This is a genomic window from Streptomyces sp. I05A-00742 (assembly GCF_013055795.1).
GTDB lineage: Bacteria > Actinomycetota > Actinomycetes > Streptomycetales > Streptomycetaceae > Streptomyces.
Window position 1 is genome coordinate 57,672 of record NZ_JABETO010000014.1, and the last position, 56,524, is coordinate 114,195.

The 56,524-nt window shown below is 72.2% G+C and carries 50 protein-coding genes and 2 tRNA genes (2 of these 52 only partly in view); 22 read left to right on the forward strand and 30 right to left on the reverse strand.

Annotated elements, in window-relative coordinates; translation table 11 throughout:
- Nucleotides 1-276 carry the 3' portion of a hypothetical protein gene (locus HN013_RS15785; protein ID WP_171166777.1) on the forward strand. It extends 123 nt beyond the left edge of the window, so only the last 276 of its 399 coding nucleotides appear in the window; the start codon falls outside the window, past its left edge; it ends in the stop codon at nucleotides 274-276.
- A 22-nt stretch (nucleotides 277-298) separates the two neighbouring features.
- Here the strand turns inward: HN013_RS15785 and HN013_RS15790 are convergent, their stop codons facing one another.
- Nucleotides 299-1,300, reverse strand: a complete 1,002-nt coding sequence (locus HN013_RS15790) for a helix-turn-helix transcriptional regulator (RefSeq protein WP_171166778.1) — start codon at nucleotides 1,298-1,300, stop codon at nucleotides 299-301.
- A 277-nt stretch (nucleotides 1,301-1,577) separates the two neighbouring features.
- On the opposite strand from HN013_RS15790, the gene HN013_RS15795 reads away from it, so the two are divergent.
- From HN013_RS15795 to HN013_RS15810, 3 genes are all read left to right on the forward strand, one after another.
- The gene (locus HN013_RS15795; RefSeq protein ID WP_171166779.1) at nucleotides 1,578-2,123 is read left to right on the forward strand and encodes an RICIN domain-containing protein; all 546 of its coding nucleotides are present in this window, start codon (nucleotides 1,578-1,580) and stop codon (nucleotides 2,121-2,123) included.
- A gap of 735 nt (nucleotides 2,124-2,858) precedes the next feature.
- Nucleotides 2,859-5,312 carry an aminotransferase class III-fold pyridoxal phosphate-dependent enzyme gene (locus HN013_RS33935; protein ID WP_312018616.1) on the forward strand — a complete coding sequence of 818 codons (2,454 nt, stop codon included), beginning with the start codon at nucleotides 2,859-2,861 and terminating at the stop codon, nucleotides 5,310-5,312.
- Nucleotides 5,313-5,314: 2 nt separating this feature from the next.
- Complete coding sequence (locus HN013_RS15810; RefSeq protein WP_171166780.1) at nucleotides 5,315-6,721, forward strand: aldehyde dehydrogenase family protein; 1,407 nt, start codon at nucleotides 5,315-5,317, stop codon at nucleotides 6,719-6,721.
- Nucleotides 6,722-6,771: 50 nt separating this feature from the next.
- On the opposite strand, the gene HN013_RS15815 is transcribed toward HN013_RS15810, so the two are convergent.
- The 8 genes from HN013_RS15815 to galU all read right to left on the reverse strand — a co-directional run bounded on the left by HN013_RS15815 (nucleotide 6,772) and on the right by galU (nucleotide 13,684).
- Nucleotides 6,772-7,818: an LLM class flavin-dependent oxidoreductase gene (locus tag HN013_RS15815; RefSeq protein WP_171166781.1), complete on the reverse strand. Its 1,047-nt coding sequence runs from the start codon at nucleotides 7,816-7,818 to the stop codon at nucleotides 6,772-6,774.
- A 533-nt stretch (nucleotides 7,819-8,351) separates the two neighbouring features.
- Nucleotides 8,352-8,425: transfer RNA gene (locus HN013_RS15820), tRNA-Ala, on the reverse strand.
- Between the two features lie 109 nt (nucleotides 8,426-8,534).
- Entirely contained in the window at nucleotides 8,535-9,626 is a 1,092-nt protein-coding gene (glpR, locus tag HN013_RS15825) for a gephyrin-like molybdotransferase receptor GlpR (RefSeq protein ID WP_171166782.1), read from the reverse strand.
- Between the two features lie 146 nt (nucleotides 9,627-9,772).
- Nucleotides 9,773-10,393, reverse strand: a complete 621-nt coding sequence (locus HN013_RS15830; protein WP_171166783.1) for a GNAT family N-acetyltransferase — start codon at nucleotides 10,391-10,393, stop codon at nucleotides 9,773-9,775.
- Nucleotides 10,390-10,884 carry a molybdenum cofactor biosynthesis protein B gene (locus HN013_RS15835; RefSeq protein ID WP_283247563.1) on the reverse strand — a complete coding sequence of 165 codons (495 nt, stop codon included), beginning with the start codon at nucleotides 10,882-10,884 and terminating at the stop codon, nucleotides 10,390-10,392. Before HN013_RS15835 ends, HN013_RS15830 begins: the two co-directional genes overlap by 4 nt.
- Nucleotides 10,881-11,372 carry a cyclic pyranopterin monophosphate synthase MoaC gene (gene moaC, locus HN013_RS15840; protein WP_171166784.1) on the reverse strand — a complete coding sequence of 164 codons (492 nt, stop codon included), beginning with the start codon at nucleotides 11,370-11,372 and terminating at the stop codon, nucleotides 10,881-10,883. The genes HN013_RS15835 and moaC overlap by 4 nt, the downstream gene beginning before the upstream one ends.
- 79 nt (nucleotides 11,373-11,451) lie before the next feature.
- The gene (glp, locus tag HN013_RS15845; RefSeq protein ID WP_171166785.1) at nucleotides 11,452-12,777 is read right to left on the reverse strand and encodes a gephyrin-like molybdotransferase Glp; all 1,326 of its coding nucleotides are present in this window, start codon (nucleotides 12,775-12,777) and stop codon (nucleotides 11,452-11,454) included.
- A gap of 4 nt (nucleotides 12,778-12,781) precedes the next feature.
- Nucleotides 12,782-13,684, reverse strand: a complete 903-nt coding sequence (gene galU, locus HN013_RS15850; protein ID WP_171166786.1) for a UTP--glucose-1-phosphate uridylyltransferase GalU — start codon at nucleotides 13,682-13,684, stop codon at nucleotides 12,782-12,784.
- An 81-nt stretch (nucleotides 13,685-13,765) separates the two neighbouring features.
- Between galU and HN013_RS15855 the strand changes: the two genes are divergently transcribed.
- On the forward strand, nucleotides 13,766-14,362 hold the full coding sequence (locus tag HN013_RS15855) for a 5-formyltetrahydrofolate cyclo-ligase (RefSeq protein ID WP_171166787.1): 597 nt from the start codon (nucleotides 13,766-13,768) through the stop codon (nucleotides 14,360-14,362).
- Between the two features lie 78 nt (nucleotides 14,363-14,440).
- On the opposite strand, the gene HN013_RS15860 is transcribed toward HN013_RS15855, so the two are convergent.
- The gene (locus HN013_RS15860) at nucleotides 14,441-17,320 is read right to left on the reverse strand and encodes a penicillin acylase family protein (RefSeq protein ID WP_171166788.1); all 2,880 of its coding nucleotides are present in this window, start codon (nucleotides 17,318-17,320) and stop codon (nucleotides 14,441-14,443) included.
- Nucleotides 17,321-17,618: 298 nt separating this feature from the next.
- On the opposite strand from HN013_RS15860, the gene HN013_RS15865 reads away from it, so the two are divergent.
- The 5 genes from HN013_RS15865 to mscL all read left to right on the forward strand — a co-directional run bounded on the left by HN013_RS15865 (nucleotide 17,619) and on the right by mscL (nucleotide 23,127).
- Nucleotides 17,619-19,157: a potassium/proton antiporter gene (locus HN013_RS15865; protein WP_249375052.1), complete on the forward strand. Its 1,539-nt coding sequence runs from the start codon at nucleotides 17,619-17,621 to the stop codon at nucleotides 19,155-19,157.
- 292 nt (nucleotides 19,158-19,449) lie between these two features.
- The gene (locus tag HN013_RS15870; protein ID WP_171166789.1) at nucleotides 19,450-20,730 is read left to right on the forward strand and encodes an MFS transporter; all 1,281 of its coding nucleotides are present in this window, start codon (nucleotides 19,450-19,452) and stop codon (nucleotides 20,728-20,730) included.
- A gap of 66 nt (nucleotides 20,731-20,796) precedes the next feature.
- Complete coding sequence (locus HN013_RS15875) at nucleotides 20,797-21,123, forward strand: FmdB family zinc ribbon protein (protein ID WP_171166790.1); 327 nt, start codon at nucleotides 20,797-20,799, stop codon at nucleotides 21,121-21,123.
- A gap of 132 nt (nucleotides 21,124-21,255) precedes the next feature.
- Nucleotides 21,256-22,104, forward strand: coding sequence for an S-methyl-5'-thioadenosine phosphorylase (locus HN013_RS15880; protein ID WP_398979895.1), 849 nt, complete (start codon nucleotides 21,256-21,258; stop codon nucleotides 22,102-22,104).
- Nucleotides 22,105-22,647: 543 nt separating this feature from the next.
- Nucleotides 22,648-23,127 carry a large conductance mechanosensitive channel protein MscL gene (mscL, locus tag HN013_RS15885; protein WP_171166792.1) on the forward strand — a complete coding sequence of 160 codons (480 nt, stop codon included), beginning with the start codon at nucleotides 22,648-22,650 and terminating at the stop codon, nucleotides 23,125-23,127.
- A 104-nt stretch (nucleotides 23,128-23,231) separates the two neighbouring features.
- Here mscL and HN013_RS15890 read toward each other — a convergent pair whose 3' ends face one another.
- Nucleotides 23,232-23,405, reverse strand: a complete 174-nt coding sequence (locus tag HN013_RS15890) for a hypothetical protein (RefSeq protein ID WP_171166793.1) — start codon at nucleotides 23,403-23,405, stop codon at nucleotides 23,232-23,234.
- A 61-nt stretch (nucleotides 23,406-23,466) separates the two neighbouring features.
- On the opposite strand from HN013_RS15890, the gene HN013_RS15895 reads away from it, so the two are divergent.
- Both HN013_RS15895 and HN013_RS15900 read left to right on the forward strand, forming a co-directional pair.
- Nucleotides 23,467-24,696, forward strand: coding sequence for a low temperature requirement protein A (locus tag HN013_RS15895; RefSeq protein ID WP_171166794.1), 1,230 nt, complete (start codon nucleotides 23,467-23,469; stop codon nucleotides 24,694-24,696).
- A 25-nt stretch (nucleotides 24,697-24,721) separates the two neighbouring features.
- Nucleotides 24,722-25,834, forward strand: a complete 1,113-nt coding sequence (locus HN013_RS15900) for a P1 family peptidase (protein WP_171166795.1) — start codon at nucleotides 24,722-24,724, stop codon at nucleotides 25,832-25,834.
- A 1,800-nt stretch (nucleotides 25,835-27,634) separates the two neighbouring features.
- Here the strand turns inward: HN013_RS15900 and HN013_RS15905 are convergent.
- From HN013_RS15905 to HN013_RS15915, 3 genes are all read right to left on the reverse strand, one after another.
- Nucleotides 27,635-29,773, reverse strand: coding sequence for a fructose-specific PTS transporter subunit EIIC (locus tag HN013_RS15905; protein WP_171166796.1), 2,139 nt, complete (start codon nucleotides 29,771-29,773; stop codon nucleotides 27,635-27,637).
- Between the two features lie 92 nt (nucleotides 29,774-29,865).
- A complete protein-coding gene (gene pfkB / locus HN013_RS15910; RefSeq protein WP_171166797.1) occupies nucleotides 29,866-30,813 on the reverse strand; it encodes a 1-phosphofructokinase in 948 nt (315 codons plus the stop codon).
- Complete coding sequence (locus HN013_RS15915) at nucleotides 30,810-31,571, reverse strand: DeoR/GlpR family DNA-binding transcription regulator (protein WP_171166798.1); 762 nt, start codon at nucleotides 31,569-31,571, stop codon at nucleotides 30,810-30,812. Before HN013_RS15915 ends, pfkB begins: the two co-directional genes overlap by 4 nt.
- 213 nt (nucleotides 31,572-31,784) lie before the next feature.
- Here HN013_RS15915 and HN013_RS15920 point away from each other — a divergent pair, with 213 nt between their 5' ends.
- Nucleotides 31,785-32,381 (forward strand): GNAT family N-acetyltransferase, encoded by a 597-nt coding sequence (locus tag HN013_RS15920; RefSeq protein ID WP_171166799.1) that lies wholly within the window; start codon nucleotides 31,785-31,787, stop codon nucleotides 32,379-32,381.
- Nucleotides 32,382-32,516: 135 nt separating this feature from the next.
- Here the strand turns inward: HN013_RS15920 and HN013_RS15925 are convergent, their stop codons facing one another.
- Nucleotides 32,517-34,010: an MFS transporter gene (locus HN013_RS15925; protein ID WP_171166800.1), complete on the reverse strand. Its 1,494-nt coding sequence runs from the start codon at nucleotides 34,008-34,010 to the stop codon at nucleotides 32,517-32,519.
- 91 nt (nucleotides 34,011-34,101) lie between these two features.
- Between HN013_RS15925 and HN013_RS15930 the strand changes: the two genes are divergently transcribed.
- Entirely contained in the window at nucleotides 34,102-35,088 is a 987-nt protein-coding gene (locus tag HN013_RS15930; protein WP_171166801.1) for a YafY family protein, read from the forward strand.
- Nucleotides 35,089-35,244: 156 nt separating this feature from the next.
- Here HN013_RS15930 and HN013_RS15935 read toward each other — a convergent pair whose 3' ends face one another.
- On the reverse strand, nucleotides 35,245-36,240 hold the full coding sequence (locus tag HN013_RS15935) for an RNA polymerase sigma factor RpoD/SigA (protein ID WP_171166802.1): 996 nt from the start codon (nucleotides 36,238-36,240) through the stop codon (nucleotides 35,245-35,247).
- 170 nt (nucleotides 36,241-36,410) lie between these two features.
- Between HN013_RS15935 and HN013_RS15940 the strand changes: the two genes are divergently transcribed.
- The 3 genes from HN013_RS15940 to HN013_RS15950 all read left to right on the forward strand — a co-directional run bounded on the left by HN013_RS15940 (nucleotide 36,411) and on the right by HN013_RS15950 (nucleotide 38,738).
- The gene (locus tag HN013_RS15940) at nucleotides 36,411-36,950 is read left to right on the forward strand and encodes a GNAT family N-acetyltransferase (RefSeq protein ID WP_171166803.1); all 540 of its coding nucleotides are present in this window, start codon (nucleotides 36,411-36,413) and stop codon (nucleotides 36,948-36,950) included.
- A gap of 163 nt (nucleotides 36,951-37,113) precedes the next feature.
- Nucleotides 37,114-37,575 carry a hypothetical protein gene (locus HN013_RS15945; protein WP_171166804.1) on the forward strand — a complete coding sequence of 154 codons (462 nt, stop codon included), beginning with the start codon at nucleotides 37,114-37,116 and terminating at the stop codon, nucleotides 37,573-37,575.
- A 107-nt stretch (nucleotides 37,576-37,682) separates the two neighbouring features.
- On the forward strand, nucleotides 37,683-38,738 hold the full coding sequence (locus tag HN013_RS15950; protein ID WP_171166805.1) for a questin oxidase family protein: 1,056 nt from the start codon (nucleotides 37,683-37,685) through the stop codon (nucleotides 38,736-38,738).
- Nucleotides 38,739-38,814: 76 nt separating this feature from the next.
- Here HN013_RS15950 and HN013_RS15955 read toward each other — a convergent pair whose 3' ends face one another.
- Complete coding sequence (locus HN013_RS15955; RefSeq protein WP_171166870.1) at nucleotides 38,815-39,573, reverse strand: dioxygenase; 759 nt, start codon at nucleotides 39,571-39,573, stop codon at nucleotides 38,815-38,817.
- Between the two features lie 179 nt (nucleotides 39,574-39,752).
- Between HN013_RS15955 and HN013_RS15960 the strand changes: the two genes are divergently transcribed.
- Nucleotides 39,753-40,259 carry a MarR family winged helix-turn-helix transcriptional regulator gene (locus HN013_RS15960; RefSeq protein WP_171166806.1) on the forward strand — a complete coding sequence of 169 codons (507 nt, stop codon included), beginning with the start codon at nucleotides 39,753-39,755 and terminating at the stop codon, nucleotides 40,257-40,259.
- A gap of 194 nt (nucleotides 40,260-40,453) precedes the next feature.
- Here the strand turns inward: HN013_RS15960 and HN013_RS15965 are convergent, their stop codons facing one another.
- Entirely contained in the window at nucleotides 40,454-41,968 is a 1,515-nt protein-coding gene (locus tag HN013_RS15965; protein ID WP_171166807.1) for an MFS transporter, read from the reverse strand.
- Nucleotides 41,969-42,074: 106 nt separating this feature from the next.
- Nucleotides 42,075-42,740, reverse strand: coding sequence for a TetR/AcrR family transcriptional regulator (locus tag HN013_RS15970; protein ID WP_171166808.1), 666 nt, complete (start codon nucleotides 42,738-42,740; stop codon nucleotides 42,075-42,077).
- Nucleotides 42,741-43,086: 346 nt separating this feature from the next.
- On the opposite strand from HN013_RS15970, the gene HN013_RS15975 reads away from it, so the two are divergent.
- The gene (locus tag HN013_RS15975) at nucleotides 43,087-44,340 is read left to right on the forward strand and encodes a M6 family metalloprotease domain-containing protein (protein ID WP_171166809.1); all 1,254 of its coding nucleotides are present in this window, start codon (nucleotides 43,087-43,089) and stop codon (nucleotides 44,338-44,340) included.
- Nucleotides 44,341-45,313: 973 nt separating this feature from the next.
- On the forward strand, nucleotides 45,314-46,306 hold the full coding sequence (locus HN013_RS15980; protein ID WP_212764396.1) for a hypothetical protein: 993 nt from the start codon (nucleotides 45,314-45,316) through the stop codon (nucleotides 46,304-46,306).
- A 37-nt stretch (nucleotides 46,307-46,343) separates the two neighbouring features.
- On the opposite strand, the gene HN013_RS15985 is transcribed toward HN013_RS15980, so the two are convergent.
- Complete coding sequence (locus HN013_RS15985) at nucleotides 46,344-48,701, reverse strand: tetratricopeptide repeat protein (RefSeq protein WP_171166810.1); 2,358 nt, start codon at nucleotides 48,699-48,701, stop codon at nucleotides 46,344-46,346.
- A 295-nt stretch (nucleotides 48,702-48,996) separates the two neighbouring features.
- On the opposite strand from HN013_RS15985, the gene HN013_RS15990 reads away from it, so the two are divergent.
- The gene (locus tag HN013_RS15990) at nucleotides 48,997-49,500 is read left to right on the forward strand and encodes a hypothetical protein (RefSeq protein ID WP_171166811.1); all 504 of its coding nucleotides are present in this window, start codon (nucleotides 48,997-48,999) and stop codon (nucleotides 49,498-49,500) included.
- A gap of 227 nt (nucleotides 49,501-49,727) precedes the next feature.
- Nucleotides 49,728-49,803: transfer RNA gene (locus HN013_RS15995), tRNA-Arg, on the forward strand.
- Nucleotides 49,804-49,871: 68 nt separating this feature from the next.
- On the opposite strand, the gene HN013_RS16000 is transcribed toward HN013_RS15995, so the two are convergent.
- The 10 genes from HN013_RS16000 to HN013_RS16045 form a co-directional block, all read right to left on the reverse strand.
- A complete protein-coding gene (locus HN013_RS16000) occupies nucleotides 49,872-51,023 on the reverse strand; it encodes a site-specific integrase (RefSeq protein ID WP_171166812.1) in 1,152 nt (383 codons plus the stop codon).
- Complete coding sequence (locus HN013_RS16005) at nucleotides 51,023-51,205, reverse strand: helix-turn-helix domain-containing protein (protein WP_171166813.1); 183 nt, start codon at nucleotides 51,203-51,205, stop codon at nucleotides 51,023-51,025. Before HN013_RS16005 ends, HN013_RS16000 begins: the two co-directional genes overlap by 1 nt.
- A 56-nt stretch (nucleotides 51,206-51,261) precedes the next feature.
- Entirely contained in the window at nucleotides 51,262-52,263 is a 1,002-nt protein-coding gene (locus HN013_RS16010) for an AAA family ATPase (protein WP_171166814.1), read from the reverse strand.
- Entirely contained in the window at nucleotides 52,260-53,150 is an 891-nt protein-coding gene (locus HN013_RS16015) for a bifunctional DNA primase/polymerase (RefSeq protein ID WP_171166815.1), read from the reverse strand. The genes HN013_RS16010 and HN013_RS16015 overlap by 4 nt, the downstream gene beginning before the upstream one ends.
- Nucleotides 53,151-53,241: 91 nt before the next feature.
- On the reverse strand, nucleotides 53,242-53,601 hold the full coding sequence (locus tag HN013_RS16020) for a hypothetical protein (RefSeq protein WP_171166816.1): 360 nt from the start codon (nucleotides 53,599-53,601) through the stop codon (nucleotides 53,242-53,244).
- Nucleotides 53,598-54,218, reverse strand: coding sequence for a hypothetical protein (locus HN013_RS16025; RefSeq protein WP_171166817.1), 621 nt, complete (start codon nucleotides 54,216-54,218; stop codon nucleotides 53,598-53,600). The genes HN013_RS16020 and HN013_RS16025 overlap by 4 nt, the downstream gene beginning before the upstream one ends.
- Nucleotides 54,219-54,309: 91 nt before the next feature.
- Nucleotides 54,310-54,567, reverse strand: a complete 258-nt coding sequence (locus HN013_RS16030) for a hypothetical protein (RefSeq protein ID WP_171166818.1) — start codon at nucleotides 54,565-54,567, stop codon at nucleotides 54,310-54,312.
- Nucleotides 54,564-54,758 carry a hypothetical protein gene (locus HN013_RS16035; protein ID WP_171166819.1) on the reverse strand — a complete coding sequence of 65 codons (195 nt, stop codon included), beginning with the start codon at nucleotides 54,756-54,758 and terminating at the stop codon, nucleotides 54,564-54,566. Before HN013_RS16035 ends, HN013_RS16030 begins: the two co-directional genes overlap by 4 nt.
- Before the next feature lie 16 nt (nucleotides 54,759-54,774).
- Nucleotides 54,775-55,026 carry a hypothetical protein gene (locus tag HN013_RS16040; protein WP_171166820.1) on the reverse strand — a complete coding sequence of 84 codons (252 nt, stop codon included), beginning with the start codon at nucleotides 55,024-55,026 and terminating at the stop codon, nucleotides 54,775-54,777.
- Nucleotides 55,027-55,156: 130 nt separating this feature from the next.
- A protein-coding gene (locus tag HN013_RS16045; protein WP_398979860.1) for a cell division protein FtsK crosses the window boundary here: on the reverse strand, nucleotides 55,157-56,524 show its 3' portion. Its footprint extends 705 nt past the window's final position; 1,368 of the gene's 2,073 nt are visible here — the last part of the coding sequence; its start codon lies off the right edge, out of view; its stop codon occupies nucleotides 55,157-55,159.

Here is a 56,524-nt window from a genome sequence, read left to right on the forward strand (position 1 = left end):
TTCACCTTCGAGGCGGCGGACGGCGTTCTCTGCGACTGGGAGCCGCCCGAGGAGGTACCCCTCTTCCTCGAACACCTCGCGAAGGGCCTGTCCCAAGAGCTCCACCACGAGGACCACGGCATCACCGTGGCCACCAGGGCGATCCTCCGCGACGCCCGCGCCCACCCGGTCGACTCGGGCGAGTTCACCTTCCTGCTGGGCGGCAGGTACGCGGCACGGGAAGCGCTGGCCGTCGCATGGGGGACGCGGCGGCGGGAGGACAGCGACAAGCTGTGACGTGACCACGGGGGGCGCGTGGTCAGGGAAGACACTCGGCCCCGTGCAGCAGCGCCCGCCCCATCGGCGTCAGCGTGTGACGGACGCCGGACCCGTCCCGTTCCGTGGTGAGCAGCCCCGCGCCGCGCAGGACGGTGGCGTGGTGGCTGGCCGTGGCAGGGGACGTGCGGGTGCGGCGGGCCAGTTCGGCCGTTCCGGCGGGGGTCGCCATCGCCTGGAGCGCGCGGGCCCGGGTGGTGCCGAGCAACGCGGCGAGGGCGCCGTCCGCCGGGGCCGACGCCGCCCAGACGGACCGGTAGGCGGCGAGATCGCGGGCGATGGGGTAGCGCAGGACGACGGGCCGCCCGGCATCCGCGTTGTCGGGGAACGCGAGGGGCTCGGGCCAGAAGAAGGTCGGGGCGAGCAGGAGTCCACGGCCCTCCAACCACAGGTCCGCGGTGACGTGGCACGAGACGGACAGGACGGGTGAGGACCAGCTGATCCCGGGGTGCAGCTTCGCGAGCAGCCCCTCGACACCGGCGTCCACAACGTCCAGCGCCCGCCGCGAGCGGTCGGTGTGCGCGGCGGCCAGGATCTGCGACCAGTAGGGGGCGACGGCCACCGCGTGGAAGTCGTGGAGCGCACGCTGGAGGAGCTCCCGCCATCTCCGGTCCCCCTGGTGGAGTTCATGGATCCAGCGCGGAACCCGGGGCCGTAACTGCTCGGTGGCGCGCAGATCCGCCTTCCACTGGCTGCTGGGCAGCGACCAGGTGTGGCAGAGGCTGTCGGTGAGCGTGTCGGTGGCCGCGTGGGTGAACGCATCGGGGACGCACTCCCCCCGGGTCGGCGGTACGAGGTCGAACAGCAGGCGCGTCCCGGGCCGCACGCTCCTGCGCGTGCGCTCCCGCCATCCGGCCATGGCCACGCCCCCGAGCTCTCCGGCCTGGAGGACCGGCAGGCTCAGAATCGTTTCCGCGAGCGGATCGGGCGACGACGCCACGCGCACGCGGGTCAAGTCGTCGGGAGAGAAGTGGATGCGCAGCAAGAACGCCTCCTCCAGAGGGCGACCTCACGGGTCGGCGTGCGGTGACAGCGCCTGCGGACGACGGTAGTCGGCCCGTTCGGCAGCGGCCGTCCGCCGCCCGGGAACTGACCGGAAGACGGTGGACGGCAGGTCGCGCTGTCCGAATTCAAGGCCCTTCGAAGGGCTTTGCCCCTCACCGGACCGTCCCGTGACACTGAACCGGCCGGCATCGGAGTCCGCCGGCAACCATCACCACGACGCGACATCCACCACCACGACGCGAGGAGAACAGCCGATCATGAAGCCCCTGCGCCACCCCTCCGCACCGCGCTCATCCGCTCTCCGCTCGTTCGCCCTCCGCACCGGCGTCGTCGCCGGCACGGCCCTGACGGCCGCGGCCCTGCTGACCGTGCCGGCCGACGCCACCGTCGTCGGAACGTACAGCTACCAGAACGCCGCCACCGGCAAGTGCCTGGACGTCCGCGCCGCCTCCAGAGACGACGGCGCCGTCATCCAGCAGTTCAGCTGCAAGAGCGGCGGGCAACAGGACTTCAACACCCGGCCCGAGCTCGGCCAGACCTCCTCCGACGTCCGCGCCCTGCACTCCGGCAAGTGCATCGAGCCCCTGAACGCCCACCCCGGCGGCATCATCATCCAGCGCGGCTGTACCAACTCCTACGCCCAGCGCTGGGAGTTCATCGAACTCGGCAACCAAACCGTCACCATCAAGAACGTCGCCACCGGCCTCTGCCTCGACGACGCCGGCATGCCCTCCGGCAGCCGCCGCGAGGTCCGCCAGGCCACCTGCACCGGCACCGCCGGCCAGATCTGGCAGCGCTACTGAGTTCCCTCCTGACTCCGGGCCACCCCGGCCCGGAGTCGCCCCACCCTGTACGGGCCCGGGCCCGGGCACGAGGCACAGGGCACGCAAAACCGGAATGCCGAGCCCGATTCGCATTTTCCCCGGGCAAGAACCGGACCGTCGGACGCGCCTTCCCGACGGGACCCGGCGGAAAAATACCTCACCCCGGTACCCACACACGCACACGGAATCCCCGCTCACGCATACGGAATTCCCGCTACCCGCACCCGCGCAAAGGAACGCGCCACTCGTTCAAGTGGTGCGGCGAATCGACCGCCCGTCCCGAAGGCGGCGCGGGGTAGCGCCGGGGGCTCCGTGTGCCCTGCCCGAGGCACCCATGGGCGGAGGTGCGAGGTGCCCCGCGGAGGCGCCCGGCACCGCCTCGGGCCAGGACGTACGAGGGGTGCCGGCATGCTGTTCACGGTGGTCCGGCGGGTGGCGTCGTCCGGCTGACCCATATCGGAATATTGGCTTCGACGTGTTCACGGCCATGAAGGCGGCGCGATTCGCCACGGAATTCCTGCGGACGGACACGAAGGCGGAGCAGATCATTCATACCCAGCGCAGACGGCACCGTAGATCTTTTTGTCCACTCAGAGCTCTGTTCAGTTGAACCCGCCGCTTTCCCGGCCTGCTGCCGAGCACTAGCATCCCGCGAAGAAACACCAAGGGAAATCCAGGAAAGAAAACTTTCCACAATTTCAAGGTGAGGGTGAAATGGCGGCACCGCTGGTAAACGCAGACGCCCTGGTCAAAACCGACCGAACCCGGCTGATCCACCCGCATCTGCCCGGTGCCGTCGCCGAGCGCATCATCATGGTGGAGGGTTCCGGCTGCCGGTTGCGCGACGCGCACGGCCGCGAGTACCTGGACGCCACCGGCGGGCTCATGCTGGCGCATGTCGGGCACGGGCGGCGCGAGATGGTCGAGGCGGCCGCCGGGCAGATGGGAAAGCTGGAGTATTTCAGCAGCTTTCACGAGTTCTCCAATGAACCCTCCATCCAGCTGGCGGGCCGGCTCATCGACCTGGCCCCCGCCCCGATGGAGCGGGTGTACTTCACAAGCGGCGGCGCCGAAGCGGTCGACGCCGCGCTGCGGATGGCCCGGCTCTACCACCACCGGCGCGGCCAGCATGAACGGACGTGGGTCCTGGCCCGCAACTTCGGGTACCACGGGGTCACTTACGGCGGCGCCGCGGCCACCGGGATGCCCATGTTCCACCGGGGGTTCGGCCCCATGCTGCCGAACGTCCGGCACCTGACGCCGCCGTTGCCCTTCCACCCGGAGATGTACGGCGGTGAGGACCCCACCGAGTACTGCCTGCGCGAACTGCGGGAGACGATCGAGGAGATCGGCGCGGAGAACATCGCGGTGATGATCGGGGAGCCGATCCTCGGCGTGGCCGGCGTGATCGAACCACCGGCCGACTACTGGCCGCGGGTGCGCGAACTGCTGGCGGCCCACGGGATCCTCCTCATCCTCGACGAGGTCATCACGGCGTTCGGCAGGACCGGTCACTGGTTCGCCTCCGAACGGCTGGGCGTCACACCGGACTTCATCGTCACCGCCAAGGGCCTGACCTCGGGATACTTCCCGATGGGCGCGCTCCTGGTGGCCGATCACGTGGTCGACGTCGTCACCGGGGACGAGGGGTTCCTCGGCGGCTACACCTACAGCGGTCACGCGACCGGCTGCGCGGTGGCGCTGAAGAACCTCGACATCCTGGAGCGGGAGAACCTCCTCGCGGCCGCCGTCGAGGTCGGCGACCACCTCGGCGCGCGACTGCGCCGCCTGGAGGAGCTGCCCATCGTCGGCCAGGTACGGCAGATCGGACTCATGATCGGCATCGAACTGACCCAGGACCCGGCCACCGGCGAACCGCTGTCGGCCGACTGGGTACCGCCCCTGGTCCGGGAGCGCGCCGGGGTCATCATCCGCAACAACCCCAACACCGTCCTGCTCAGCCCGCCCCTGGTGATGAGCCACGACGAAGCCGACCAGGTCGCGGCGGCGGTGTCCGACGTCCTCACCGAGTACGCCGACAAGACGCGCACCAAGGCTGCCGCCGCCGCGCCGGCACCGGCCCTGCCGGTCCTCGACACACCGTGGGACCGGCCGCCCTCGATGCCCGACCTGCTCGCCGCCGCCATGGAATGGCACTTCAACCCCAAAACCGGCTCGCGATTCTGGCTGGAGCGGGCCAAGACCCTCGACTTCGACCCGCGGAAGGACATCCGCACCGAAGCCGACCTGGCGCTGTTCCCGAACGTCGTCGACGAGTTGCGCGACGCCCGCGTGGAGGACCTCGTCCCGCGAGGATACGGAGACGACCCGATCCCGCTGGACATCTTCGAGAGCGGCGGGACGACCGGTGCGCCCAAGCGCATCGTCTGGCTTCCCGACCTCCACGAGCGGCTGATGTCATGGCACAACGGGGTCCTGGACGACCGCGGTGTTCCCCGCGGGGTGAACTGGCTGACGATCGGCCCGAGCGGACCGCACATGTTCGCCCCCACGAGCCGGACGCTGGCGCATCTGCGGGGCGGCATCCCGTTCACCGTGGACCTCGATCCGCGGTGGGTGAAGAAGTGCGTCGCCGAGAGCAGGTCGGAGGAGACGAAGAGGTATCTGGAACACCTCCTCGACCAGGTCGGGGCGATCCTGCGGAGCCAGGACGTCGGCGTCGTCTTCACCACGCCCCCGCTGCTGGAGGCGCTGGCCGGCCACGAGGAGCTGGCCGCGCTCGTCAACCGGAAGGTCCGCACCCTCATCTGGGGCGGCGCCTCCATGAACGTCGACACCCGCGCCCTGTTCCGCACGGAGGTGTTCCCCGACGCACAACTCCTGGGCTTCTACGGGAGCACCATGGTCGGCGGCGGCATGTACGAGCGGGACGGCCTCGCCGAGCACGAGCCGTCCACCTTCGACCCGCCGCACCCGTTCATCAGCATGCGGGTCGTCGACCCGGACACCGGAACGCCCGTGCCCTACGGCGAGCGCGGCCAGGTGGTCATGAACCACGTGAGCCGCAGCATGCTGCTCCCCAACAACCTCGAACGGGACACCGCGCTCCGCGTGCCCCCCGCCGAGGGCTTCGGCGGCGACGCGGTCGCCGACATCCAGCCGGTCCGGACGTTCGACGGCGCCAACGTCGTCGAGGGGGTGTACTGACGATGCCCGGTTCCAAGAGTTCGCCGAGTTCTGCCAACTCCCCCGCACCGATCCCCCTCGACGCCCTCGGCCCCAACGGCCCCTACCGGACGCAGGCGAGGGAGGTCGTCCACGACGTCACCGGACGGCCGGTCGCGGAGCTGAGCGTGGTGCCGCGACTGTACGTGCGACGCGCCCTGGCGGCGCTGCGGCGGGCGGAGACACCGCCGTTGGACGAACGGATACCGGCTCTGGCGGAGGCGGGCCGGCTGTTCGCCGGCGCCACGATCGACGGGATGCCCGTCGAACGGTACGAGCACACCGTCGCCCGGGTCAGCGGCCTGCCCGTCGCGATCGTGCGGCAGGCCACCCGCACCCTGGCGACGGGCCTGGCCGGCGCGTACGGCTTCGCCTGCCAGGCCCGGCCGCGCGGCAGCCGGGACCCGTCGAACGGCGCCGGCACCGCGACGTGGATCCGGCGCGGCGACGTGCTGGCCGTACTCACCGCCGGCAACCACCCCGCCATCCACACCCAGTGGGTGGAGGCGCTGGCCCTCGGCTACCGCGTCGCCCTGCGCCCCTCCCGGCGCGAACCGCTGAGCGCGCACCGGCTGGTCACCGCCCTGCACGAGGCCGGGTTCGGCACGGACCACGTCGTGCTCCTGCCCACCGACCACGGTGTCGCCGACGAACTGGTCACGGGCGGCGACCTGGCCATGGTCTACGGCGGCGACACCGTGGTGGACAAGTACCGGGCCGGCACGACCGTGCTGCCGCACGGGCCGGGGCGGGCCAAGATCCTCATCACCGAGGACACCGACTTCACACGGCATCTCGACACGATCGTCGACTCCATCGGCGCGCAGGCCGGCGCGGGGTGCGTGAACACCACCGCCGTCTTCGTCGAAGGGGACCCCGCACCGGTGGCCGAGGCCGTCGCGGACCGGCTGGCCCGCCTGCCCTCCCTGCCGCCGGAACACGACGGGGCGGCGCTGCCGGTCCAGCCACTGGACGAGGCGCGGAACCTGGAGAAGTACGTGCACTCCGAGGCGGCCGGGGCCACGGCATGGCTCGGCGGCGACACTCTCGTCGACGACCTCGGCGACGGCGCCGCGGTGCTGCGCCCGGCCGTGTTCCAAGTGGACCGCGCCGACGCGCCCCAGACACGCCTGGAAATGCCGTTCCCCTGCGCGTGGATCGCACCGTGGAGCCGGGCCGACGGCTTGGCCCCGCTGCGCGACACCCTCGTGCTCACCGCCCTCACCTCCGACCGGGACCTGGTGGCCCGGCTGCTGCACGAGCCGACCATCCGGAACCTCCACGTCGGCGACCACCCGACCCACGTACTGGTCCCGGGCCTGCCCCACGACGGCTATCTCGGCGAGTTCCTCATGCGGAGCAAGACCTTCACCACCTCCTCGCGCCCCTGACCGGAGCACATCGAGCCGATGCCACCCGTCCCGTCCGCGCCCGCCGGGCGTCAGGCCAGCAGCCGTGCGAACTCGGCCATTTCGGTCTCCGGGTCCACGACGGGCTGGATCACCAGCTCGTCGACTCCCGACTTCTCCAGCGCGTCGATCCGCTCGGTGATCTCGCCTCTGGTACCGACCAGACCGAATCTGTCCACCAGGGAGGGCACGATGAGCTCGCGGTCCCCGGGGAACAGCCGGCCCAAGTAGTTGCGGTAGAGCACCTGGTGAAGCTTGGGATCGGTGGGGGTGGTGCCGCGCAACTGGAGCAGACGGTCGACAGCCGCGGCCTCCTCCGGAGGGAGGGACGCGCGGAAGGCGGGGTTCTCCACGCCGAGGATCAGTGCGCTCAGTGCGATGTGCCCCACCGAGTCCTTGACCGGATCGCCGTAGCGGTCCTCACCGTCGGCGAGGACATGCAGGGAGGACATGAGATACGAACGGGTCTTCCCAGCGCCGCCCGCGTCCCGCGCCGCCGCCCGCCGGGCCTGGCCGAGGGCGGACCAGGCCGCGGGGTCGTGCATCCCGTAGGAGATCAGTCCCGTGCCGAGCCGGCCGGCGACGGCGGCGGCCTTCAGGCCGAACGCGGCCACGACGAACTCCACGGGAGCCTCGGTGTCGACGTACGGCCCGACGTGCAGGAATCGCACCCTGCTGGACCGGGCCCCCTCACGGTAGTCCGCCTCGCGGCCCGCGGTGAGATCCTGCAGGGCGGCCGTGAACGACTCCAGCTCCGCCATCTTCGTGGGCCGCATGCCGAGCGTACGGCGCGCCGTGTTGCCGGTGCCGACCCCGCAGACGATGCGGCCGGGGGCGAGGGCGTTGAGGCTGCTGACGGCCGCCGCCGCGGCGGGCGCGGAACGCAGCGCCGGTGAGGTGACACCGATACCGAGCCTGATCCGGTGGGTGGACCTGGCGCAGAGCGCGAGACACACGAACGGATCGCCGTGGATCATCGGCGTGTCGTACACCCAGAAACTGTCGAAGCCGAGTTCCTCCGCGCGGGCGGCCAGGTCTTCCACACCCGGCCCTGCTGTCATGACGATGCCGGTCCGCATGGCGACTCTCCTCGCCGTCGAGTGAGGTGGCTGAACCACTCCAGTTGCCGTTCGCTGTCGCCCATGGCCAAGATCATGCTCCCCAGCACGCCGGTGGGCCTGCCGCAGCGGTCTCAGGACCGGGAAGGCGCCGCGCGAACACGGGGGAGCTTCGTGCGGAGAACCCGCGGGTGGCACACCAACTGACCACCGGTGAGAAGACGTTGAACCGACTGATCATCACCGGCGAAACGACCGACGGGCCGCCGACCGAGTCCGGGGGTGGACGACGAACGTGGCCTTCCCGCCCCGGCCCGTTTCCACACATCGGACCCCCGGGCACTCCCCCGCACCCGCCCACCTCGGGGAGTCCCGACGGCTCTTCGAGGTCGCGCCACCACTCTTGCCTGACGGAGCCTCAGATGACGCTGCCACCCATCCCCACCCGGAACGACCTCGGCCAGGCCCCGGAAACGACGAAGATCCCGCGCGATCATCATGATCGCCGGGATCTCGCCAACCGCCCCTGATCCAACTCAAGAACGGTTGCAGTGTGGACCTGAGGGGATTTGAACCCCTGACCCCCTCGATGCGAACGAGGTGCGCTACCGGACTGCGCCACAGGCCCTTGCAACGAGTGAAACTCTAGCACCCCGACCGGCGTACAAGAAAATCGCCTGCCGGCCGCCGGCCGGCCGCTCCCGCTGGTCAGCCGCGGGAGAGGGAGGCGGGTGGGGTCACTCGTTGGCGGCGCGGGGGCGGTCGTCGTCGGCGTACTGGTCGAAGAGGGGGGTGCGGCCGCGTTCGCGGGGGCGGCGGCGGGGGCGTGGGCCGCGGCGGTCCTCGGCGGGCTTGCGGTCGAGGGCGGGGCCGGCGGTGCTGGAGCGGGCGGCGCTCCAGGTGTCGGGGGTGCCGAGGTCGGCGGAGTCGCCGGCGCGCGGGGCGACGGGGGCGGTGACGTAGGTGGGCAGCGGGACGGGCACCGGCTCCCAGCCGTCGCCCTCCGTGCCGCGGTCGCGCTGCTGGTCCACCCACTCCGCGTGGTCGGTCTGCTCGACGAGGGCGCGGCGGCCCGCGCTCGGCGACGGGGACGCGGTGGCGGCCCGGGGCTCAGGGGCGGGGGCGACGGGCTCCGGCGCCTGGCGGACGGTGTCGGCGGGGGCGGCGACGGTCGTGGGGTCCGCCGCCTGCTGAGGGCGCGGGCGGCCCTCACGGAGCCGCTGGGCGGCCAGTTCGGCCCGGCGCTGGTCCATGACGAAGGCGAACCGCCGCCGCTCCTGGATGCGCAGGTAGCAGATGTAGGCGCTGAGGAGGACCGCCGGGACGCCGGGGACCCAGAGGAACGCGACACCGCCCACGCCCGCGACGACGGCGCCGAGGGTGAAGGCGAGGAAGAGCAGGACGGTGGTGCGGCGCCGGCGGGCGAGAACCTTCGAGCGGCGGGCGCGTTCGGCCTGACTTGAGGAAGCAGCGGAAGCAGCCGAGGAAGCGGAGGAGGCAGCGGCAGGGGCGCGGTCGGGCGCGGGCGCGCCGGAGGGCCGGGCGGCGACCGTTCCGGTCGCGGCGTCCGGCTCCGGGGCACGCACCGCCGGGGCTTCCCCCTCCGCGTCCGGTGCCGGCCCGTCGGCGGAGCCGCCCGCGGCGCGCTCCAGCTCCTTGGCGTAACGGCGCTCCATCCCCGCCCGTCCGGACAGCAGCCGGATGGCGGTGCTGAAGCGTTCCGTCGGACGGGCTTCGTTGAGCTCGTCCTGCCTACGGAGCCACATCGGCACCAAGTAGGCGGCCCAGGCCCCGACGATGACTGCGTAGATCAGGCCGCTGCTGCTCACACTGCACACCGTAGAGGGGTCCGCTCAAAGGATTCCGCCAATTGGCGCGGTGTGTCGCACGAATCGGCTGATAGCTCGAACTTTTTTTGCGATTGTTGGGTGGGCAAGCGAACACCGGCTGTCATTCGACAGCAGAATTCGAACGTTTATTTCATTTGGCGGGGATGGCGGGACCGGTGCCAGCGGGCCAGCAGCCCGTCCGCCACCTCCTCGGCGGTGAGCGCGTAGACCAGATGGTCCCGCCAGGCCCCGTCGATGTGCAGGTAGCGGGGGCGCAGCCCCTCCTCGCGGAAGCCGAGCTTCTCCACCACCCGGCGGCTGGGCGCGTTCTCGGGGCGGATGCAGACCTCGACGCGGTGCAGGCCCAGGGCGCGGAAGCAGTGGTCGGTGACGAGGGCGACGGCGGTCGGCATGACGCCCCGGCCGGCCACGGCCTCGTCCACCCAGTAGCCGACATGGGCCGAGCACATCGATCCCCAGGTGATGCCGGCCACGGTCAGCTGTCCGGCCAGCTGCCCCCGGTACTCGATCACGAAGGGCAGCATGCGGCCGGCGTGCGCCTCGCCCCGCAGGTGACGGACCATCTGCCGGTAGGTGGGGCGGCGGGCCACGGGGCCGCCGGGCGGGGGCGGCGGGACGGTGGCCTCCCAGGGGCGCAGCCAGTCGCGGTTGCGCCGGTTGACCTCGCGCCAGGCGCGGTGGTCGCGCATACGGATGGGACGGAGCACGACGTCGCCGTCGGCGAGCGCGACCGGCCAGACGTTCATGCCGGGTTCCGGGGGGCGGGCCCGGGGTGGTCACCGCCGTGCAGCTGGTCCACGGCGTGCGGAAGCAGGCGTCCGAGCACGGCCAGGCCGTCCCGGACCCCGCCGGTCGAGCCGGGCAGGTTGACGATCAGGGTGCGCCCGGCGACGCCGGCCAGGCCGCGGGAGAGGGCGGCCGTGGGGACCTTGGCCAGCCCCTCGGCGCGGACGGCCTCGGCGATGCCGGGGACATCGCGGTCGAGGACGGCCCGGGTGGCCTCCGGGGTGCGGTCGGTGGGCGAGATGCCGGTGCCGCCGGTGGTCACCACCACGTCGTACCCGTCCGCGACGGCCGTGCGCAGGGCGGCCTCCACCGGGTCGCCGTCGGGCACCACCCGGGGGCCCGTCACCTCGAAGCCGAGGGCGGCCAGGCCCTCGGCCAGCAGCGGACCGCCCCGGTCCGGGTAGACGCCGGCGGCGGCGCGGTTCGACGCGGTGATCACCAGGGCCCTCATGGCCGCCGCCAGTCGCCGGACCGGCCGCCCGTCTTCTCCTCGACCCGGACGTCCGTGATGACGGCGGCCTTGTCGACGGCCTTGACCATGTCGACGACCGTGAGGGCGGCCGTGGCGACGGCGGTCAGGGCCTCCATCTCGACGCCGGTGCGGCCGGTGGTGCGCACGGTGGCGGTGATCTCGATCGCGTCGTCGGCGAGGGCGAGGTCGACGGTGACACCGGAGAGGGCCAGCGGGTGGCAGAGCGGGATGATCTCCGGGGTGCGCTTGGCGCCCATGATCCCGGCGATGCGGGCGGTGGCGAGGGCATCGCCCTTGGGCAGCCCCTCGCCGCGCAGCAGTTCCACCACGCGCGGCGAGACCAGCACCCGGCCGGTCGCCCGCGCGGTGCGGGCCGTGACCTCCTTGGCCGAGATGTCGACCATGCGCGCCGCCCCCGCGTCGTCGAGGTGGGTCAGACGGGCGGGTGGGGGCTGGGTGCTGCTCATCGTTCTCCCGGTCCGGGTCCAATGCCGCTGGTGGTCTGGGGGTGGAGTGGGGTGCCACCGTACCCGGACCCGGGAGCGGTCAGTCGAGAAGGACGACGTCCACTTCCGCGCCCGCCGGGACGGACGTGGTGTCCTCGGGGACGACGATCAGCGCGTTGGCCCGGGCGAGGGCGCCGACCAGGTGGGAGCCGGCGCCGCCGACGGGGGTGACCCGGCCGTCCTCGTGCCGGCCGCGCAGGTACTGGCGGCGGCCCTCGGGCGAGGAGGCCACGGCCTCGGCGCACTCGGCGCGGACGACGGGCCGGTGGAGCGGTTCGAGGCCCATCATGGCGCGGACGGCGGGCCGGACGAAGAGCTCGAAGGAGACGTAGGCGCTGACGGGGTTGCCCGGGAGCGCGAAGAGGGGCGTGCGGTCGGGGCCGAGCCGGCCGAAGCCCTGCGGCTTGCCGGGCTGCATGGCCAGCCTGCGGAACTCGACGCGGCCCTCGTCGCCGGTCAGCCCGGTGAGCGCCTCCTTGACGACGTCGTAGGCGCCGACGCTCACCCCGCCGCTGGTGACGATGGCGTCGGCGCGGACGATCTGGTCCTCCAGGGTGGCGCGCAGCGTCGCGGCGTCGTCCTCGACCGCGCCGACCCGGTAGGCGAGGGCCCCGGCGTCGCGGGCGCAGGCGGCGAGGAGGTAGCTGTTGGAGTCGTGGATGCGGCCGGGGGCCAGGGGGGTGCCGGGCGGGACGAGTTCGCTGCCGGTCGAGAGCACGACGACGCGGGGACGGGGGCGCACGGTGACGGTGGCGCGGCCGATGGCGGCCAGCAGGCCGAGCTGGGCGGGGCCCAGGACGGTGCCCGCGGCGAGGGCGAGGTCGCCGGCGGCGACGTCGCTGCCGCGGGGGCGCACATGGGCGCGGGCGGCGGCCGGGCGGTGGACGCGGACCGTGCCGAGGGGGGCCGCCCCGGGGGACTCCTCCGGCCCGGGGCGGCGGGCGGACATGGTGGTGGCGGGGCCGCCGCCGAGGCCGCCGTCGGTCCACTCGACGGGGACGACCGCCTCGGCACCGGGCGGCAGGGGCGCCCCGGTCATGATGCGGGCGGCCTCGCCGGGCCCGACGGTGGGGAGCTCGTCACCGCCCGCCGCGACGTCGCCGACGACGGTGAGCACCGCCGGGAACTTCTCGCTGGCGCCCGCCACGTCGGCGGTGCGGACCGCGTAGCCGTCCATGGAGCTGTTGTCGAAGGGCGGCAGGGCGACGGGGACCGTGACGTCCTCGACGAGCACGCAGCCCTGGGCGTCGAGCAGTTGCAGCTCGATGGGCTCCAACGGCCGGACCCTGCGCAGGATGTCGGCGAGGTGCTCGTCCACGGACCAGAGGCGGTCCGTGCCGGACGGGGCCACGGCGGTGTCGCTCACGGGGCTACATCTCCTCGGTGACGTACCTTCGAAGCCAGGCCCGGAAGTCCGGTCCCAGGTCTTCACGTTCGCATGCCAGTCTGACAATGGCACGCAGGTAGTCACCACGGTCACCGGTGTCATAACGGCGTCCCTTGAACACCACGCCGTGCACCGGTCCGCCGAGGCCGGGTTCCGCGGCGAGGGCCTGGAGGGCGTCGGTGAGCTGGATCTCGCCGCCGCGGCCCGGCGGGGTCTCGCGCAGCACGTCGAAGATCGCGGGGTCGAGGACGTAGCGGCCGATGACGGCGTAGTTGCTGGGCGCCTCGGCGGGGTCGGGCTTCTCCACCAGCCCGGTGACCTCGACGACGTCCTCGGCGTCGGTGGGCTTGACCGCCGCGCAGCCGTAGAGGTGGACCTGGGAGGGGTCGACCTCCAGGAGGGCGATCACACTGCCGCCGGACCGCCGCTGGATGTCGACCATGCGGGAGAGCAGGGCGTCCCGCTCGTCGATCAGGTCGTCGCCCAGCAGGACGGCGAAGGGCTCGTTGCCCACGTGCGGGGCGGCGCAGAGCACGGCGTGGCCGAGGCCCTTGGGGTCGCCCTGGCGCACGTAGTGCATGGTGCCCAGGTTGCTGGACTCCTGGACGCGGGCGAGGCGGGAGGCGTCGCCCTTGCGGCGCAGGGCCTCCTCCAGCTCGTAGTTCCGGTCGAAATGATCTTCCAGGGGGCGCTTGTTGCGGCCCGTGATCATCAGGACGTCCGTGAGGCCCGCGGCGACCGCTTCCTCCACCACGTACTGGATCGCCGGCTTGTCGACGACCGGCAGCATCTCCTTGGGCGTGGCCTTGGTCGCCGGGAGGAACCGGGTACCCAGGCCGGCGGCAGGGATGACAGCCTTGCTGATCCGAGGTCGCGCGTGAGTCATGGGGCGAACACTATCCGTTGCGATTGAGTGGAAGATGCGGCTCCACCGAGTATGAACCGAGAAAAGGAGTTTGTACGAACAATGGGCAAGTCAGATGTCGCCAAGGCCGACTTGCGGCGAACTCTCCTGGACCGGCGCGCGGCCCTGAGCGCCCCGGCCGTCCAGGGGGCGCAGGAAGCGCTGGGCGGGCGCGCGCTGGACCTCCCGGAGCTGACGGACGCCGGGACGGTCGCGGCCTACGTCTCGGTCGGCCGGGAACCGGGCACCCGCGCGTTGCTGGAGGCGCTGCGCGGACGGGGCGTCCGGGTGCTGCTGCCGGTCCTGCTGCCCGACAACGATCTCGACTGGGGGGTCTACCGCGGCCCGGAACACCTGGTCCGGGCGGGCCGCGGGCTGCTGGAACCCGACGGGCCCCGGCTCGGCCTGGAGGCCGTCACCGAGGCGCGGGCGGTGCTGCTGCCGGGGCTGGCCGTGGACGGCCGGGGCATGCGCCTGGGGCGCGGGGGCGGCTCGTACGACCGCGTACTGGCGCGCCTGGAGCGCGCGGGCGCGACGCCTGCCCTCGTCGTGCTCCTGTACGACGACGAGGTGGTCGCGCGGGTCCCGGAGGAACCGCACGACCACCCCGTGCACGCCGTGGTCACCCCTGGCGGGGTACGGCGGTTCGCCATGCCGTGATCCCGGCGGCCGGCGCCGCCGCCGGGACGGACGGATGCCGTCCTGGTCACAGCGTCACCGGCTCGGAGCGTCACCCGCTCACGGCGTCAGCGTGAGCGTGTTCTCCGTCCCCTTCTTGACCGCGCCCGGGCTGAAGGCCCACGGCAGCAGTTCGCCCTTGGCCCACTTGTCCGTCTGGTCGTAGTAGTGGGCGTGGTAGGCGTGGCCCGAGGCGCCGGTGAGGTTGATCCACCGCGACTTGTCGAGGTCGGCGAGGTTCACGACCATCCGCATGGACGGCACCCAGACCACGTCGTAGCCGCCCGCCGCGTTCCAGCCCGCCGCGTTGACCGCCGCCTCGCCGCCGGCCAGGTTCCAGGGGCCGCGGTTGAGCATCCAGCGGACGACGGCCGGACCCTCCTTGCCCAGGGTCTGGTTCTTCAGGTTCAGCTGGTGCAGCCGGCCCCAGCTCCAGGACGTGACGTCCTTGCCGAGCTTGGAGGTCAGCTCCCAGCGCGCGTCCTTCATGGCGCGGGCCAGCAGCTCGTCCCGGTTCTTGGCGCCGTTGCGGCCGCTGGTCTTCCACCAGTCGTTGTCCGGCTTGTCGAGGATGGAGCGGACCACCTCGAACCAGCGGTCGCCGCCGTCGGGCTGCGCCGCGTTCGGCTCGCGCTCGCCGCACTCGGTGACCAGACGGGTCTTGCCGTCCAGGTCCTCCCTGGGCCCCGAGTCGTTGGCCGGGCGCACCCGCAGGCACTGGCCCTTGACGCGCAGCTCCTTGGGGAGCTTGTTGCCGAAGGCGAGCTTGAGGGTGTTGCGCCAGACGGCGTTGAAGTAGGCGGCGGCGGCCGAGTCGGCGTCCTGGTGGTAGTCCCAGTCCTTCAGCAGGTCCTGGGCCTCGCGCAGGTACTTCGTCTCGCGCTCGTTGGGACCCTTGAGCTTGATCTTGAGCAGGTAGGGCGTCAGGAGCTTGCCGATCTCGCTGGCGTTGTCCATCTGCATCTTCTGCATGTCGTCCGTCGAGATCTTCCCGCCGTCCTTGATCTTCGACTGGATGAGCTCGTTGATGCGCTGGCTGCGGGTGCCGTAGCCCCAGTCCGAGGTGAGCGCGAAGGGGTACTTCTTGTCGATCACCGGCTGGTTGGCGCTCACGATGTAGCCGCGCTTGGGGTCGTAGTCCCAGGGCAGGGCGGCCTGCGGCACGAAACCCCTCCAGCGGTAGGACGGGTCCCACCCCGGCGCCGGGAGGCGGCCGTCGTGCTTCTTGGAGCGCACCGGGATCAGACCGGGGGCCTGGTAACCGATGTGTCCCTTGGTGTCCGCGTAGATCAGGTTCTGCGAGGGGACGGCGAAGTCGAACGCCGCCTTGCGGAAGGACTCGAAGTCGGTGGCGCGGTCCAGGCTGAAGACCGCGTCCATGGTCTTCCCCGCCTCCAGGGCCGTCCACCGCAGCGAGACGGCGTAACCCTCGGCCCGGTCGGGGGCGGAACCCTTGACCGGCGCGTCCTGGCCGACCTTGCCCAGCTCGTCGTTGCGGTCGGAGACGAGGGGCCCGTTCTTGGTCTCGCGGATGGTGAACTCGCGGTCCTTGCCGCCCGCGACCTTCACGGTCTCCTTGCGGGTGGTGAGCTTCTGCTCCTTGCCGCCGTACTGGTAGGTGCCGTTGGCGTTGACCTTCTCCAGGTAGAGGTCGGCGGCGTCGGCGCCCAGTTTGGTCATGCCCCAGGCGATGTCCTTGTTGTGGCCGATGACGACGCCGGGCATACCCGCGAAGGTGTAGCCGGCGACGTCGAACGGGCACTGCGCGCTGGTCTTCGTGCAGTGCAGGCCCATCTGGTACCAGACGGAGGGAAGCTGCGGCGCGAGGTGCGGGTCGTTGGCCAGCAGCGGTTTGCCGGTGGTCGTGTACTGGCCCGAGACGACCCAGGAGTTGGAGCCGATGCCGTTGCCGCTGGGGCCGAGCAGGGCGGGGAGCTGGTCGATCGTCTTCGACAGCGACGACAGGCCCGTGTGCAGCCCGCCGGTCGCGGCACCGCCGGTTCCGTTGCCGGTGCCCTTGTTGGACGTACCGCCCCGGGTGCCCGGAGTCCCCTGCGTCCCTTGCGCCCCGGGCGTCCGCTGGGCCCCGGGCTGCTGGGCCCCCGGCGTGCCCTGAGTCCCTTGAGTCCCCTGGGACCCGGTCTGCGACGAGGGAGCCGGCGTGCCCTTGGGGTCGAAGGTCTTGCCGAGCGCGTCAAGGGCGCCGCCCTCGACGACCGGCTTGTTCCGCGCGTACGGGTAGGCCGGGTACAGCTGGTCGATCTGCTTCGGGTCCAGCCGGGTGGCGGCGAGGGAGCGGTCGATCTCGTCCCGCATGTTCGACCGCAGGTCCCAGGCCATCGCCTTCAGCCAGGCGACGGAGTCGACCGGCGTCCACTTCTCCGGCTTGTAGTCGTTCTCGAACTCCAGGGCCGCGTACTCGACGGACAGCGACTTGCCCTGGTGGTCCTTGAGATAGGCGTTGACCCCGTCCGCGTACGCCTGGAGGTACTTCTTGGTCTCCGGCGAGAGCTTGGTGTCGTACTCCTGCTGCGCGACCTTGCGCCAGCCCATGGTGCGCACGAAGGCGTCGGTCTCCACCTGCCCGGACCCGAACATCTCGGAGAGCCGTCCGGCCGTCAGATGGCGCCGGACGTCCATCTCCCAGAACCGGTCCTGCGCCTGGACGAAGCCCTGGGCGCGGAACAGGTCCTCGGCGTCGTCCGCGTAGACCTGGGGGATCCCGTTGCCGTCCCGCTCGACCTTGACCTGTCCCTTCAGGCCCTTGAGCGTGAGCGTTCCCGAGGCCGTCGGGAACGAGGCGCGGACGGTGCTGACGCTCCAGTACGCCCCATATCCGACGCCTGCCACGAGCAGCAGCACGAGGCAGATCACGATCAGGCGAGCGCGTCGCCCCTTCCTCTTTTTCTTGCCGGAAGGGCCGGTGTTGTTGGGGGGCATCGCTGTCCTTCGCGGGGCCGGGTGGTCCTGGAGTGCTGGAAGCAACCATAGGCGCAGGGCGCCCGGCGGCCGGACGCGGAGTCGTCACCGGGGTCCGGCACCTGGTCGCCGATCGGTCGCCGAACAGTCACCAAACGGACGTCCGGCGATCGCCCGGCGAACCGAACCGCGTTAAGAACCCGTAAAATATTAGGAGAGGCAATGAAGTTCCGGTCATCCGCAGGAACGTTCCTGCGGACACCGGCCGGAGTTCTAGTGATGGGAGCGGCCCCTGACTGTCCACCACCTCAACGAACTCATGCTCGTCTGCTCGCTCGTCCTGCTCGTCGCGGTGGCGGCGGTACGGGTCTCCTCCCGCAGCGGGCTGCCCAGCCTGCTCGTCTATCTCGGCATCGGCGTCGCGATAGGCCAGGACGGCATCGGCGTCTCCTTCGACGACGTCGGTCTGACCCAGGTCATCGGTTACGCCGCGCTGGTCGTGATCCTGGCCGAGGGCGGTCTCGGCACGAAGTGGCAGGAGATCAAACCCGCCCTGCCCGCCGCCGCGGTCCTCTCCACCTTCGGTGTCGCGGTGAGCGTGGGGGTCACCGCGACCGCCGCCCACTACCTGGCCGGCGTGGACTGGCGGCAGTCCCTGATCATCGGCGCGGTCGTGTCCTCGACGGACGCCGCGGCCGTCTTCTCCGTCCTGCGCAACGTCCCCCTCCCCTCCCGGCTCACCGGCGTCCTGGAGGCGGAGTCCGGCTTCAACGACGCCCCCGTCGTCATCCTGGTCGTCGCGTTCTCGGCCGCCGGGCCGGTCGAGCAGTGGTACCTGCTGCTCGGCAAGATCGCCCTGGAGCTGGCCATCGGCGCGGCCGTCGGTCTGGCCATCGGCTTCCTCGGCGCGTACGGCATGCGGCACGTGGCCCTGCCCGCCTCCGGCCTCTATCCGATCGCCGTGATGGCGATCGCGACCGTCGCCTACGCGGGCGGCGCGCTGGCCCACGGCTCCGGCTTCCTCGCCGTCTACCTGGCCGCCCTGATACTCGGCAACGCGAAACTGCCGCACTGGCCGGCCACCCGCGGCTTCGCCGAAGGGCTCGGCTGGATCGCCCAGATCGGCATGTTCGTCCTGCTCGGCCTGCTGGTCACCCCGCACGAGCTCGGCGACGACATCATCCCCGCGCTCGTCGTCGGCCTGGTCCTGACGATGATCGCCCGACCCGTCTCGGTCTTCCTCAGCACGGCGCCGTTCCGTACACCCTGGCGGGAGACGACCCTGCTCTCCTGGGCCGGGCTGCGCGGTGCGGTGCCCATCGTGCTGGCCACCATCCCGATGGTGGCGGCCGTGCCCGACAGCCGGCGGATCTTCAACATCGTCTTTGTGCTGGTGATCGTCTACACCCTGGTCCAGGGCCCGACGCTGCCCTGGCTGGCCCGCCGCCTCGGACTGGGCGAGAACGAGCCCCTGGACCTGGGCATCGAATCGGCGCCCCTGGAGCGGCTGCGCGGACACCTGCTGTCCGTCGCCGTCCCGGAGGGCTCCCGGATGCACGGCGTCGAGGTCTCCGAGCTCCGGCTGCCCGCGGGATCGGCCGTCACCCTCGTCGTACGGGAGGGGACGAGCTTCGTCCCGTCCCCGTCGACGGTGCTGCGGTACGGGGACGAACTGCTGGTCGTGGCCACCGACCCGGTGCGCGACGCGGCCGAGAGACGGCTGCGCGCGGTCGGCGAGGGCGGCAAGCTGGCCGGCTGGCTGGGCACCTCGTCAGGGAAGGCCGGTACGGCCGGGACGGCCGTGACCTCGGGGAAACCCGCGCGGAAGCGAGCGGCAGGTATGGTAGGGAAGAAGTAGGTTCTTCGTATGTTCCTCCGGCTCCTGCCGGAGGACCCCCGCCGGGTGTCTCCCGCGGGCCCGGAGACCTGCCCCTCTGCCCGTACGACTTCTGTCCGTATTACTACTGAACACACCGAACCATCTCTGCCTGATGCAGGGCTGGCGCGACCGCACGGCGGCCGCGGTCGCGTATCACGAGGCGGCCGGATCGGCATCTACCACGGTCCTGCGCGAGAGGACAGCTCTCGGCGCGCTCCGTGGCGGCGTTCCCGTGCGGGGTGTGCTACCAGGCGGCGGAAAGGCAAGGACCGTGGCGACCACGGTCAATGACTCCGCCGGGGCCCGTCCCGGGTACGGCCAACTGCTGCGCACGCGCGGCGCCTGGACGTTCCTGCTCCCCGGCTTCCTGGCGCGGCAGCCGTTCGCGATGCTGACCATCGGCATCCTGCTGCTCGTCCAGAACACCACCGGCTCGTACACCACGGCGGGCGCCGTCTCGGCGACCGCCGGTGTCTCGATGGCACTGTTCGCCCCACAGGGCGGCAAGCTCGCGGACCGCTTCGGACAGGCCGCGGTGCTGCTCCCCGGCATCGTGGTGCACGCCGCGGCGATCTCGCTGCTCATCACGCTGGCGCTGTCCCACGCGCCGCTGTGGGCGCTGTTCCTCGCGGCCGTGCCCGCCGGCGCGTCCACCCCGCAGATAGGCCCGATGGTGCGGGCGCGCTGGGCGGCCAAGCTGGAGGGCTCGCCGCTCATGGCGACCTCGGCGGCCTTCGAGTCCGTCACCGACGAGTTCACATTCGTGATCGGCCCGGTGCTGGCCACCGCGCTCTGCACCGGCGTCCACGCGTCCGCCGGTCTGATCGCCGAGGCGGTGCTCACGGTCGTCGGCGGTCTGCTCTTCGCCACCCGGCGCGGCACCCAGCCGTCCCCCGGCCGGGACGCGTCCGGCGCCCGTGAGAAGGGCGCCTCCGCCCTCTCCGTCCCGGGCGTCCGGGTGCTCGTCTTCGTCTTCCTGGGCATCGGCTCGGTCTTCGGCGGCATGCAGATGACCCTGACCGCCTTCACCAAGGAGATCGGCGAGCCGGGCATCAACGGTCTGCTCTACGGCGCCTTCGCGGCCGGGAACATGATCGCGGGCATCGTCTGCGGCACCGTCGCCTGGCGCAGCACCCCGCAGCGCCGGCTGCTCCTCGCGTACCCGCTGCTGGCCCTGGCCACCACGCCCCTGTGGGCGGTGCACGCGGTGCCGCTGCTGGGCGGGCTCGGCCTGGTCGTCGGCCTCTGCATCGCCCCGGCGCTGATCACCGGCTACACCCTGGTCGAGTCCCTGGTCCCGGCGCGGGCCCGGACGGAGGCGTTCACCTGGCTGACCGGCGCCGTGGGCCTGGGCCAGGCCGCCGGCTCGACGGTGGCCGGACGCCTGGTCGACGCGCACAGCGCCAACACGGGCTTCTTCGTCCCGCTGGGCGGCACCGCGCTGGCACTGGTGGTGCTGCTGTTGCTGCGCAGCAGGCTCACTCCGGACGCCTCCGCCTCGCGGATCGTCGGGCGTGGGGTCGGTCACCGCGAGCCCGTCTCGGTGGACTGAGGCGCAGGAATACTGCACTATGGACCATCGTTAGCACTCATTGAGTGAGAGTGCCAGGAGGAGCAAGTGCCGACTTACCAGTACCAGTGCACCGAGTGCGGCGAGGGCCTTGAGGCGGTGCAGAAGTTCACCGATGACGCGTTGACCGTGTGCCCCAGCTGCGACGGACGCCTGAAGAAGGTGTTCTCCGCCGTCGGCATCGTGTTCAAGGGCTCCGGCTTCTACCGGAACGACAGCCGCGGCTCGGCGTCCAGCAGCACGCCGGCGAAGTCCTCGTCCACGGCGTCTTCCCCGGCCTCGACGGCCTCGTCGTCGTCCTCGGCCTCGACGAGCGGCTCGTCCTCGTCCACGTCGGGCAGCGGTTCCACGGCCTCCGCGTCGTCGGCCGCCTGACGGACGCCCTCACTCCCCCGAACAGCGCAGACGGAGTCCGCCACCTCACCGCGAGGCGGCGGACTCCGTCGTGCGCGCGGCCGGGAACGGGACCCGGCGCGCGGCTAGGGTGGCCGCATGGTCAATACGAGCATGGCCGAGACGGTCGGCCCGCAGGCTGAGACAGGCGTCATCGGAGGGTCGGGGTTCTACTCCTTCCTCGACGACGTGACCGAGATCACCGTGAAGACGCCCTACGGGGCGCCGAGCGATTCCCTGTTCATCGGCGAGGTGGCGGGCCGCAGGGTGGCCTTCCTCCCCCGCCACGGCCGCGACCACCACCTGCCGCCGCACCGCATCAACTACCGGGCGAACCTGTGGGCCCTGCGCTCGGTGGGCGTCCGCCAGGTCCTGGGCCCGTGCGCGGTGGGCGGGCTGCGCCCGGAGTACGGGCCCGGGACGCTGCTCGTGCCGGACCAGCTCGTGGACCGGACGAAGTCCCGGGCGCAGACCTACTTCGACGGGGAACCGCTCCCCGACGGCACGGTCCCCGAGGTCGTCCACCTGAGCTTCGCCGACCCCTACTGCCCCGCCGGACGCGCCACGGCGCTCGCGGCGGCGCGCGGCCAGGGCTGGGAGCCGGTGGACGGCGGGACGATGGTCGTCGTCGAGGGCCCCCGCTTCTCCACCCGCGCGGAGTCGCGCTGGCACGCGGCCCAGGGCTGGTCGGTGGTCGGCATGACCGGGCATCCGGAAGCGGCCCTGGCCCGGGAGCTGGGGCTCTGCTACACGTCGATGGCGCTGGTCACGGACCTGGACGCGGGTGCCGAGACGGGTGAGGGCGTGACGCACGAGGAGGTGCTGCGGGTCTTCGCGGAGAACGTGGAGCGGCTGCGCGGCGTGCTCTTCGACGTGGTGGGGGCGCTGCCGGGGACCGCGGCGCGGGACTGCCTGTGCGTGCGGGTGCACGACGGGTGGGAGCTGGGGATCGAGCTGCCGTGAGGGATGGGGGTCCGACGTCTACGTCTGGCGAGGCTTAACTCCCAGGTGTGACAGGGTTTTCCACATCTCACAATCCTGTCCACAGGCCCCAACGGGGCGCCTGGGAATCCGGGATCGTGGGGAGCGTCGGTTCGGTGCTCCCCACGGCAGGCGGTGGTTGCCATGTCCTCTTTCTCACCCCTCTCTCCCTCGTCGTCGCGTCCTCCCTCCTCGCTCCCGCCCTCCTCTTCCTCCTCTCCGCCTCCCTCGCTCTCTTCGGTCGCCTCGGCGTCCTGGCCGGCGCCTCGGGCCCGGCCGTCCTGGGCGCCGCCGCCCACCTGCGACGTGCCGCTGTTCGCCCCGGTGCGGGTGGGGCGGAGGCGGCGCGGAACGGTCGCCGGGCGGGTGTTCCTGACCGCCGGGGTGGTGATCCTGTGTTCGGCGCCACTCGCGTACTGGGGTCTCCACTGATCGGGTCCGCGGATTGGACAGACCGGCCGGAGGGTCTCGTATGTTATGGAACCCACCATTTCGGTACGGATGCGCGCGGAGAGAGGCTGTTCGGTGAGCGAGAAGAAGACGGGAATCCTTGGGGGCTTCAAGGCATTCCTGATGCGGGGCAACGTGGTCGACCTGGCGGTCGCCGTTGTCATCGGCGCGGCGTTCACCAACATCGTGAACTCTGTCGTCAAGGGAGTGATCAACCCCATCGTCGGCGCCTTCGGCACCAAGGACCTGGACCGTTACGCGGCCTGCCTCAAGGGCCCCTGCACCAGGAACGCGGCGGGCGAGGTGACCAAGGGCGTCTACATCCAGTGGGGCGCGGTGCTCAGCGCCTCGCTCACCTTCCTGATCACCGCGGCGGTGGTCTACTTCCTGATGCTGCTGCCGATGAAGCGCTGGCAGGAGCGCCAGGCGGCCCGGCGCCCGGAGGACAACGGCCCGGCCGCGCCGACGGAGATCGAGCTGCTGGCCCAGATCCGGGACACGCTGATCGAGCAGCGGCGCGGGCCGGGCTCGGACTCGGTGCCCGCGCAGCGGTAGCGGGCGCGGGAGCGGGCGCGGGCTCGGGCGCGGACTCGGGCGCGGACTCGGGCGCGGACTCGGGCGCAGACATCGGCGGGCGGACGGAGACCCCGCCCGTACCGTCAGATGTGGTGCGGCGGCTTCTCGTCCAGGAAGCGCGCGAGGTCGGCGGCGGAGCCCTGGCCGGTCACCGGGCGCTCTCCCCATCCGCGGTCCGTGTCGTCCGACGACTGCCGGTCCAGCGGGTCGTCGAAGATCAGGGCTGCCGCGGGCTGGGGCTCGGGGACGGTGCTCATACTCCCAGGGTACGGGTGGTCCCGGTCGCGGCCCCCGCCACGGGCGGTGACAATCGCCGTTATGAGCGATACGCCCCGTCGGCGGCTCGCGAGCGGCTCGGGTGTCGTACGCCGGATGACCACCCGCGGCCGCGACGAGGAGCACCGCACCGCCACCCCGCTGGAGCTCTTCTTCGACCTGTGCTTCGTGGTCGCGGTGGCCCAGGCGGGCGGACAGCTGGTGCACGCGCTGGCCGAGGCGCACACGGGACACGGCGTCCAGGGCTACCTGATGATGTTCTTCGCCATCTGGTGGGCGTGGATGAACTTCACCTGGTTCGCCTCCGCCTACGACACGGACGACGTGCTCTTCCGCGGGGTGACGCTGATCCAGATCGCGGGCGTGCTGGTGTTCGCGGCGGGCATCCCGCGCGCCTTCGACTCCGGCGACTTCCGGGTGATCTGGTTCGGCTACCTGGTGATGCGGCTGGCCATGGTGGCCCAGTGGCTGCGCGCCGGCCTCTCCACGACCGGCCCCGAGCGCCGGACCGCCCTGCGGTACGCGGCGGGGGTGTCCACGTGCCAGGTCGGCTGGCTGGGCCTGGTGCTCCTGCCCGACCACGCCAAGCCGTGGCTCTTCCTGGGCATGGCGGTCTGCGAGATGGCCGTCCCGGTCTGGGCCGAGCGCGGGCATCCGACCGGCTGGCACCCGCACCACATCGCGGAACGGTACGGCCTGTTCACCATCATCGTGCTGGGCGAGACGGTGTCGGCGGCCACGGTGGCGGTCCAGTCGGCCGTGGACGAGCACCGGAGCCCCTTCACCCTGCTGCCCATCGCCGGCGGCGGCCTGCTGATCATCTTCGCCGCGTACTGGATCTACTTCGCCGTACCCATCCACCTGCACCTGATCTCCAACCGCCAGGCGTTCCTGTGGGGTTACGGGCACTATCTGGTCTTCGGCTCCGCCGCCGCCGTCGGCGCGGGCATCGAGGTGGCGATCGAGCAGGTCACCGGCAAGGCCCACCTCTCGACGTTCGCGGCATCGGGCACGGTCACCGTGGCCACGGCGCTCTTCATGTTCACGGTGTGGCTGATCCACTCCCGGCACCAGAAACGCGGCCGGTTGCAGCAGGCGGTGCTGCCCACCTCGGCGGTCCTGGTGCTGGCCTGCACCTTCGCGGGGCGCTGGGCGGTCCTGGCGGCCGGAGCGGTGGCGGCCGCCACCGTCGTCGTCGGGGTCACCCTGACGGCGCGCGGCGGGACGGCGCTGACCGCGGAAGACGACCGGAATGCGACGGCGGGGGCGTGAGCGGAGGCGTGATACGCATGGCGCCATGTCAAATACCAACAGCGCACAGCCCTCCGTCCGCACCGGTCCCCTGGACGCGCTCACCGATGTGCGCGGGCTGCGGGTCGGACACGCCGAACTGGCCGGTGCCGGTGCACTGACCGGCACCACCGTGGTACTCGCCGAGCCGGGCGGGGCCGTCGCCGCCGTCGACGTCCGGGGCGGCGGTCCCGGCACCCGGGAGACCGACGCGCTCGATCCCCGCAACCTCGTGCAGCGGGTGGAGGCGATCGTCCTCACCGGCGGCAGCGCCTTCGGTCTGGACTCCGCGTCCGGGGTGGTGGCCTGGCTGGAGGAGGCCGGACGCGGCGTCCGGGTCGGCCCCGACCCCGCCCAGGTGGTGCCCGTCGTCCCGGCCGCCGCCCTCTTCGACCTCGGCCGCGGCGGCGACTGGCGGGCCCGGCCCGACGCGGCTCTGGGCCGGGCGGCGACCGAGGCGGCAGCCCGTACGGACGTCGGGGCGCCCGTGGCCCAGGGCAACGTCGGCGCGGGCACGGGCGCCGTCGCCGGCGGGCTGAAGGGAGGCATCGGCACGGCGAGCATCGTCCTGCCCTCGGGGGTGACCGTGGCGGCACTCGCCGCGGTCAACGCCGCGGGCTCGGTGGTCGATCCGACGACGGGAGTGCTGTACGGGCAGTTGCACGCCGGCGGACGGGTCGCCTACCCCGAGGCCGCCCGGCACGAGGCGGCCCAGCGCACCCTGGCCGCCGCCCGCGAGGAGACCGCCCGGCGGACGGCGGGCTCCGTGCGACCGCCGTTGAACACCACGATCGCCGTCGTCGCCACCGACGCCGCCCTCACCCGCGCCCAGGCCCAGAAGCTCGCCGGCACCGCCCACGACGGCCTCGCCCGCGCCGTCCGCCCCGTCCACCTGCTCACCGACGGCGACACCGTCTTCACTTTGGCCACCGGCGCCCACCCCCTCAGCCCCCAAGACGTCCCGGACAGCGGCGACTTCGCCCTCGGCACCGTCAACGAGATCCTCGCCGCGGGCGCCGATGCCCTGACCCGCGCGGTGGTGAAGGCCGTCCTCGCCGCAGAGAGCGTGTCGGGCGCGGGCGGGGTGTTCCCGTCGTACCGGGAACTGTACGAGAGGTAGGGGGAGGGGAAGGGAGGGGTGGGGAGGGAGAGGAGAGGCTGGAGGGGCGGGGAGGGGGCGGGGCGGGGGGGCGGGGGGCGGGGGGGCGGGGGGGGAGGCCCCCCGGTGAAATGCGTGCGGGTTGGGGGTGGGGCGGCAACGGTGGGCGGTTTACATGGCGGGTACTTGGCCGTCCACCCCCGTTTCGTCGTTGCGCGCACGCCGAAAAGCGAGCCGGCTGCGGAGGGGAGGCCCGGCGGCAAAGTGCGAGTTGTTGGGTGGGGCGGGGTCGGTGGGCGGTTTACATGGCGGGTATTTGACCGACCGGCTGTTTCGTCGTTGCGCGCGCCGAAAAACAGCGCGCTGCGGAGCGGGAGGCCCGGCGGTGGAGTGCTGGCTGTTGGGTGGACGGCAGCGGTGGGCGGTTTACATGGCGGGTGCTGTGCCGACCGTCCCTCTCGTCGTTGCGCGCACGCCAAAAGCGGCCGGCTGGGCACGAGCAGGGTGGTGGCGGGCGCGAATTGGCCGGTGCGGACCTCGGGATGGCCGGGGCGCGTGGGGCGCGGGGCGTTGGTGGGGCATGGCTCGGGCGGGAGTGGTGGATCGGGGCGGGTTTTCGGCCCGACACGCCGTTACTGGCCGCCCGAATCCACCGATTGCCGTCCCAGTGGCCCGGAAGCCGGACGGTCGGCCCGGCCGCACGCCTCCTCTGTGTAGGTGGCTGGGGTGGTGTGGTGAATGAGGCAAGTGGGGTTGATGAGCTCAGGGCCGGACGGAAGTGGTGGATCGGGGCGGGCTTTCAGGCCAACACGCCGTGACTAGCCGCCCGGATCCACCGATTGCCGTCCCAGTGGCCCAACAGCCGGACGGTGGCCCGGCCGTGCGCGCCTTCTCCGTGGATGGCTGAGGTGGTGCGGTGAATGAGGCGAGTGGGGTCGGTGAGCTCAGGGCCAGGCGGGAGTGGTGGATCGGGGCGGGCTTTCAGGCCGACACGCCGTGACTAGCCGCCCACACCTACCAGTTACCGTCCCACTCACCCGACAGCCAGACGGTAGGCCCGGCCGTGCGCGCCCGCTCCGTGGATGGCCAGGGTGGTGCGGCGAATGAGGCAAGAGGGGTCGGTGAGCTCAGGGCCGGACGGAAGTGGTGGATCGGGGCGCAGTTGCGGGCCGACACGCCGTGATTGGCCGCTCGGATCCACCACTTCCCGCCCCACCGGACCGGAAGCCGGGCAACCAGTCCCGGCCGGGCGCCCGCCTTCCCGTAGCTGGCCGCATTTGGGCGCACGCAACGGCGAGAGGGGCGGACGGCCGAGTACCCGCCATGTAAGCCGCCCACCGCTGCCGCCCCACCCGCCAACCCGGAGACGGCCGACGGCCTCCGCCCGCGCACCCCCTCCTCCGCAGCCGGCCGCTTTTGGTGTGCGCGCAACGACGAAGCGGACCGTCGGCCGAGCACCTGCCATGTAAACCGCCCACCGCTGCCGCCCCACCCACCGGCTCGCAGACGCCGCCAGCCCCCGGCCCCGCGCCCCCTCCTCCGCAGTCGGCTGTCTTTGAGCGCACGCGACGACGAAGCAGGCGGACGGCCGAGCACCCGTCACGTAAACCGCCCACCGGCTCCGCCCCCGGCCCCCGCCCCCGCCCCCGCCCCCAACCCGCACCTCACCGCCGGGCCCCCGTTCCGCAGCCGGCCCGCTTTTCGGCGTGCGCGCAACGACGAAACAGCCGGTCGGCCAAGTACCCGCCATGTAAACCGCCCACCGGCCCCGCCCCACCCCCAACCCGCACGCACTTCACCAGGGGCCTCCCCGCGCCTCGCCTACACAGCAGCCGCAGACGCCGACGCAGGCGTCTCCGTCGGCGCTTCTGCCTCGCGTCGCAGGGCCGAGGGTGTGCCAAGTCCCTTGAGCAGGATGACCAGGGCGGCGCTCACGGCGGTGCCGGCGGTGATGGCGAGGAGGTAGAGGAAGGGCCGGCCGATGAGGGGGACGACGAAGGCGCCGCCGTGAGGGGCGCGGAGGGTGCAGTCGAAGGTCATGGACAGGGCGCCGGTGACGGCGCCGCCGGCCATGGCCGAGGGGATGACGCGGAGGGGGTCGGCGGCGGCGAAGGGGATGGCGCCCTCGGTGATGAAGGAGGCTCCGAGCACCCAGGCGGCCTTGCCGTTCTCGCGTTCGGCCGGGGTGAACAGCCGGCCGCGTACGGTCGTCGCCAGGGCCAGGGCCAGCGGTGGGACCATGCCGGCGGCCATGACCGCGGCCATCACCTTGAGGCTGCCGTCGTTGGGGTCGGTGAGGCCGCCGACGGCGAAGGCGTAGGCGACCTTGTTGAGCGGGCCGCCGAGGTCGAAGCACATCATCAGGCCGAGCAGCGCGCCCAGGATCACGGCGTTGGTTCCGGACAGGCCGCTCAGCCAGTCCGTCAGCGCGGACTGGAGCGAGGCGAGCGGCTTGCCGACCACCAGGAACATCAGGAAGCCGACGACGGCGGACGACACCAGGGGAATGACCACCACCGGCATGATCCCGCGCAACACGGCCGGGACGTCGACCCGTTGGACGGCCATCACGACCCCGCCCGCCATCAGACCGGCGATCAGCCCGCCGAGGAACCCCGCCTCGACCGTCACCGCGATCGCACCGCCGACGAAGCCCGGTACGAGCCCCGGCCGGTCGGCCATCCCGTAGGCGATGAAGCCGGCCAGCACGGCCACGAGGAAGCCGAAGGCCACGCCGCCGGTCTGGAAGAGCAGCGCGGCCCAGCTCATGGATTCGGTCCAGGCGAAGTGCTTCGCCACCGACGGCGCCTTGTTCACCTCGTAGCCGCCGATGGCGAAGCCCAGTGCGATGAGCAGTCCACCCGCGGCGACGAACGGAACCATGTAACTGACGCCCGTCATCAGCCACTTGCGCAGCCTGGTCCCGAACCCGTCACCACCCTCGGCCTCCGCGTCCATGGGAACGGCGGGCCGGGGCGCGCGTACGTCACCGCGCTCGGCCTTCTGCCGTACCTCGGCGACGAGTTCGGCGGCACGGTTGACGCCGGCCTTGACGCCGACGTCGACGACCGGCTTGCCCGCGAAGCGGTCGCGGTCCCGGACCTCGACGTCGTGGGCGAGGATCACGCCGTCGGCCGCGTCGATCACGGCCGGGTCGAGCCGGGTGAAGCCGGCCGATCCCTGTGTCTCGACCGCGATCTCGACGCACGCGGCCTGCGCGGCCCGTTCCAGGGCCTCGGCGGCCATGTAGGTGTGGGCGATGCCGGTGGGGCAGGAGGTGACGGCGACGATGCGGAACGGCTCCGCCGGGCTCTCCTCACTCGTGACGATGCGGGACGGCTCCGCCGGGGCCCCCTCGCCCGTTCCGTCCCAGGTCTCCCCACAGGCGTTCTCCCCGCCGGCGCTCTGCCCGCCGGCGCTCTGCCCGCCGACACCCTCCCCGCCGGCGCCCTCCGGGACACAGCCACTCCCCCCGGAGACCTCCGGCCCGGCCCCGAGCTCCTCGGCGGCAGGGCCGTCCGCATCCCCCCTGATCAGAGCCGCCACCCCCGCCGCGTCCGTGGCCGCGCGCAGCGCCCCGGTGAACTCCTCGTCCATCAGCTGCCGCGCCAGGCTCGACAGGATCGTGAGGTGATCGCTGTCCGCCCCCACCGGGGCCGCGATGAGGAAGATCAGGTCGGCCGGGCCGTCCGGGGCGCCGAAGTCGACGCGGGCGGCGGAGCGGCCGAAGGCCAGGGTCGGGGCGGTGACGTGGGCGCTGCGGCAATGGGGTATGCCGATGCCGCCGTCCAGGCCGGTGGGCATCTGCGCCTCGCGCGCGGCGACGTCGGCGAGGAAGCCCTCCAGGTCGGTGACGCGGCCGAGGTCCCGCATACGGACGGCGAGCGACCGGGCGGCCGCTTCCTTGGTGGCGGCGGACAGGTCCAGGTCGACCAGGTCCGCCGTGATCAGCTCACTCATCGCGGGCTCCCTTGCTCGCGGTAGCGCCTTGCGGGCGACGGGGATTGGTGGGGGGGAGGGAAGGAGGAGGGAACAGGAAGGGAGTCGGGCCGTCAGGCGGCCGGTTCGGTCAGGGCGCGGTCGTCCGGGACGGCCCGGGTGACCGTCACGGCGGACGGTTCGAGGTCGGCCGGGGCCGGCATCGCGCTGCCGGGCAGCCGCACGGCCGCCGCGCCGTGGGCCAGGGCCGAGGCGAGGGCGTCCGGGCCCTCGCCGCCGGCGGCGAGGAAACCGGCCAGGGAGGCGTCGCCCGCACCGACGTTGCTGCGGACGCATGTCACCCGGGCCGTGCCGAAGTACGTGCCGGAGTCGTCGACGAGAAGCTGGCCGTCCGCTCCGAGGCTGGCGAGGACGGCCCGTGCGCCGAGTCCGCGCAGTTCCTCCGCCGCCCGGGCCGCGTCTCCGACCGTCACCAGCGGGCGGCCGACGGCCTGGGCCAGCTCCTCCGCGTTGGGCTTGACGACGTCGGGGCGTTCGCGGAGGGCGGCGGTCAGCGAAGGTCCGGAGGTGTCGAGCGCGATCCGGGCCCCCGCGGCGTGGGCGCGGGCCACCAGCTGTCCGTACCAGCCTGCGGCGAGACCGCGCGGGAGGCTGCCGCAGCAGGCGATCCAGCCGGCGCCCGCCGACCGCTCCCCCACCGCGGTCAGCAGCGACTCGGCCTCGGCGGGCGTCAGTTCGGGTCCGGGGGCGTTCACCTTGGTGAGGGTGCCGTCCGGTTCGGCGACGGCCACGTTCACCCGCGTCGCACCGGCCACGGGCACCCCCGCGACGTCGATGCCCTGCTCCCCGAGGAGCCGGGCCAGCAGGGCGCCCTCCGCGCCGCCGAGCGGCAGGACGGCGGTGGTGGCACGGCCGGCGGCGGCGATCGCGCGCGAGACGTTGACGCCCTTGCCGCCGGGGTCGACGCGGTCCGTCCCGGCGCGCAGCACGGCTCCGCGCAGCAGCCGCGGGACCTCGTAGGTGCGGTCCAGGCTGGGGTTGGGGGTGACGGTGAGGATCACGCGCGCACCACCGCGGTGCCGGACCGCTCGATGTCCCGGGCGTCGTCGGGGCTCAGTCCGGTGTCCGTGATCAGCAGGTCGACGTCGGAGAGGTCGCCGAACCGGGCGAACTGCCGCTGCCCGTACTTGCCGGAGTCGGCCAGCAGCACGACGCGGCGCGCCGCCGCGATCGTCGCCCGCTTGACGGCCGCTTCGGCGAGGTCGGGCGTGGTGAGTCCGCCGTCGGGCGAGAAGCCGTTGGTGGCGACGAACGCGACGTCGGCGGCGACCTCGCCGTACGCGCGCAGGGCCCACGCGTCGACGGCCGCGCGGGTGCGGTGCCGTACCCGGCCGCCGACCAGGTGCAGCGCGATGCCGGGGTGGTCGGCGAGCCGGGCGGCGACGGGCAGGGCGTGGGTGACGACGGTCAGGCCGGACTCCAGCGGGAACAGTGCGGCGAGGCGGGCCACGGTGGACCCGGCGTCGAGGATCACGCTGCCGTCCGCGGGCAGTTCGGCCAGGGCGGCGCGTGCGATGGCGTCCTTCTCGTCGGCGGCGGTGGACTCCCGTTCGGCCAGGTCGGGCTCGAAGTCCAGCCGCCCGGAGGGAATGGCCCCGCCGTGCACGCGCCGGACCAGTCCGGCCCGGTCGAGTGCCTTGAGGTCGCGACGCACCGTCTCGGCGGTGACCTGGAACTCCTCCGCGAGGGAGAGCACGTCCACGCGTCCGCTCTCACGGGCGAGCCGCAGGATCTCCTGTTGGCGCTCGGCTGCGTACATGGGGTGAGGGGTCCGTTTCTTGCCCGGGTCTGTGGTTTTGACGGAAGCGTACGGGCGGCATCAACAGAAGTAAACAGACTCGGGCATACAACAGACAGAAGTGGGCATCCGTACCCAAGAAAGGGAAGAGAGAGACCGGTCCACCTGACCGACTATTTGCACTAGAACATATTTTCCTTGCCTCTAGTGCGACCCTTCACTACCTTTCCCGCCATGATCGCAACGCTGCCCGCAGCCACCACCGTTCTCACCGGCCGCCACGTCCGGCTGGAACCGCTCGGCCACGCCCACACCCCCGACCTCTTCGCGGCCGTCGGCGGCGACGAGGACCTGTGGCGGTGGACGTCCTCGCTCACGCCGCACACCGAGGAAGAGCTGGACGCGATCGTCGCGAGCCGGCTGGCCCGCCCCGGGTGCGTCCCGTTCGCGGTGATCCACCTGGGCAGCGGCCGGGCCATCGGCACCACCTGCTACTTCGACGCCAGTGTGCAGGGCGAGCAGGTGGAGGTGGGCGCCACCTGGTACGGGCGGGAACACTGGGGCACCGTCGTCAACCCCGAGTGCAAACTGCTGCTGCTCACCCACGCGTTCGAGGAGCTCGGCATGGGCCGGGTCGTGTGGAAGATCGACCACATGAACGAGCGCTCCCAGAAGGCCGTGCTCCGCCTCGGCGCGGTCCAGGAGGGAACGTTCCGTCGCCACATCCGCCGGCCGGACGGGACTTGGCGGGACAGCGTCTGGTTCTCCATGCTGCGCGACGAGTGGCCCGCGGCCAAGGCCCGGCTGGAGGAGCGCGTGGCCCGGGTCTGAACCCGAAGACCCCTAAGGGTCTGACCCCGAGCCCCCACGACGGGCGGGAGCCCCGGACACAGCGTGGCCCCCGTCCGGAATAACGAATTCCAGGACAGGGGCCGCACCATCAAACACGCGTGCTCCGCGCTCCTCCTACGCCGCTATCGGCTCCCCGGTCTCCGCCGGCACCACGTCCTCCACAACCTCCGCCCGGGAACGCTTCGGCAGCGCGAAGATCAGCGCCAGGACCAGGACGAGCAGCCCGGCGACCCACCACAGCGCGGAACGGTACGCGTCCCCGAACGCGACCGCGGACTGCCCCTTGGCCACCGCATCCTCGTCCAGCACGCCGAAGAAGACCACGGAGACCAGCCCGAGGCCGACCGCGTTGCCCAGCTGCTGCGTGGTGTTTATCAGGCCGGAAGCGGAACCCGCGTGCTCCCGCGGCACCTCGGAGAGGACGGCGTCGGTGAGCGGGGCCACGACGAAGCCCATGCCGGCGCCCATGACCGTCAGCGGCAGGGCCATCTGCCAGGGCGTGATGTCCGCGCCGTAGTGCCCGGCCTCCCAGATGTAGATCAGCACACCGGCAGCCATGATCACGGCGCCCGCCTGGAGGACCTTCCGGCCGAAGCGCGGGACGAGCTTCTGCACGGAGACCCCGGCGGTCACGGCGACGGCGATCGAGAACGGTATGCCGGTCAGGCCGGACCGCAGCGCGCTCCACCCGAGGCCGAGCTGCATGTACAGCGTCCAGCAGAGGAAGTAGATGCCGGAGACGATGCCGAACGCCAGCTGCACGCCGATGCCGGCGGCGAAGCTCTTGACCGTGAAGAGGGAGAGCTCGACCAGCGGCGAACCGTCCCTGCGCTTCTTGTGCCGCTCGTAGACGACGAACAGGGCCAGCACGACCGCGCTGCCGCCCATCATCAGGAAGCCCCAGAGCGGCCAGCCCAGTTCCCGTCCTTGGGTGAGCGGGTAGAGGAACATCACGATGCCGACGGTCGCCAGGGCGACGCCGACGAGGTCCAGCTTCAGCGCGTGCTCGGCCTTCGACTCGGCGATGAAGCGGCGGCCCAGGATCAGCCCGGCGACACCGACGGGGAGGTTGACCAGGAAGATCGGCCGCCACTCCAGGCCGAACAGGTTCCACTGGGTGAGCAGCGCGCCCAGGATCGGGCCGGAGACCGCGCCGAGCCCGACGATCGCGCCGAACATGCCGAAGACCTTGCCGCGCTCGTGCGCCGGGAAGGTGGAGTGCACGATGGCCAGCACCTGAGGCACCATCAGCGCGGCTGTGCCGCCCTGGAGAATACGGGCGACGACGAGCAGGTGCGGGTCGCCCGCGACGCCGCAGAGCATCGACGCGAGGGTGAAGCCCCCCATGCCGAGCAGGAAGACCCGCCGGCGGCCGTATATGTCCCCGAGGCGGCCACCCGTGATCAGGCCGGCGGCGAAGGCGAGGGCGTAGCCCTCGGTGATCCACTGGAGGACGCTGAACGAGGCGCCGAGGTCCTCGCTGATGCTGGGCATCGCGATGTTGACGATCGTCACATCGACGAGGTCCATGAAGGACGCGGTCAGCACGACGGCCAGCGCGATCCAACGGCGGCGGTCGAGGGGCGGATCGGTGCTCAGGGAGCTCACGGGGTATTGCCTTCCACTTCGTTTTCCGGGTGGCCCACGCTAGATCCCGCCTAGGTCAAGCTATGTCCTAGATACCTGGCACGCTGGCGTTATGACCGACACACCCGTACGGCTTCTTAATCTGCTCTCCCTTCTGCAGACCCCACGCGAGTGGCCGGGCAGCGAGCTCGCGGAGCGGCTCGGGGTGAGCCCGCGGACGATCCGGCGGGACATCGAGCGGCTGCGCGACCTCGGCTACCCCGTACAGGCAACGATGGGAGCGGTCGGTGGGTACCGGCTGGCGGCCGGGGCGGCGATGCCTCCGCTGGTCCTCGACGACGAGGAGGCGGTCGCCATCGCGGTCGGCCTGCGGGCCGGGGCCGGGCACGCCGTGGAGGGCATCGAGGAGGCGTCCGTACGGGCGCTCGCCAAGCTCGAACAGGTGCTGCCGTCCCGGCTCCGCCACCGCGTGACCGCCCTCCAGGCCGCGACCGTTCCGCTGACCTGGGGCGACGGCGCGACCGTGGATCCCAGGACGCTCACCGTGATGGCCTCGGCCGCGACCGGGCACGAGCGGCTGCGCTTCACCTACCGCACCGGCGAGGGCGTCGAGACCAAGCGCCTGGTGGAGCCGAACCGGCTGGTCAGCACCGGCCGCCGCTGGTACCTGGTCGCGTACGACAACGACCGCGAGGACTGGCGCACCTTCCGGGTCGACCGGGTCAGCGAGCCCTTCGCCACGGGCGCGCGCTTCGAGCCGCGCGAGCTGCCGGTGGAGAACGCGGCGGAGTTCATCAAGGGTTCCATGCCCCGGCCGCAGTCGGAGCTGCGGCTGGTGGTGACGCTGCACGCGCCCGCGGCGGGTGTGGCGGCCCGGCTGCCGCACTGGATGGGGGCGCCGCAGCCGGTGGACGACGGTACGTGCCGGCTGGACACGGAGTTCCCCGGCTCCGTCGAGTGGGTGGCCTTCCACCTGACGATGCTGGACTGCGACTTCGAGGTGCACGAGCCGGAGGGCCTGGTCGCGTACGCCCGCGTGCTGGGCGAGCGGATCACCCGGGCGGCGGCGGGCGGGACGGCGCCGGAGGCGCGGGCCTGATTTCAGGAGCGTGCTGGTGGAGCGTGCCGATGCTCCGCTGATGGAGCGTGCCGATGCTCTTGAGCGTGCATTGCATAAGCACGCATAAGCGGACATAAGAAGGACCCCGACGCAGGGGGGGAGGCGCCGGGGTCCGGTCTATGAGGATATGCCCTTTTAGGCCGCCGCGTCGAACCCGGTGGCGTGAGCCATCTTCTTCAGCTCCATGAGCGCGTGCTTCTCGATCTGCCGGATCCGCTCCCGGGTGAGCCCGTGCTGCTTGCCGACCTCCGTCAGCGTGCGCTCCCGGCCGTCCTCGATCCCGTAGCGCGCCTTGATGATCGACGCGGTGCGGTGGTCGAGCCGGCCGATGAGGGTCTCCAGTTCCTCGCTGCGCAGCAGCGCGATGACCGACTGCTCCGGCGACACGGCGGAGGTGTCCTCCAGCAGGTCGCCGAACTGGGTCTCGCCCTCGTCGTCCACCGACATGTTCAGGCTGACCGGGTCACGGGCCCAGTCGAGGACGTCGCCGACGCGCTCGGGCGTGGTGCCCAGCTCGGCGGCGATCTCCGTGTGCTCCGGGTCGCGGCCGTTCTCCCGGTTGAACTCGCGCTGGACCCGGCGGATGCGGCCCAGCTCCTCGACGAGGTGGACGGGGAGCCGGATGGTGCGCGACTGGTCGGCGATCGAGCGGGTGATCGCCTGGCGGATCCACCAGGTCGCGTAGGTGGAGAACTTGAATCCCTTGGTGTAGTCGAACTTCTCCACCGCGCGCACCAGGCCCGCGTTGCCCTCCTGGATCAGGTCCAGCAGCGGCAGCCCGCTGCGCGGGTACCGGCGGGCGACGGCGACCACGAGCCGCAGGTTCGACTTGATGAAGACGTCCTTGGCGCGGGCGCCCTCGTCGGCTATCGCCTCCAGCTCCTCGCGCGAGGCGCCCCCCGCCTCGCCGGACTCCAGACCGTCGAGGAGCTGCCGGGCGTACACGCCCGCCTCGATGGCCTGGGAGAGCTCGACCTCCTTGGCGGCGTCGAGCAGGGGCGTCCGCGCGATCTCGTCCAGGTACATGCCGACCAGGTCGCGATCGGCGATCTCGCCCGAGGCGCGAACACTGCGTGCCTCGTCGGCGTCCTTGGTGGCGGACTGACGACGGGCGACGGCACGGGTTGCCATGCGTACTCCCTTGCGATGAGACGGTCGCGGGATTTTGCGATAAGGCGGGCGGGGCTCGCTCTGCGAACCCGTCCGAAGGAAAGAACGACTGCAAACAGGACAGAATTCCCCAGAGGCGCCTTCTTTTTTACGATCATGCAGTACCCTGTCCCGCCACGAAGGGGGACGGGATGCCACAGAAGCCGCAGGCGCCACAGGACGTCCAGGTCAGGCCGGGTGCCGAGGGAGACCTCACGGCCCTCACGGAGATCTACAACCACTACGTCCGTGAGACGGCCGTCACCTTCGACATCACCCCGTTCACTCCGGAGGAACGCCGTTCCTGGCTGGGCGCCTACCCACTAGACGGGCCTCATCGCCTTCTGGTTGCCCAGGAGGTTCCGGACGGCCGGATCCTCGGCTACGCGACCAGCAGTCCCTTCAGGGCGCGCGCCGCCTACCGCACGTCGGTCGAGGTGTCCGTCTACTGCGCGCCCGACGCGACCGGCCGGGGCATAGGCGCCCTGCTGTACGCGGAGCTCTTCGACGTCCTGGCGGGCGAGGACGTGCACCGCGCCTACGCGGCGGTCGCCGAGCCGAACCCGGCGTCCGACCGGCTCCACCGGCGCTTCGGCTTCACCGCCGTGGGCACCTTCCGGGAGGTGGGGCGGAAGTTCGGCCGGTACTGGGACGTGACGCACTACGAGCGGCCTGTGGGCGGCGACGGCTGACCGATACGGCCCGTCGGTGGCGCCGGCTGACCGATGCCGCCCATGCGCGGCGCCGGCTGATCGATTTGCCGCCGGACGGGCGCGGGTGTGCGCTGGACCTACAGGGGAACCGGTTCCCCCGGACGGGCGCACCGCCCCCGGGGGCGGACGAGAGGAGCCCCGCATGCCGGCGCATTCGATCCTGCCCCACCGCACCCCGGAGGGTCCCGGTCCGGTGCCGAGAGGAGCCCATCTCCCCGCCCGCGGGACCCGGGCCGGACCGGTCCCGGACCGCAGCCGCCCCGCCTGGGCGGTGCCCGCCGCCCTGGGCTTCGTCCTCTTCCTGTACACCGTCTTCCTCGCGCACGAGAACGGCTTCTCCGAGCTGGGCGGCTGGCTGCTCGGCCTGGTCACCGCCGCCGTCGCCACGGGCATCGGCTACGGGCTGGTCCGCGAGCGCAACGCGATGATCACGGAGGTCCGCGCGGCCACCTACGGGGCGCTCGCCGGCATCACCATCGGCTTCCTGCACAGCGTGGCCGGCGGCACCTGGCTGCGGTCCCTGGGCATCGGGCTCGCCTGTGCCGTCCTGGTGGGCCTGGCTTCGTACAACCTCTTCCACTGGCACGAGAAACACGGCCGCTGACCTCGCGGGCGCAGCCAGGAGGCGGGTAGCGGAGGGCTGGCCGAGGGCCGGAGGCGTACGTCCCCAGACCGTTACTGGAGGGACAGGAGACGCCTAGCGTGACGGGCATGACAGAGACCGACGCGAGCGGCACGCTCGACGAAGCCCTGGAACGTCTCCACTCGGCAGGCCCGGAATTCGAGGGCTGGCTCACCAATCACGCACCCATGACCGTCGAGGCGCTGGTCCGGCACGGTCACGCGCCCGTCGTCCACCGCTGGCTCGACGGGTACCGGCAGAGGCTGGAGGACATGCCGGCCCGCACCGGCGTCCGGATCGACGACGCGACGTGGCGCGAGGGCCTCGGCGATCCCGGCCGGCTCGGCGACTGGATCGCGTACTTCACGGACCGGCTGACCGAGCGGCCCTGGCGCGAGGTACTCACCGAGTGGTGGCCCCGGCTGCTGCCCGGCATCACCGGCGGCGCCACCCATGTGGTCATCCGCACCGGCCACGCCGTGCGGATCCTCCTCGACGGCGACGAGAGCGCCCCGCGCGTGGCGGAGCTGGGCCACGCCCTCGGCTACTGGGCGGCCCGCCACCGGACGCTCCCCGTGGCCCCCGTACCGACGGGCACCACCGGGATCGCCGCCGCGCTGGCGGGCATGCCGGGCATCGCGGACGCCGAGGGCGGCATCCGCGAACGCTTCGCCCGGCTGCCCGGTACGCCCGGCTGGCCGGCCGCCGCGAACTCCCTCCGGCCGCCCACCGGACCGGACGAGGTGCCGGCCCTGCTGGCCGAGCTGGTCCGCGAGACGGTGCTGCGCTACGGCGACCACGCCAACGGCGGGCCGGTCATGCTCGTCCACTCGGCCACCGCGCCCAACGCCGTCCTGCGCACCCTGCCGGCGCTCCCGCGCGATCTGTGGGTGCCCAGTTTCCTCGCCGCCTGGGAGGCGAGTGCGTCGGTGACCGCCGCCTATCCCGCTCCCGGGGCGCTGCCGGCGGTCACCGGGGCACCGGCCACGGCCGACGAGGCGTTCGCGCGGGCTGCGGAGCACGGCGACGAGCACACGATCAAGTTCACGGACACCGCGGTGGATGTGGCGCTGACCCAACCGGACGCCGCGGAGGGCGCGTTGGCGGCCACGGTCCGTGCCGTCGAGCTGATCGATGCGGTCTGACGGCGGCTTAACGGGCGAACGGGGGACGGGGAGGCAGGGGGTGAGCGGGAGGGCGGGGGCGGGTCCGCCCTCCCGCTCACCCGAACTGCACCGACCGTTTCGCCAGCCCCATCCAGAAGCCGTCGATCACACTGCGCTGGGTGCCGAGTTCGCCCTCGGCGGCACCCAACGTGACGAAGAGAGGGGCGAAGTGCTCGGTCCGCGGATGCGCCAGGTGTGCCGCGGGGGACTTGTGCGTGAAGTCCAGCAGGGCGTCGACGTCCTGCGCGCCGAGCGCCTCCCGCCCCCAGTGGTCGAACTCGGCGGACCAGCCGGGCGTACCGCCCCTGTGCCGCAGGGCCGCCAGGTTGTGGGTGAAGAAGCCACTGCCGATGATCAGCACTCCCTCGTCGCGCAGCGGCGCGAGCCTGCGGCCGATCTCCATCAGGCGGCGGGGGTCGAGCGTGGGCATCGACATCTGGAGCACCGGGACGTCGGCGTCCGGGTACATCTCGACCAGCGGCACGTACGCGCCGTGGTCGAGCCCCCGGTCGGGCAGGTCGTGGACGGGCAGCCCGGCGCCCCGCAGCGTCCCCCGCACCCGTTCCGCCAGCTCCGGGGCGCCCGGGGCGGCGTAGCGGACGCGGTAGTAGTGCTCGGGGAAGCCCCAGAAGTCGTAGACGAGCGGCACCGTCTCCGTGGCCCCCAGGGCCAGGGGTGCCTCCTCCCAGTGCGCGGAGACGATCAGGATCGCGCGCGGCCGGGGCAGCTCCGCCGACCAGGCGGCGAGCTGGCCGGGCCACAGCGCGTCGTCCGCGAGAGGAGGTGCGCCGTGGGAGAGGTAGAGGGCGGGCATGCGCCCGGGGACGGGGACGGGGGCGGGGGTGGCCTGCACGGTCGCTCCTGAGCTCGACGATGTGCTTGAACTTTCAAGCTCTGCACCCTCGACCTTAGACCGACTTTATTTAGACTTCAAGGATCTCCTGAGTGCCTACCGGAACCGCATGCCGACCGACGAGTGGAACAGTGGATGACATGAGCAACGAACCCGCGACGGACCCGGCGGAGCCCCGCTGGCTCACCCCCGACGAGCAGGCGACCTGGCTGGCGTACCTCCACGCCACCACGCTCCTGGAGGACCATCTCGACCGGCAGCTGCAGCGCGACGCGGGGATGCCGCACATCTACTACGCGCTGCTGGTCCAGCTCTCCGAGGCCCCCCGCCGCCGGATGCGGATGACGGAACTCGCCCAGCAGACGAAGATCACCCGGTCCCGGCTCTCGCACGCCGTGGCCCGCCTGGAGAAGAACGGCTGGGTGCGCCGCGAGGACTGCCCGTCCGACCGCCGCGGACAGCTCGCGGTGCTCACGGACGACGGGTACGAGGTGCTGCGGAGGACGGCGCCGGGCCATGTCGCGGCGGTGCGGGCGGCCATCTTCGACCGCCTCACGCCCGAGCAGGCCACGAAGCTGGGCGAGATCTGCGGGACCATCGCGGCCGGTCTCCAGCCTGCGGGCGCGGACCTGCCCTGGCTGCGCTGAGGCGGAACCGGGACCGGCAGCGGCAGCGGCAGCGGCAGCGGCAGCGGCAGCGGCAGCGGCAGCGGGTCCGAACGCGGCGAAGCCCCCGCACGGAAGGATTCCGTGCGGGGGCTTCGCGTCATGTGCAGGCAGACCCTCCGGGCCCGCGGCCGGGCCGTCGCCGACCGGCGACGGGTCCGGCGCGGGCGGCGGCCTCAGTGGGCCATCACCGGAACGGCGTCCTCGACGGCACCCTCGCCGTCACCGGTCTTGGAGGTGGTGGGGCTCGGGCGGCCGGCGTTGACGAAGACCACCGCCACCACGGCGGCCAGGGTCAGGATGCCCGTGGCCCAGGTGATGCCGACCTGGAAGCTGTGCACGGTCGCCTTGACGCCGATCACCTTCATGGCCCCCGGCGACGTGGCGTCCGCCATGTGGGAGCTGATGTAGCTGTCCTTGGCGCTGTTGGCGAGGGTGTTCAGCAGAGCGGTGCCGATGGCGCCGCCGACCTGCTGCGAGGTGTTGACCATCGCCGAGGCGACACCGGCGTCACGGGCCTGCACGCCGTACGTGGAGAGGCTCATGGCCGGCATGAACGCCGTGCCCATGCCGACGCCCATCAGCAGCAGGCCGGGCAGGATCCCGGTCACGTACGGCGTGTCCACGTCGATCTGCGTGAGCAGCGCCATACCGAGGGCGGCGACCAGGAAGCCGGGGCCCATCAGCCAGCGGGCGGGCACCCGGTTCATCAGCCGGGCGCCGATCTGGGTCGAACCGGTGATCATGGTGGCGATCATCGGGAGGAAGGCCAGACCGTTGGTGATCGGGCTGTAGTGCTTGATCCCCTGGAGATAGAAGACCAGGAAGAGGAACAGGCCGAACATGCCGATGGAGGCCAGGCCGAGCGCTCCGTAGACACCGCCGCGGTTGCGGTCGGTCACGACGCGCAGCGGGAGCAGCGGCGACTTGACCTTGTTCTCGACGAGGACGAAGGCCACCAGCAGCACGGCGGCGGCGATGAACAGACCCAGCGTCAGCCCGGCGGTCCAGCCGTCGGTCTCGGCGCGGGTGAAGCCGTAGACCAGCGAGACGAGACCGAGGGTGGCCAGGATCACGCCGGGGACGTCCAGCTTCGCCGGGTTGCGGCTGCCCTCGGGCTCGTGGATCACGGCGATCGCACCCGCGGCGGCCACGGCGGCGAAGGGGATGTTCACGAAGAACGTCCAGCGCCAGTTGAGGTACTCGGTGAACACGCCGCCCAGCAGCAGGCCGACGGCGCCGCCACCACCGGCGATGGCACCGAAGATGCCGAACGCCTTGGCGCGCTCCTTCGCCTCGGTGAAGCTGACGGCCAGGAGCGACAGGGCCGCCGGGGCGAGCAGTGCGCCGAAGACGCCCTGGAGGCCGCGGGCGGCCAGCAGCATGCCGGTGTTGGCGGCGACACCACCGAGGGCGGACGCCACCGCGAAACCGATGAGGCCGGTGATGAAGGTCTGCTTACGGCCCCACAGGTCGGCTATTCGGCCGCCGAAGAGCAGGAGCCCGCCGAAGGCGAGGGCGTAGGCGGTGATGACCCACTGCCGGTTGCCGTCCGAGATGCCGAGGTCGGCCTGGGCGGACGGCAGGGCGATGTTCACGATGGTCGCGTCGAGGACGACCATCAGCTGTGCCAGGGCGATGAAGATCAGCGCTTTCCAGCGCCGGGGATCCGGGGTGGTGGTTTCTGGCATGGAAGGGCCTGCCTAGCGGTGCGAGGGATGAGCGAGAACTGAAGGAATGACGGACGAGCGAGGGAAAACGTGACGGACTGGCGGCGGAGAGGACGTACAGGTCGGACTATGACAGAGGGGTCTGACAACGGGGCCGGACCTGCTGCCGGTTGTGGCGCAGCTCGTCGAGGGTCGCCGCGGAACCGGGCAGTTCCGAGCGGGCCGGGGTCATGAGGCCGTCCAGGAAGAGCTGCAGGTGCCGGTGGACGAACCGGTCGAAGTCCAGGCAGCCCTTGCCCGGAAGCGGTCTGGTCAGCTGGGTGAGCGCCACCATGAGGTCACCGACGTCGATGTCGGGACGCAGCTGGCCCGCTTCGCGGGCCGCGGCCATCAGCTCCCGGAGGTTCCGGTCGAGCCGGTCACGGGCCTCGACGAGGTCCGGATGGCCGTGGTCGATGTCGAAGTCGAGCAACGGGCACAGGGCACCCACGCGCTCGTCCGCCGCAGCGTGAACGAAGCGCCTCAGCGCGCGGAAAGCATCGTGCTCCTCGGCTCGTGCTGTCTCGGCCCGGTCCGCGATGCGGTCCATCACCGAGAGGGTGACATGGTGGATCAACTCGCGGCGGTCCGCGAAGTGCCGATACAGCGTGGCATTGCCGACCCCGACGCGTCGAGCGATTTTGTCGAAGGAGAATTCGGCCCCGTGCTCGACGAGCACCTCCCGGGCAGCGGCGATGATGCGCTCACGATTGCGCTGGGCATCGGCGCGCAGCCGCGGCTGGGGCGTCGTCACGACGGGACTCCTCTCTCTGTCGACTCTGTCAGCTCCGGCGGTTCTGCCGGCTCCGGCGGTTCTGCCGGCTCCGGCGGTTCTGCCGGCTCCGNCTCCGGCGGTTCTGCCGGCTCCGGCGGTTCTGCCGGTTCCGACGGCGTGCTACCGCCGATCATCAAACGGGGAAGGACTCCCCGTTTGCGCGGAACGTGAGCTTAAACGGGGAGAACCTCCCCGGATATTTCCCGTCCGCAATGTGCCGTGCATCACGTTTGCGGTGACAGCCATCCCCCGGTTGCCGTAGCCCCGAGGGCGTACGGACGTACGACGGCTCAGGGTGTTAGTCAGCCGGCAGGAGGTGACAGGCATGCGAACCCTGGCCATCCCCGTGGTGGCGGCCGCACTGCTGGCCCTCACCGCACCGGTGGCGGGCCCGGCGGGCGCCCACGAGCCGGCGGCGCGCCCCGCCGGACCGGACCCCACCGGCCGCCCGCCGTCCGGGCCCTGCGCCCTGCGCACGGGCACCCGCTCCGTCTCGGAGAGCGCCCGCACCCCGCACGGCTACGCCCGCTCCCGGGGGACCGTCCGGGCGATCACCCTCTTCATCGACTTCCCCGACGCCCCGGGCAAGGGCAGCCCGCGGAAGCGGTACGCCGAGTTCTTCCCCGCCGTCCCCGACTTCTACCGGAAGAGCTCCTACGGGCGCCTCGACTACCGCTCCACGCCCCTGCTGCGCTGGATCCGCATGGCGCACCCGTACGCCGCCTACGGCATCCGGCGCGGCACGCCCTTCGACACCCGCAGCAACACCGGCTACCACGCCCTCGCCAAGGAGATCGTCGCCGCGATCGACGGCACCGTGGACCTGCGCCGCTACGACCTGGTCAACGTCCTGGCCAGCCCGGACGCCGGGCCGCCGGCCACCGAGGACGTCCGCTCGGTGACGTTCGCCGGGTCGCCGACCGGGCTGCGGACCCGGCACGGCGCCGCCCTGAAGAACGTCTCCTTCATCTGGAGCCGCCAGACGGGCGACAGCCCGTACCGCGTCCTGGTGCACGAGAACGGCCACAGCTTCGGCCTCCCCGACCTCTACGCCACCGGCCGCGGCAACAAGGTGGTCTCCCCCGTCGGCCACTGGGACCCGATGGACGAGGACTGGGGGCCGTCCAACGACTTCCTCGCCTGGCACAAATGGAAGCTGGGCTGGCTCGCGCCACGTCAGGTGCAGTGCGTCACCGTCGCGGGCAGCCGCACCTACACGCTCACCCCCACCTCCGTCCCCGGCGGCACCAAGCTGGTCGTCGTCCCGCTCTCCCGCAAGCGCGCCATCACCCTGGAGGCCCGCACCCGCGGCCCCCTCGACCACGCCGTCTGCCGTCCCGGTGTCCTCGTCACCACCGTCGCCACCGACCGTCCCTCGGGCACCGGCCCGGTCCGCGCCGTGGACTCCACCCCGCGCGGACGCGGCTGCTACACCACCGACCCCAACGTCACGGCGAGCCTGAGCGACGCCCCCTACCCGGCCGGGGGGCACTGCACTCTCGACGGCGTCACCATCGACGTACTGGGCCGCGACGCCCGCGGCAACTGGCGGGTGAAGGTGACTCGTTCACGGCGCTGAGCCGCCGTCGGCAGGGCAGGCCGCCCTGTCACCGCATACCCGCGGGCGCGGGTGACCACAGGGGCGGCAGTAACGTTCGGGGCGTATGTGCTGGGCGGGCGGGGAGGGGCATCGGGGTGCGGGACGGCGTACGGATACGGGTTCCGGTAGGCGCGGACGCCGAACGCTGGGTGACCAGGGGCCGGACCGGGCAGGTGCTGTTCGTCGTCCACAACGTCACCTCGGCCACCCGCCTGCTGGACGTCCTGCCGCTGTTCGACGGGGATCTGCGCATCCAGGTGACGGCGACGTGCACGGGGTCGTCGCCGTTCCTGGCCGGGGTGCCGGAGCTGCTGGCGGGGGCGGGGCTGCCGGTGCTGCCGTGGGAGCAGGCCAAGGAGGCGGCGTCGCGCTTCGATGTGGTGATCGCCGCGAGTTACGGGGGCGAACTGGAGTTTTTCCAGGGGAAGTTGGTGATCCTCTCGCACGGGGTTGGATACAATAAGAGGCTGGCCGCGCCGGGAGCCGGGAGCCGGGAGCCGGGAGCCGGGAGCCGGGAGCCGGGAGCCGGGAGCCGGGAGCCGGAAGCCGGAAGCCGGAAGCCTCCGCGCCTCCCGTTTTCGGCCTCTCCCCGGACTGGCTCCTCCACAACGGCCGTCCCCTCGCCGCGGCGACCGTCCTCTCCCACCCCGAACAGCTCCGGCGCCTGCGCGCGGCCTGCCCGGAGGCCGCTCCGACCGCCGTCCTCGCGGGCGACCCCTGCTACGACCGCATCCTCGAAGCCCTGCCGCACCGGGAGCGCTTCCGGCGCGCACTCGGCGTCGCCCCGGGCCGGCGGCTCGTCGTCCTCAACTCCACGTGGGCGCCCGGCGCGCTCTTCGGTGACGGCGGTCGCGGCGATGGGGACGAAGGCGGGGACGGGGGCGGCTCCGCCGACCTGCTCCCCTGGCTCCTGCCGCGCCTGACCGCCGAGTTGCCCGCGGACGAGTACCGCGTGGTCGCGGTCCTGCACCCCAACATCTGGTACGGACACGGCCCCGGCCAGGTCCGCGCCTGGCTGGACCGGGCGCGGCGGGCCGGGCTGACGCTCGTCGACCCGCTCGGAGGGTGGCGGCAGGCCCTGATCGCCGCCGACTGCGTCCTCGGGGACCACGGCAGCGTGACGTACTACGCCGCCGCGATCGGCCGCCCCGTCCTCCTCGGTTCCTTCCCCGAGGAAGACCTCGACCCGGACTCCCCGGTGGCCGCGTTCGGCCGGACCGCGCCGCGGCTGCGGCCGTCGGACGACCTGCGCCGGCAGCTGGACGAGGCCGTCGAGACCCACGACCCGGACCGGTACGCGGAGGCGGCGGCCCTGGTCAGCTCGGTGCCGGGCCGGTCGGCGGCGCTGCTGCGCGGCGTCCTGTACGGGATCGCGGGTCTCCCCGAGCCCTCCGCCCGCCCCGCCCTTCTCGAACGGCTGCCGCTCCCCTCCTACGAACCGGCCGACCGCACCGCCCCGGTCCGGGTCCTCACCCGGGTCCTGGACACCGACCCGCCGCGCGTGGCCGTCAGCCGTTACACCGACCCCGCGTACGAGCCCGAGGACCCCGACGCGGACGCCGCGCACACCGCCGTCCACGAGGACACACGTGACCCCGGCCTCCTCGGCACCGCCGACGTCGTCCTCCGTTCCGCCGCCCCGGACGACCCGCGCCTGGGCCCGCCCGCCGCCTGGACCGCGGAGGTCATGGCGCGCCACCCGTACTGCGGACTCGCCGCCTACGTGACCGCGCCGGACCGGTGCACCGTCCGCACCCGCGCCGGCGACCTGCTGGAACTGGCCGCCGCCCCCGGCCCGGACGGGCGGGCCGACCTCTGCGATCCCGCGGCGTACGCGTCCGCCCTGTACGCGTGGGTGGGCGACGGCCACGCCGCCCCCGCCGGGCTGACGGTCGTCACGGGCGCGGTACGGCACCGCGTCACTGTCGAACGCCTCGGGGACTGACCGGCCCGCACCGACGGAAGCAGCCGCGGGACCGGGCCTACTCCCCTCCCGCCCCGGCCAGCTTCGCCCGCACCCGCGCCGTCCCCGTCGCGTCCCCGCCCCGCTCGTACAGCTCCTCCGCGCGGCGCAGGAACGCCACCCGCTCCTCCGTACCCTCCGCGCAGAAAGCGCGCATCTCGGCGGCGTCCGCGTGCTGGAGCTCCGCGCCCTCGCGGTCCATGACGGTGAGGGCCTGGTCGAGGCAGAGGCGGGCGGCGGCGGGGTCGCCGGCGTCGAGGTGGGTCTCGCCGAGGCTCATGTAGACACGGCCCTCGTTGTACAGGTCGGGGACGGTGAGCGCCCGGAACATGGCAAGGGCCGCGTGCAGTGTGCGGACGGCCTCCGGGTGGCGGCCGGCGCCGCGCAGCGCCCGGCCGATGTGGTCCTCCAGCAGTGCCAGACCGCGCGGCACATCCTTCTCGCCGTCCTCACCGGGCGCGATCTGCCGCAGCAGCCCCTGGGCCGCCACGAAGCACTCCTCCGCCTCCCGCCACCGCCACTGCCGCAGACGCAGCAGCCCCAGGGATTCGACGGCGGTGGCCCGGCCGCGCAGATGCCCCGCCGCCAGGTCGGCTTCCGCGGCCTCGGTGAGCGCGGCCTCGGCCTCGTCCCAGCGGCCGCGTCCGAGGTGGGCGAAGGCCAGTTGGGCCAGCATCCGGCCCACGGCCCGCGCGTCGCCGAACTCCTCGGCCCGGCGGGCGGCGGCCACGCCCCGCCGGTGGGTGTCGGTCCACTGGTCGTGGAAGCCGAGCCGCAGGTGCAGCCCCCAGGTGGCCTCGCAGAGCTGCCAGACCAGGTCGTCGAAGCCGAACTCCTCGGCGGCCCGGACGGCCGCCGCGAGGTTCCGCCGTTCGCGCCGCAGGCCGGCGAGGGCGGCGCGGCCGTCGTCCGGGTCGCGGTCGGCCGGCAGGACGAGGCCCGTGTAGGCGGGGCCCAGCCGCCAACGCCCGGGCATCACCCGGAAGTCGGCCGCGGCGGCGAACCCCAGGTACCAGGTGACGGTGCGGCGCACGGCGGCGGCGAGTTCCGCGTGGCTGTCCTCGGCCCGCGCCCGGCGCTCGGCGTGCTCGCGGACGAGGTCGTGGAAGCGGTACCGCTCCTCCCCCACCTCCTCCAGGAGGTGCACGCCCGCCAGTTCCTCCAGCAGTACCCGCGCCGCGCCCTCGGTGGTTCCGGCCGCCTTCGCCGCCGGTCCCACGCCGGTCTCCGGCCAGGGCCAGATGCCCAACAGCCGGTAGAGCCGGGCGGCTTCGGGGCTCAGCTCGCGGTAGGTCAGGTCGTGGGTGCGGCGGACGGCCTCCGCGCCGTATCGATCGTCCATGTCCTCAGGGTTCCCCGACGGCCCGGCCAGCCGCCGTTCCACCGTCTCCCAGGTGAGGTGCGTGCGCGCGGCGACCAGCGCCCCCGTCTCGCAGAGCGCCAGCGGCACCCTCCCGCACCGCCGGGCGACGGCCGCCACGCGCTCCCCCTCCTGCCCGCCGTCCCGCCGCCCGCCCGCGGCGGCCACCCGTTCCAGCAGCCGCACCGCGTCGGCCTCCGCCAGCGGGTCCAGGGTGACGAAGCGCGCCCCCGGGTCGCCGGCGAGCGCCCCCAGCCGGTACCGGCTGGTGACGATCACCAGCGAGCCCGGCGCCGCCGGGATCAGTGGTCTGACCTGGGCCTCGCTGTGCGCGTCATCGAGCAGGACGAGCATCCGCCGACCGGAGGTGAGGTCCCGGTAGAGGTTCTCCTGCCGTCCCGGATCGGCGGGGATCCGGTCGGCGGGCACCCCGAGGTCCGCCAGGACGACGGCCAGCGCCTCGGCCGGACGGGCCGCGGTCTCCGCCGACGCGCCGCCCATCCGGACGTACAACTGCCCGTCCGGGAAACGGTCCTTGAGCCGGTGGCCGCAGTGCACGGCGGTGGCGGTCTTCCCGATGCCGCCCTGCCCGTTCACCACGACGACCAGGGCGGGTTCGGAAAGTCCGGCGTCCCTCTCGTCGAGCAGTCCGACGAGCGTGCCGAGCACCTGGTCCCGGTCGGTGAACACCCCGCTGGCCGGCGGCAGCATGCGCGGAACCGCCCTGCCGCCGGGCTCCGTCCGCGACCATTCCGTCTCCCGCACCCAGGCGAGCAGGTCACGGGCGTAGTCCGGGTGCGTCCGGGCGTGGGCGCGCAGGGCGTCGGCGACGCGCCGCATCTCCTCCGCGGTGACGGGCGGCCCACCACCGTCATCCCCGCTCCCGTCCCGGCGTTCCCGTCGGCGCAACCGCACCAGCCCCTCGGCGGCCCTGCGCCCCATCTCCCCCGCGGCCCCGCCCAACGCCGCGGTCTCCACCGCCGCGAGCACGGCCTCCGCACTGATCAGCAGATCCACAGCCCCTCCCCGACTCGGCCCGTCCGGTCCGCCCCACCCCGGCCGGGGTGAACACGCTATCGGGAAGATCACCGCCGGACCGCGGCTTCCGGACATCACGCCCACGCCACCGTCCCACCCCCACCTCGTGGGACACCGCGTCCTCGCAGGTCACACGCCGGGACGTCCCACAAAGGCCCAACTGAGCTCCAGTGACTGGCAACCCCCGCGTCGCCCCCACAGAGTCTGTGGTGCAACCGGGCGGCGCGGCCCACTCCGCACCGCCGTCCCGAACGACGGGGGAAGGACCCGAAGCATGAACGTACGCAAGCGCATCGCCCTGACCGCCACGACCGCGATCCTCGGCGGCACCCTGGCCGCCACCCCGGCCATGGCCTCCGCGACGAACAGCGCCCACCCCACCTCCACTTCCACCGCCGTCTCCCAGACGGCCGGCTCCGGCGACCGCGCCGAACTCAAGACCACATGGAAGCGGTACTGGGGCCCCGCCAAGGTCTCGGCCGCGTACCTCAACTCCCACCGCAAACAGTGGCAGTCCCAGAACTACACCCTCCCGAGGCCCACCACGAGCGCCAAGGTCACGCTCAAGTGCTGGAACAACGGCGACGGCGGCAAGGCCCGGGTCCGGATCAAGGACATGACCACCGGCCGCATCCTCGCCAGCAGCGGCTGGCGCCCGTGCGACTGGAAGCCCTACAGCGCCGTCAGCAACTACTACAGCGGCCACCAGATCCGCGTACTCCTCGACGCCAAGGGCCACGCCCACACCACCGACGTCACGGCGTACCGCGGCTACTGATCGCCGCCCTCCGGCGGGCCGCCCTCCCCCGAACGGGGAGGACGGCCCGCCGTCACGCCCGAGCCCGCCCGCACCCCCGCCCCCGCAGCGGCACAGGGGAGACCCCAGGAAGCGGATCCGGTACCCTGTCGGAGGTCGGACGGCCCACAGCCACACCCGACCAGGGCGTTTGTTCAGCCGCCCCGAAGATCCCCCACGGGTCTTCGACAAGGCTCCGCACAAGCCCCGCCTCCGTAGCTCAGGGGATAGAGCACCGCTCTCCTAAAGCGGGTGTCGGCAGTTCGAATCTGCCCGGGGGCACCAGGGCAAAGGCCCCCAGCCGATCACGGCTGGGGGCCTTTGACATCCACATCCGACATCAACGACAGCGGTCACCCGCGCCCGGGCCGCCTCTTCAACAGCCGGTCCATGTGGCTGATGGCCTCGCGCTGCGTGTCCTGCACGACGTGCGTGTAGACGTCCATGGTGATGCTGATCTGACTGTGTCCAAGGATCTCCATCACGACGCGGGGAGCCACGCCGGCGGCGGTCAGCAGGGTTGCGCAGCCATGCCGGGCATCATGCAGCCGGACCACCCGGAGGCCGGCGCCCTGGGCGACGCGCGTGAAGGAGCGGTAGACGTTGCGCGGCTCGACCGGCCGTCCCATGGCGGTGGTGAACACGTAGCCGGACTCCTGCCACTTCTCCCCCGCCCGCGCCCGGGCAGCGGCCTGACGCATCCGTTGCCACCGCAGCGGGGCGATGCACATCGCGGGCAGCGGAACAGCACGACGGCGACGGCTCTTCGGATCGTCGTCGTAGAGCACGCCGCGTCGGCGCTGCGTCTGTTGGCGGACGTGCAGGACACGGTTGTCGAGGTCCAGGTCCGCCCAGCGCAGGCCGACGATCTCGCCCCGGCGGAGACCCATCGCGATGGCGAGCACGAACGCCGCGTAGAGCGGATCCTTGCGGGCCACCGCCAGGAAATCGAGCGTCTCATCCAGCGTCCACGGGGACAGCTCCCGCGACGCGGTACGCGGCGCCTCGACGAGCGTGCCGACATTGCGCGTGATCAACTCCTCCCGGCACGCGGAGCTCAGGGCGGAGCGCAGTACCCGGTGTGCTTCCTTGGCCGTCGCCGCCGTAGTCTCCCGCTCAAGCCGGACGAGGAAGCGGCGGACGTCGGCGACACCGAGGGATTCGAGGCGTTTGGAGCCGAGCATGGGCACCAGGTAGAGCCGGACGTGCGTCTCGTACTTGTCGTACGTGCTGAGCTTCCGGCGAGGCTTGATCACGTTGTCCAGCCAGTACGGCAGCCATTCCGAGAGCTTGGCCGACCGGGTGGGCACGGGCACGCCGGAATCGACCTTGGCCAGCAGATCCCGCCGCTTGGCGTCACATTCGGCCCAGGTCTTGCCGTAGGCGAACTTGCGTGCGCGAATGCCGTCCGGCTGGAGCACGTAGACGGCGGCTTGGTACCGGCCGTCCTTGCGCTTGGTGATCGTCCCCGCGCCGTTGGGGTTGCGCTTGCGCTGCTGCGGCATCAGGCGGCCTCCTCAACCTTGTCTGCGACGAACGCGTGAACGGCGCTGAGCGGGATACGACGGCATCGGCCCACGGTGATCGAGCACAGATGCCGCGAGCGGATCAAGTCGTAGACCGTCGAACGCCCCAGCTTCAGCAAGTTCATGACCTCGGGCACGGTCAACAACAGCTCGTCGTTCATGAGTCGGCTCCCCTTACGTGTCGGGGTGTGACGCAGTGACAGCAGTGACAGGCGCCTCACGATCCGCTCCCGCCCTTGTCGGGGACGACGTAGCCGCCCGCTTCTCGGACCAGCTGGACGTCGTTGGCCATCCGCGAGCAGGTCTGCCGGACGAGTGCCGGGTCGAGGCCGGTCTCCTCGGCGATCTGCTTGGGTTTGGCGCCGGGGTGTTCGCGGACGTAGTGCAGGACGGTGGCGCGGGTGTCGCCGATGGTGTGGTCGGCGGCCGGGCCCTCGAGGAGTTGCCAGGCGCCGGCCTCGGCGTAGAAGCGGAGCGCGTATTCGGCTTCGTCGACGTCGCGGCCGGTGACGTGCAGGACGCCGTCGGCCTGGCCGCGGGCGCGTTTGAGCACGAGGGTGGCGTCGGCGGCGCCCGCGAGGCCGTTGGTGCCGGAGACTTCGGCGAGGAAGTCGTCGGAGCCGGCCTTGCGGACGTGGTGGACCAGGACCATGGCGATGCCGTAGTGGTCGGCGATCCGCTTCGCGTGGCCGACGGCCGCGTAGTCGGCGTCGTAGGCCGAGGTGCCCGGGGCGGACGGGCCGCGCATCTTCGCGAAGACGTCGACCACGACCATACGGGCGTCCGGGTTGCGGTCCACCCATTGGGCGATCGCCTCGTTGCCACCCTGGGGCAGCGGCGGGCAGGAGGTGGCGAGCGTCAGGCCGGACGGGGCGCGGTCGGTGCCGAGGAGCTTTCGCATGCGGGTCTGCAAGCGCCGCGGGGTGTCCTCCAGGGCGAGGTAGAGCACCGGGCCGCCCTCCACGGCGACGCTGTCCATCGCCCGGCCGCCGCCCGCCACCGAGAGCGCCAAGCCCAGGGACAGCCAGGACTTGCCGACCTTCGGCGGGCCCGCGAGGAGGTTCACGCCCTCGGAGATGATCCCGGGCACCGCCCACCGCGGCTCGGGGAACTCCGCCGCCATCAGATCGTCCGCCGTCCACGCGGTGCGGATGCGCTGCTGGGCCGGTTGGAGGGGCTGCGGCTCCGGGTGCGCGGAGTAGAGGTGGGGCTCGCTCACGCGGACCTCCGGGTTACGGTCCGCGGACGCCGGGCGCCGGTCTTGAGGCCCGAAGCGACCGTGCGCCGCGCTTCGCGCTCGCCCTGCCCGACGCGGAGCGCGGCGGTGACCAGCCACTCCGTCACCTCAGCTCCGCTCAGCTCCCCTCCGGCGACGAGCTGTCCGAGGGCGATGGCCGCGAGGTAGAGGGCGTTGTTGTGCTCGTGCTCCGGGGAGTTGGCGACCTTGGCGAGCTCCCCGTCGACGGCCGCCTTGAGGTAGCCGCTCCGGCGGTCGGAGCCGAGGGTCACCGTGACGGGTTCCTGCGGGGGCAGCTCCATGGGGCGCAGGAGATCCACCAGCCAGAGCGGCAGCGGCGCAGGATCGACGTCGTTGACGCAGGTGTACGGCTTGCCGTTCACGACGCTGCCGGCGCCCACCACGCAGCCGCCCGCCGCCCGGGTGTCGATCTTCCACCCGAGCGCGCCGACGGTGTTGCGCAGTTCCACGTCCTGCGGGGCGGCGAAGTAGAGGTGCGTGCCGCCACTGGCTGTCCGGACGGTGTAGGTGTCACCGGGGAACGGCTGCTCGTGGTCGGCCGCGAGCTTGGCCAGCGCGTCCGCGCCGGTGGTCACCGCGTGGAGCGTCCCAGCGGGCGGCAGGTCCTGGTCATGCTTGGGCACGTCCAGGTCGATCACAACGAGCTTCGAAGGGCCGGTGGCGATCCCGACGTTGAAGTCGGACGCGGCCCAGCAGCGGAAGATACGCGCGACGTCGGTCGTCGCCCGCTGCTCCCACGCGCGCACGGCCGGGCGCTTCCCGGTGCGCCAGATCGGGAAGATCTTCCAGCCGCGCTCGGCGGTCGCAAGAGCGGCGTCGAGCAGCGGACAAGGGCTGTCCTGGGGCATGCTGGTGACACCTCCTGTGTCTTGGTTGGGATGGGAGGCCGGGGCAGCGGGCGTCCTTGACCCGTCGACCGCTGCCCCGGGATTCGAAGACCTACGGCCGGCTCCAGGCCAGGTAGGCGCGGCGGACGTATTCACGGTGGTCGTCCGCGGTGATCAGCTCGGAGCCCCTGAGGCTCAGCCCGTCGTGCGTGGCGTCGTACCGCACCAGTTGGAGCGCGGCCCCAGCGGCGGCGTCGATCGCCGGCGCCGCCACCTCCGGGGCGTAGCTCGCCGCCTCCTTGATCGCGATGCGGTCCAGCAAAGCGGCCTTGCGGAGCCAGAACTCGCGGCCCGGCTCCCGGCCGGTCGGCCGGGTGGCCTTGTACCGGGCCATCCACGTGATTTCGGTGATGATGCTGGGGGCGGTCGCGTACGCGGTGGAGGGGTCGGGGGTGTGCGATTCCCTGATCACTGGGCCTCCTCGGCGTCCGGGTTCGGGGTCATGAGGGCGAAGTGCAGGGCGCTCTCGGCCTGCTCGCCGTAGGCGTAAGCGGCGTCGGCCAGGCCGACGGAGAATTCGCCGGCCTCGCAGTGCGGCTCCGACGTGGCGCCGTGAGTCTCGTCCTGGCGCTTGAGAAGAGCGCGGTGGAGCTCCGCCAGGCGGGGGCCGCCGCTCCACGTGCCCAGGTGTCCGGTCAGGTCGGGCGAGCCGGTGGTGGGGATCACGTACCGGCCGTCCTCGCGCCGCAGTTCGACGTATCGCGGTCGCTCGCCCGCGAGCACGGACAGCGTCACCGCTGCCGCTCCGTGGGCGTATGCGAGGGCGGTGTTCTCGTAGAGCCTCTTGGTGTGGCCCTCCAGCTCCCGGTAGATGTCAGCCATTTGGCAAACGGCGACGTCGTGCGGGCGGAAGAAGGGCGCCCCGGGGACGTTCAACTGCCCCTCCACCGGGAGTAAGCGGTGCGGTTCGACGCCCCAGGCGGCGGTACGGGCCGCCTGGTTGGCCATGCGCAGTTCGCGGGCCGCCGCACCGAGAGCGAAGACGCTCTCGGTCAGGCTCTGGAACCACGCAACAGCAGGCTTGGTCACGAATGGTCCTCCCTGCTCGTGGGGCCGGACTGTCCGGTCCTCCGCACGGCCTCACTCCGCTCACGAGGAGTTGAGGCCGCACAGGGGGCCGTCAGCGGACGGCGTAGCGGGTGGTGTCGCCTTCGCCGGCCGACGTCAGCAGGGCGCGGAGGTCACCGCCGACCGCGGCGAGGCGGTGCTCGATCGCCTCCCAGGAGTCGGGGTCTATGGCCATCAGGGCGGCGATGGCGATCGGTCCCTTACCGCGTTCGAGAGCGGTGAGGACGTCGCGGAGCTCTGCCGCGGCCATCAGGGAGATGCGGGGGACGGTCGTCCGGCATTCGCACATGGTCTTCTCCTTGTCGGTCATTTGCCGAGGTCGCGGACCGCGCCGCTCAGGGCGGTCATGATCTGGTCGATGGAGCCGGCCGCCCCGGTCCGGGAGAGGTAGAAGCCGAAGAGGACGGCCACTGCGGCGGCACCGATGCCGACAGCCTTGAAGCGGATCAGCAGGGCCAGGAGCACGCCGAAGAGCGCGAGAGCGGAGATCGTGACGAACACGGTGAGCTCCTTGGAGTCAGCGGGTGCCTTCGCGGTGAACCCGGGAGGCGGCGTTGTAGAGGTGGCGTCCGACACGGACGCGCTTGCCGTGGCCGTGGCAGCGTCGGCAGTCGCGTCCGCGGGTGATCCGGCCGCGGCGGTTCTTCCTGATCTGGAAGCCGAAGCCGCCGCACTTCCGGCAGTTGCCGAGGGGGCTGACGGCGCACAGGGCGGCGTAGCAGATGGTGATGAGGAGGAGAGCGGGTATAGCGGAGAAGAGGGAGCTCACGAGGGGCCTCCTGGGCGCGTTTCCGGGTGTGCGCGGGGAGGGCCGCTAACCGCTAGCGGCCTGGTCAGAGCTGGTGGGGGGTGCTAGCGGGGCCGCTAACGTTAGCGGGGCGTCCTGCTAGCACCGGCGGTCATCCCGCTTCCTGGATCCCGTCACGGTCGGCGACTGCCGCTGCGATGTCGGCACGGGCGATGCCGCGCCGGTTGACGACCTTGCCGTTGAGCCGTCGTCCGATCTGCACGGTGTCGATCCCGAAGGGCTTGAGCGCGGCGGTCAACTGCTCGGCGGCCCAGCCGGCGTAGACGTCGGGCCGCAGTTCCTCCAGGCGGCCCACGACCGTCTCGTTCCATGCCTTCGGCTCGTGCGCCGGAACGACGGCGAGGATGTCGCGGAGCAGATCGAAGGAGGCGGCGGACTCGGCGACGGGGTCCTCGCCGAGGGCGTGACCGGTGAGGGTGCCCGCCGCCTCGCGCAGCTCGTAGGCGCGGACCGCCACCGCGTCGGCCTCGGGAGCGTCGATGTACGCCGCGCCGACGATCCGGGCGTCGGCGCCTTCGCCGACGAAGTAGTGGATGCCCTTGTCACCCCACGCGAACATCGTCGCCCGTACGCCCCGCTTGTACGCGGAGGTGCCCAGCACCATGTCGTTCTCCAACTGCCCCATGACCTTGAGGCACCACCGGTTGGAAGCGTTCGCCGAGATGCCGGTGGGCAGGGACTGCGCGTTGGGCCGCTGGGTGGCGAGGAGGAGGGTGATGGCGAGAGCGGGTCCGCGCTTCGTCAGGTCGGTGCAGATCTCCTCGAGCTCCTTGCCGTGCTTGGGGTGCTCGAACCACACCTGGCACTCGTCCGCGCCGATCACGATCGGGTGCAGGCCCAGGGACTTGTTGCCGGCGAGTTCGCTGGTGACCTTGGACTCGGGGCAGAGGTCCCGCGGCAGGTTCCGGATCACCTTCGCCCGTCGGCGCAGTTCCTCCCGGACGCCTCGGAGCACGGCCAGGGCGTAGTCGATGTCCTCGTCTTCGTCGCCGGGGCGGTAGCTGTGGGCGACGCGCTCCAGCGGGCCGAGGTCTCCGGTCCCCTTGAGGTCGAAGACATGCAGGGCGGCGCGCGGGTCCAGCGCGGCGACGAGCAGGAGCAGCCGGAGGAGGAACGTCTTGCCCATGCGCGGGATGGCGCCGATGATCCCCGAGATGTACATCAGGGTGACGTCGACCCAACGTCCGCGCTGGTCCGTGCCGTACGGGGCTGGCTTGAACAGGTCCACGCTGCCGCTCTTCAGCAGCGGCCACACCGGCTTCTTCGCCTTCGACATGTCCTGATCACCGACCCAGAGCACGAGCCGACCCGTGTGCTCCTCGGGAACAGCCTCGGGCCAGACGCAGCCGAGCGGCCGACGCAGACCCGACGCGAGCCGTTCGCGACGGTCGATCACGTCCGTGACCGTCACGCCGTACGGCAGGTCGCCCTCGGCCCGCCAGCCGGGGCCGTCCCGCGT

Bases quoted from the DNA above. Each gene is read 5' to 3' on its own strand.
- HN013_RS15795 (WP_171166779.1), top strand. From the start codon at position 1,578: ATGAAGCCCCTGCGCCACCCCTCCGCACCGCGCTCATCCGCTCTCCGC.
- HN013_RS33935 (WP_312018616.1), top strand. From the start codon at position 2,859: ATGGCGGCACCGCTGGTAAACGCAGACGCCCTGGTCAAAACCGACCGA.
- HN013_RS15810 (WP_171166780.1), top strand. From the start codon at position 5,315: ATGCCCGGTTCCAAGAGTTCGCCGAGTTCTGCCAACTCCCCCGCACCG.
- HN013_RS15815 (WP_171166781.1), bottom strand. From the start codon at position 7,818: ATGCGGACCGGCATCGTCATGACAGCAGGGCCGGGTGTGGAAGACCTG.
- HN013_RS15830 (WP_171166783.1), bottom strand. From the start codon at position 10,393: ATGAACGTCTGGCCGGTCGCGCTCGCCGACGGCGACGTCGTGCTCCGT.
- HN013_RS15835 (WP_283247563.1), bottom strand. From the start codon at position 10,884: ATGAGGGCCCTGGTGATCACCGCGTCGAACCGCGCCGCCGCCGGCGTC.
- moaC (WP_171166784.1), bottom strand. From the start codon at position 11,372: ATGAGCAGCACCCAGCCCCCACCCGCCCGTCTGACCCACCTCGACGAC.
- galU (WP_171166786.1), bottom strand. From the start codon at position 13,684: ATGACTCACGCGCGACCTCGGATCAGCAAGGCTGTCATCCCTGCCGCC.
- HN013_RS15855 (WP_171166787.1), top strand. From the start codon at position 13,766: ATGGGCAAGTCAGATGTCGCCAAGGCCGACTTGCGGCGAACTCTCCTG.
- HN013_RS15860 (WP_171166788.1), bottom strand. From the start codon at position 17,320: ATGCCCCCCAACAACACCGGCCCTTCCGGCAAGAAAAAGAGGAAGGGG.
- HN013_RS15865 (WP_249375052.1), top strand. From the start codon at position 17,619: ATGCTCGTCTGCTCGCTCGTCCTGCTCGTCGCGGTGGCGGCGGTACGG.
- HN013_RS15880 (WP_398979895.1), top strand. From the start codon at position 21,256: ATGGCCGAGACGGTCGGCCCGCAGGCTGAGACAGGCGTCATCGGAGGG.
- HN013_RS15890 (WP_171166793.1), bottom strand. From the start codon at position 23,405: ATGAGCACCGTCCCCGAGCCCCAGCCCGCGGCAGCCCTGATCTTCGAC.
- HN013_RS15895 (WP_171166794.1), top strand. From the start codon at position 23,467: ATGAGCGATACGCCCCGTCGGCGGCTCGCGAGCGGCTCGGGTGTCGTA.
- HN013_RS15900 (WP_171166795.1), top strand. From the start codon at position 24,722: ATGTCAAATACCAACAGCGCACAGCCCTCCGTCCGCACCGGTCCCCTG.
- HN013_RS15905 (WP_171166796.1), bottom strand. From the start codon at position 29,773: ATGAGTGAGCTGATCACGGCGGACCTGGTCGACCTGGACCTGTCCGCC.
- HN013_RS15915 (WP_171166798.1), bottom strand. From the start codon at position 31,571: ATGTACGCAGCCGAGCGCCAACAGGAGATCCTGCGGCTCGCCCGTGAG.
- HN013_RS15920 (WP_171166799.1), top strand. From the start codon at position 31,785: ATGATCGCAACGCTGCCCGCAGCCACCACCGTTCTCACCGGCCGCCAC.
- HN013_RS15930 (WP_171166801.1), top strand. From the start codon at position 34,102: ATGACCGACACACCCGTACGGCTTCTTAATCTGCTCTCCCTTCTGCAG.
- HN013_RS15935 (WP_171166802.1), bottom strand. From the start codon at position 36,240: ATGGCAACCCGTGCCGTCGCCCGTCGTCAGTCCGCCACCAAGGACGCC.
- HN013_RS15940 (WP_171166803.1), top strand. From the start codon at position 36,411: ATGCCACAGAAGCCGCAGGCGCCACAGGACGTCCAGGTCAGGCCGGGT.
- HN013_RS15945 (WP_171166804.1), top strand. From the start codon at position 37,114: ATGCCGGCGCATTCGATCCTGCCCCACCGCACCCCGGAGGGTCCCGGT.
- HN013_RS15950 (WP_171166805.1), top strand. From the start codon at position 37,683: ATGACAGAGACCGACGCGAGCGGCACGCTCGACGAAGCCCTGGAACGT.
- HN013_RS15955 (WP_171166870.1), bottom strand. From the start codon at position 39,573: ATGCCCGCCCTCTACCTCTCCCACGGCGCACCTCCTCTCGCGGACGAC.
- HN013_RS15960 (WP_171166806.1), top strand. From the start codon at position 39,753: ATGAGCAACGAACCCGCGACGGACCCGGCGGAGCCCCGCTGGCTCACC.
- HN013_RS15965 (WP_171166807.1), bottom strand. From the start codon at position 41,968: ATGCCAGAAACCACCACCCCGGATCCCCGGCGCTGGAAAGCGCTGATC.
- HN013_RS15975 (WP_171166809.1), top strand. From the start codon at position 43,087: ATGCGAACCCTGGCCATCCCCGTGGTGGCGGCCGCACTGCTGGCCCTC.
- HN013_RS15990 (WP_171166811.1), top strand. From the start codon at position 48,997: ATGAACGTACGCAAGCGCATCGCCCTGACCGCCACGACCGCGATCCTC.
- HN013_RS16000 (WP_171166812.1), bottom strand. From the start codon at position 51,023: ATGCCGCAGCAGCGCAAGCGCAACCCCAACGGCGCGGGGACGATCACC.
- HN013_RS16005 (WP_171166813.1), bottom strand. From the start codon at position 51,205: ATGAACGACGAGCTGTTGTTGACCGTGCCCGAGGTCATGAACTTGCTG.
- HN013_RS16015 (WP_171166815.1), bottom strand. From the start codon at position 53,150: ATGCCCCAGGACAGCCCTTGTCCGCTGCTCGACGCCGCTCTTGCGACC.
- HN013_RS16030 (WP_171166818.1), bottom strand. From the start codon at position 54,567: ATGACCGACAAGGAGAAGACCATGTGCGAATGCCGGACGACCGTCCCC.